The sequence below is a fragment of the Paenibacillus terrisolis genome (assembly GCF_056171975.1).
Genome location: NZ_JBKFGG010000038.1, coordinates 1 through 41,662 on the forward strand (window position 1 = coordinate 1; position 41,662 = coordinate 41,662).

Below are 41,662 nucleotides of genomic sequence, written 5' to 3' on the forward strand. Positions count from 1 at the left end.
CCCCCCCCCCCCCCCCCCCGCGACCGCGCGGCGCGGCGCTGCCGCCGCGCTTGTTGGCGCCTCGCCCGTGGCGGGGGCGCCCGCCAGAACCGCCGCCCGTGTCCACACGGGCGGCTTCGGCCGCTCGCCGGCCAGCCGTTCCACGGCCCGGCGGCGAATGCCGTTCAGCTCTCGCATCGGCAGGATCACGTCGCCATGCAGCTCCGTGTCCAGCTTCTCGAGCTGGAATACCGTGCCGCCGAGACGGCCGAACTGCTCTTCGAGCAGCGCGTCGTCCATCGGCCGCTTTTGCGCGACCTCCAGCTCAAGCTCGGAGTCTACGCGCACGGTCGTCCCCTTCTGCACATCCGTCCAGAAGGTAGTCAAAAGCCCGCCGGCCTGTCCAACCGCCCGGACATGCACCGGGAACACACGGTACGGCTTTTCGGTCTCGAACGTTTGGCGCAAGCGTTTATCCAGCGCGGGATCGCTTGTCTTCCAAATCCGGTCGCCGACATGCACCTTCCGCAGATCCACGTCATTGCGTCCCGGAACGATGTCCACGATCCAGCTCTCGCCGGCCTCGCCTTCCAACTTGACGCCTTTGCGCCGCAGGTCGTAAACGCGACCGCCCTCTTCTTTTTTCGTCGGATCCCCGGCGTCAAACACAATACCATCGCCACGTTTCAGGGGAGCTTCCAGCTTGCAGACGACGCCGTCCCGCAAAATTTGCTCCACTCTGCCGAGATAAACCCCACGGCTTTTGGGGAAGGTGCCCTCTACCAGCTTTTTATTGTTGGTTCCTTCCAGGAAGCCATGCGTGAAGCCGCGCGAAAAACTCTGCTGCAGCTCGCGGATTTCTTCTTTGGTCGCACGGGTATCGTCGCCGTCAAAATACCGGTCGATGGCGCTTCGGTATTTGCCTACGACATTGGCCACATACTCCGGGCTTTTCATCCGTCCCTCGATCTTGAACGAAGTGACCCCCGCCTCGATCAGCTCCGGCATGATATCGATCGCCGCCAAATCCTTGGGCGACAGCAAATAAGCAACATCGCCCATCGGCTGCTGCACCCCATCGACCATCAGGTCGTAGGGCAGGCGGCAGGCTTGAGCGCATTCCCCGCGGTTGGCGGAACGCCCGCCCCACATTTCCGAGGTCAAGCATTGACCCGAATACGAAACGCAAAGCGCGCCATGCACGAACACTTCCATCGGAAGCTTCGCCTGATCGCCGATTATTTTGATTTGCTTCAGGTTATTTTCGCGACCCAATACAACCCGCTCCATCGCCCAAGGCTTAGTGAATTCCACCGCTTCTGGAGAGGTCATTGTCATTTGCGTAGATCCGTGAATCGGAAAATCCGGCGAGAGCTCCCGAATCAGCTTCACCAGCCCCAGATCCTGGACGATGACCGCGTCGACGCCGGCCTCGATACAAACCTCGACCAATTCCCGAGCATCCTTCAGTTCATCCTCGAAAACGAGAATGTTAAAGGTCAGAAAGCCTTTGACTCCATAGCTGTGCAGAAAAGCCATAATTTCCGGCAGTTCTTCCATCCGGAAATTATTGGCGCGAGCCCGGGCGTTGAACTTCTCTACGCCGAAATAGACCGCGTCCGCCCCGTTCGCTACGGCGGCTCTCATGCAGTCCCAGTCCCCCGCAGGGGCCAGCAGCTCCACATCCTGTCTGGTGATATTCGTCTTGCTCATGTATATCCTCCCCATGCGCTTCTTTTGGCCCATGCTATAATTTAAATTTAAGATTTCTACAACTCATCTATTTTACCAGACATCGTTCTAAGTCTCTAGTACATATCCATTCCAGCGGGACAATGCAAAAAAGACGCTTGGTTCCGGAGCGGAACGAACCGTCTTGAAAGCTTGCGTACATACGGAGTTAAGGTTTAGTTTTCCGTCTAATTTACGGGACCGTGTCAAGTATCTTTATTAAACGTCATTATTCATGCTTAACTGAACCATGCTTTGATCATGATCGCGTCCGAAGCCAAAAATACAAGCAAGCTAAACAACCCGAAAGCGATTGCAAACAGATTTTTCTTTGGCCGCTGAAGCACCAGACGGACGACACCGATAAAAATGAGCACGGTAAATAAAATCATGAAAATATCAAATCCGTTGTAGGTCGTGGTGGTTTCTCCCGCAGCAGCAGCGAGCAACATCGCGAGCCCTCCTCTTCATCGTTCCACGAATTTACACATTCTGTTTCTATGTTATCGTTCCGCCCGCCCGTACGCAAGTAAAATGACAAAATATCGTCAAATTTTCATGCAGATATTCTTTCTTTTTTGTTCATTAATATGATTTTATGCCTTGCCGCATGAATTATCATTAGTTCTTTAGGTTCTTATAAGGAAGTGTTATGATGCATCTCACGTTTATCGGTTTACGGTACCTCTGTTCTGTGTTACGATTAACCATTATATCTAAGTTGATTAGTCGGAATTACGTTATTTTATTCCTTTATCATTAGGAGGATCAAATATGGCTTATGAACCGATTTGGGCCGCTGAGCCGGAAAAGCTGAGCAAGTTCGAATTCGTCAAGCTGGAAAAAGACGGGCTGGACGTTATTCGCACGATTATCGAAAAATACGCCGTGGAAGGTTATGATTCAATCACCCCCGACGACATGGACCGTTTCAAATGGGCAGGCGTGTATCAGCAAAAACCCCGTGACGGCCATTTCATGATGCGCGTACGGATCACCACGGGGATTATGACCAGCAAGCAAGCCCGGGCTCTTGCGGAAATTTCCAATCTATACGGACGGGGACTAGTGGACGTGACCACCCGTCAAGCGATCCAATTTCATTGGCTGCGCGTAGAGAACTTGCCGGATATTTTCAAGCGGCTGGATGAGGTGGGGCTGTACTCTTTCGAGGCTTGCGGCGACTGCCCGCGGACCATCGTCGGGAATCCGTTAGCCGGGATCGATAAAGACGAACTGCTCGACACAACTGACATCGTGGAAGAAGTAAACCGCTTTTTCGTGTTGAACCGGGATTTCTCCAATCTGCCCCGCAAATACAAAATGTCGATCTCTTCCAACGTGTATAATAACGCGCAGGCGGAAATCAACGATCTGTCTCTAACTCCGGCCATAAAAGTGATCAATGGCGAGGATGTTATCGGCTTTCATGCCATGGTTGGCGGAGGGCTGTCCGCCAAACCCCATTTGGCGCAGCCGCTGGATATTTTCGTACGGCCTGAAGAGGTTCTGAAGGTTGCTATTGGCGTGACCACCATTTTTCGGGATCACGGTTACCGTGAAAAACGCCATCATGCCCGCCTGAAATTTCTTGTCGCCGACTGGGGACCGGACAAATTCAAAGAAAAGCTGGTGGAGCTCGTTGGCGAGCTTCCTTCACGCGGGGAAGACAAGACTGCGGGCTGGCAAGCCGCATATTTCGATGGAGTTCATCCTCAGAAGCAGGCCGGACTTCATTATATCGGACTAAACGTCCCCGTCGGCCGTCTTAACTCGGATGAGCTGGTGCAGCTTGCCGATGTGGCCGACCAATACGGCGACGGTAAAATTCGCACCACCATGTCCCAAAATATTTTGCTTAGCGGAATTCCAGACGATAAATTGGAAGAAGCGCTCAAAGCGCCGATCCTGGAACGTTTGACGCCGAATCCAAAACATTTCTTGAGCCGCACCGTTTCCTGCACAGGCAACGAGTTTTGCAACTTGGCCATTGTCGAAACGAAACGCCGGGCCGTGGAAGTCGCCGAATATCTTGACCGCCATCTGGAACTGGACGAGAAGATTCGGATTCATTTTATCGGCTGCCCAAATGCCTGCGGACAAAAGCAAGTGGCCGACATCGGCCTGCAGGGTTCGCTCGTAAAAACGCCGGAAGGCATGGTCGATGCCTTTGATATCGCGGTGGGCGGAACGTTGGGTGGAGGTGAGAACGGTCCAAAAGCGCAATTTACGCAAAACTTGAAGGGCCGCGTAAAAGGCGATCAGGTGGGTAAGGTGCTGGAACAACTGCTGCTATTCTATAAAGAGAACCGGAACGCGGCGGAATCGTTCCACAGCTTTTACCTTCGTGTGGGCTTAACCGCCTTCCAGGATAAGTTGAATATTATCTTGGCTAGCGAACTCGCTTCTTAACCTATTTCAAATTTACTAATTTATGTGATATTGTGGGACCAGAAGGATACATTAAAAAAGTGAAGATGCGCGAACATCTTCACTTGGCAACAGCCGCTTTTAAGGGCGATAGGCTTTCAAAGGCTTATGTCGTATGAAATAGACCGGTCACCTTCCAAGGGCGGTCTATTTCTTTTTGTCTTGGTTCAACGCCATGACGATCCATACGACAAATCCTATGAGCGCAATAATAACGCACCAAAACTAATCATCAATGTCAAAGCATCTTTAACCTTCACGGGCTTCACCTCCTTTGCAGGAGACTAGCCGACCGCCCATCCAAGCGATTCTGTTGTCAAGGTTAATCATAAAAGAGACGATAAATTAAAAGGCCGCTTTCCACCTTATATAATGGTGAAAAGCGGCCTTATTGGATTAACCCACTTCCCTATCTCTTATATCGCCTTCCAGTTCCAACGTTCGTCTCGTATCACGCTCGAGGATCGGCGCCAAATAGCGGCCAGTGTAGGAGTTCTCCACCTTCACGAGTTCCTCCGGAGTGCCGGTCGCGATGATGGTGCCTCCCCCGTTTCCGCCTTCCGGACCCAAATCGATCAAGTAGTCGGCGGTTTTGATCACGTCGAGGTTATGCTCGATCACGAGCACCGTTTCGCCGGAGTCGACGAGGCGATGCAATACCTTGAGCAGACGGTCGATGTCGTCGACATGAAGCCCGGTCGTCGGCTCGTCCAAAATATAAATTGTTTTGCCCGTACTGCGGCGATACAGCTCGGATGCCAATTTCACGCGCTGTGCTTCGCCGCCGGACAGCGTTGTCGCCGGTTGCCCCAAGTTGACGTATCCCAGACCTACATCCAGCAGCGTTTGAAGCTTGCGGTGGATCTTGGGAATGTTTTGGAAAAATTCCGTCGCATCCTCGACAGTCATTTCAAGCACGTCCGCGATACTCTTGTTCTTATATTTAACTTCCAGCGTTTCGCGGTTGTAACGTTTCCCTTTGCATATTTCGCAAGGTACGTACACATCCGGCAGGAAGTGCATTTCAATTTTGATGATGCCATCGCCGCGGCAGGCTTCACAGCGTCCACCCTTGATGTTGAAGCTGAAACGGCCCTTCTTATAGCCGCGCACTTTAGCTTCGTTCGTCTGCGAGAACAAGTCGCGAATATCGTCGAACACGCCCGTATAGGTGGCCGGGTTGGAGCGCGGCGTACGGCCGATCGGCGACTGATCGATATCCACGACCTTTTCCACATGCTCCAGGCCCTTGATTTCGCGGTATTGCCCCGGACGGACTTTGGCTTTGTTTAAGTCGCGTGCCAGCGTTTTATACAAAATCTCGTTGACCAGCGTCGATTTCCCCGAACCCGAAACACCGGTTACGGCTGAAAACACACCAACCGGAAACTTGACGTTGATGTTCTTCAAGTTATTTTCCTTGGCGCCTTTGACTTCCAGCCAGCGGCCATCCGGCTTCCGACGCTCAGAGGTCACCGGAATGAACTTCTTGCCGCTCAGATACTGCCCCGTGAGCGACTTCGGATCATTCATGATCTCCTGCGGCGTTCCTTGCGAAACAACCTCGCCGCCATGAATACCCGCTCCCGGACCGATATCGACGATGTAGTCGGCGGCAAGCATCGTGTCTTCGTCATGCTCGACGACAATCAACGTATTGCCGAGGTCGCGCATTTGCGCCAACGTCGAGATCAACCGGTCGTTATCCCGCTGATGCAGGCCGATACTTGGCTCGTCAAGAATGTACAGCACACCCATCAAGCTGGAGCCGATTTGGGTGGCCAGCCGGATACGCTGTGCTTCCCCGCCGGATAATGTGCCGGCTGCGCGGCTGAGCGTCAGGTAATCAAGACCGACGTTCACCAGGAAGCCGAGACGGCTGTTGATCTCTTTCAAGATCATATGGGCAATCGTCGTTTCTTTTTCGCTCAGCGTCAAACCGTCAAAGAAGCGCATCGCTTCCCCTATGGAGAGCGCCGTGACATAAGCCATGTTCTCTCCATTGACGGTAACGGCCAGGCTCTCTTTCTTCAAGCGATGGCCTTTGCAAGTTGCGCAGGGCTTGGAGCCCATGAATTCCTCGATAAACTCGCGGATTCCCTCCGAGCTTGTCTCGCGGTACCTCCGTTCCAGATTATGAACGATCCCTTCGAACGTAACATAAGCGTCTTTGCTCATGCCGAAATCATTTTGATAACGGAACCGGATCCGGGTCGTCCCCGTACCGTAAAGCAGCTTATCCATCTGATCCTTGGTGAGCTCGGAGACCGGCACATTTTGCGCAATATTGTAATGCTCGCACACCGATTTCAGAAATTGAGGATAATAGTTGGACGTACTGCCCGCCCAAGCTTCGAATGCTCCCTGCTCGATGCTCTTGGACATATCCGGCACCAGCAAATCCGGGTCAACGATCATCTTGGCGCCGAGGCCGTCGCAATCCGGGCAAGCGCCGAACGGGCTGTTGAACGAAAACATCCGCGGCGACAGTTCCTCAATGCTGAATCCGCAAATCGGGCAGGCAAAGTTCGAGCTGAAACGCAGCTCCTCCTGGCCGATGATGTCGACCAGAATCTGGCCTCCTGACATCTTCAGCGCTGTCTCGATGGAATCGGCGAGACGGCTGCGCGCGTCTTCCTTCACCACGATCCGGTCGACGATAACCTCGATCGAATGCTTTTTATTTTTCTCAAGTTCGATATTCTCCGACAAGTCGCGCTGCTCGCCATTGACCCGAACCCGAACGAAGCCCTGCTTGGCAATTTCGCTGAAGAGACTCTTATGCTCTCCCTTCTTCCCGGATACGACCGGCGCCAAAATCTGCAGACGCGTCCGTTCGGGATACTGCATAATGCGGTCAACCATTTGCTCAACGGTCTGGGACGTAATTTCAATGCCGTGATCAGGACAATGAGGATGTCCCACTCGGGCGAACAGCAAACGCAAATAATCGTAGATCTCCGTTACGGTTCCCACTGTGGAACGAGGGTTGCGGCTTGTCGTTTTTTGGTCGATGGAAATGGCCGGCGACAGCCCTTCGATCGAATCCACGTCCGGTTTCTCCATCTGACCCAAAAACTGCCGGGCATACGCGGATAACGACTCCACATAACGGCGTTGTCCTTCGGCATAAATCGTGTCAAAGGCAAGCGACGATTTACCGGAACCGCTGAGCCCCGTCAACACCACAAACCGGTCGCGCGGAATGGTGATGTTGATATTTTTCAAATTGTGCGCCCTGGCGCCTTTAATCACAATATTATCACTAGCCAATCCCTTTCACTCCTTTAGCGACGGCACGCCGCTTTATTTCTATTGCAAAAATATCGATATATCTATTCCGCCCGTAGCTCCAGAATGGCGTCGCGCAGTTCGGCGGCACGCTCAAATTGCAGGTTCTTGGCGGCTTCTTTCATCTCGACTTCCAGTCTTCCGATCATTGCCTCGCGATCGCGTTTGGACATCTTGCCCTTGGCGTCCGCCAGATAATCGTTTTTGCTCTCTGCGACTTTGGTCGCTTCAATGACGTCGCGAATTTTCTTGCGGATCGTCTGCGGCGTAATCCCATGCTTCTCATTATACGCGATCTGAATCGAACGGCGGCGTTCGGTTTCCTTAATGGCCTTATCCATCGACTCCGTAATGCCATCGCCGTACATCAATACGCGGCCGTCCGAGTTCCGCGCGGCACGGCCGATCGTCTGGATCAGTGATCGCTCCGAGCGGAGGAATCCTTCCTTGTCGGCGTCCAGTATCGCAACCAGGGAAACTTCCGGCAGATCAAGTCCTTCTCGCAGCAGGTTGATCCCGATCAGAACATGGAAGGTTCCCAGCCGCAAGTCGCGGAGTATGCTCATCCGCTCCAGCGTTTTAATATCCGAATGCAGGTATCTTACCTTGATGCCAACCTCTTTCAGGTAGTCGGTCAAGTCCTCGGACATTTTTTTGGTCAAGGTCGTAACCAGGACGCGTTCATCCTTGGCGATCCGTTCGCGGATTTCGCCGATCAGATCGTCGATTTGGCCTTTGGTCGGACGAACTTCGATGACCGGATCAAGCAGGCCGGTCGGACGAATAATCTGCTGCACCATCGTGTTGCAGTGTTCTAGTTCATAAGGTCCCGGCGTCGCGGAAACGTATATGAGCTGGTTCGCTTTATCCTCAAACTCTTCAAACCGAAGCGGGCGGTTATCGAGCGCCGAAGGCAAGCGGAACCCATGGTCCACGAGCACGTTTTTACGCGCCTGGTCACCGTTGTACATGGCTCTAATTTGAGGCAGCGTGACATGGGATTCATCGATCACGATTAACATGTCGTCCGGAAAATAATCCATCAGCGTATATGGAGTCGCCCCTCGTTCCCGGAAGGTCAACGGCCCGGAATAGTTCTCGATCCCGGAGCAGAAACCGACTTCCTTCATCATTTCGATATCATACCGCGTGCGCTGTTCCAAACGCTGGGCTTCCAGCAGCTTGCCTTGAGCGCGGAATAATTCAAGCCGCTCCTCCAGCTCTCTTTCGATATTCTGGATGGCGATTTTCATCGTCTCCTCCTGGGTCACGAAGTGAGAGGCCGGAAAGATCGCGACATGATCCCGTTCTCCGACCAATTCGCCGGTCAGAACGTCGATTTCGGTAATCCGCTCGATTTCGTCGCCGAAAAACTCCACTCTTATCGCGCGCTCCCCATGGGAAGCCGGAAAAACCTCCAAAACATCGCCGCGTACGCGAAACGTGCCGCGTACGAAATTGATGTCGTTCCGCTGATATTGGATGTCTACCAGCCGGCTCAAAATCTGGTTCCGCGGCTTCTCCATGCCTACACGAAGAGACAAAACGAGATTACGGTACTCCATAGGAGAACCGAGACCGTAGATGCACGACACGCTCGCCACAATAATGACGTCCCGCCGTTCAAACAGGGAACTCGTCGCGGAGTGCCGCAATTTATCGATTTCTTCATTAATGCTGGAGTCTTTCTCAATGTAGGTATCCGACGACGGAATGTAGGCTTCCGGCTGATAGTAATCGTAGTAACTGACGAAGTAGTCTACCGAGTTGTTGGGGAAAAATTCTTTGAATTCGCTGGCGAGCTGCGCGGCCAGTGTTTTGTTATGGGCGATGACCAAAGTTGGCCGGCCCAACTGCGCAATCGTATGGGCGATCGTGAACGTCTTCCCCGTACCGGTGGCGCCCAGCAGGGTTTGGTGCTTCTTTCCAGTGCGTACGCCCGCAATAAGCTCCTTCACCGCTTCGGGTTGATCGCCCTGCGGCGTAAACTCGGAGATGAGCTCAAATTTATTATCGCTGAATACAATTTCACTCATTGTCCAATATCACCCTTATCGTCTAAAATGAAGTTCTAGAGGGTTAAAAATTTGTCGAATTATATAAAAACAGAGATTTCTCCCTCGTTATGGTTAACCCAGGCTTATACCGTATTTTGTAAAATAGGAATGGGTGTTCCCATGTATTATACCTTTTTCGTGCTGCAGATGCAAACGATAAGTCGAGAACAGGAGCTGTGGACATTATTATGGATATCGCAACCATACTAGGCATCATTGTAGGACTCGCGGCTATGATCGGCGGATTTTTGTGGGAGGGTGGAGAACTGGCAGGCCTGATGCAAATCACGGCGGCATTGATCGTTTTTGGCGGAACCGTTGCCGCCGTAATGATCAGCTTCCCGATCGCAAAGTTAAAAAACGTGCCCCGCGCCCTGGCGCTGGCGTTTACCTCGAGGGTACGCGAGCCGAAGAATTTAATCGAAGATATCGTCGGCATGTCTTCAATTGCCCGGCGCGAAGGCGTGCTGGCGCTGGAGAAAAAAGCGTCCGAGCATGAGGAACCTTTTCTCCGCGAGGGCATTCAGCTGGTCGTTGACGGAACGGACCGAGGCATGGTCGAACAGATCATGGGGCTGGAAATCGACGCCGTGGAGAAAAAATATGACGACTATGCCAAAATATTCGAATCCGCCGGTGGATACGCTCCAACCATGGGGATCATCGGCACTGTCATGGGATTGATCCATGTTTTGAGCAGCCTTACCGAACCGACGGCGCTGGGTCCTTCCATCGCGCTTGCTTTTACCGCGACCTTGTACGGCGTCGCCAGCGCGAATTTGATCTTCCTGCCGATCGCCTCCAAAATCAAATCCCGGGGTGAAGACGCGGTCGACCGGTTGGAATTACTGCTCCAGGGAATTCTGTCGATCCAGAACGGGGATCACCCGCTGCTCATTCGCCGCAAGCTGGAATCGTTCCAGGAGGCGGATCATTCGAAGCTGCTTCCGCCCGCTTCAAACCGTCCGGCGCCGGGGACCGCGATTGACGCCGATTCCAGGGAGAGTCAGGCATGAGAACCCATAGACGTTCGCACAAAACGGAACGCCGCGACACCAAAGACCGCTGGATGATTACCTACGCCGACTTGATCACGCTTCTGCTCATTTTTTTCGTCGTCATGTATGCCATGAGCCGCCTGGATGTTGAAAAATATCAAGTCGTCACCCAGTCTCTGCAGTCGACATTCAGAACCGGTGATTCCCTGCTGGAAAAAGGCACCGGAATCGACGGCACGGAGGATAAGTACGAGTTCAAGAACCCGCCTGACACGGACAACAAAGGGAACAGCCAGGGCAGCGGAGGCAAAGACCAGGCTAACGGCAAAACCGATCAGACCCCGATGACGGAGCGGGAGCTTGCTTTTCGCAAGCAGGAAGAGCAGCTAAGCAACCTGATGAAAATGATTCAGTCCTACATCAAGGCCAACCATTTGGAGGATCAAATCCGGGTTGCCGATCTGCCCAAAGGCATATCGATTACATTAAGCGACCGCTTCCTGTTCGATACCGGCAAAGCCGATCTGAAAAGCGGTTCGGCCAAAACCTTGTCCCAATTGGCCAGTTTGTTCCGCCAGCTCGACACGGCCATCAGTATCGAGGGCCATACCGACAATCTGCCAATCGTATATTCCTCCGAGTATAAAGACAACTGGGAACTGTCCGGCGCCCGGGCGCTGTCGGTGCTCCGCTTCTTTATCGACAAAGAGAAGCTCGACCAGAAAAACTTCCAATATGCCGGATACGCCGATACTCGCCCGGCTGCTGACAACAGCACCGCCGCGGGCCGGCAAAAGAACCGCCGCGTGGAAATCACCGTTTTGCGCCAGCTTCAGCAGTAATGAAAAACACGGCCTTAACCAGTGAAAGTTCTCATTGGTCCAGCCGTGTTTTTGATTGGCGCAGGAAACGTGAATAATTTTAAAGCCAAAGTGTTGTATTCTATGCAGCATTTGAGGCGTAGAACAAACGATGCTGCTCAAATTGTTGTATTTCCTACAACAATTTGAGACTTAGCAGCCGCTTTTGGGTCCGTATGCATCCGATATGTTGCACTTTTTGCAGCAATTGGCCGCCAGTCGCACGGTATGATCAAAAATCTTGCATGTTATGCAAGATTTTAAAATTGATGCGGTTCAAAATGCGGAGGCCATCCGAATCCGAATGGAATGCGACCGGATTGCGAACTGCCCGCACTTGATGCGCCAGGGCAGAACCGTCAGAGCGCGCCCCCTGCGCGTCACGCGCCCGTGTCGCTTTCGCGGCGCGCTCTCGCTTCGGCCCCGCCGCGGGCGGGCGACTTGGCGCCGCTGCGCGGCCGAAGCAGCTGCAGCAGCGACAGCGGCTGCAGCCTTACCGCCACCGGCGCCTTCTCGTCCGGCGCCAGAATGGCGCCGAGCTGATGGTGATCGCCGGCGTAAATGGCCCGCTGGAGGAACTTGCTCTCGCCCGCGAGATTCAGCACCTCCAGCTTGCAAAATGCCGGATTGATCCGCAGCGCGGCATGCAGATCCTCCTTCGTCGGCACGGCCACGCTGTTCACCTTAGCGATCGTCTCGCCCGCCCGGATACCCAGTTCCTCGGCCGGACTTCCCGGCAGCACGGCGAGCACCTTCAGTCCGCCTTGCGGGTTGACGAACAGCGGACTGCGGTGCTGCTCCTCAAAGCGGCTGAGCCAAACGAGCCCTTCGTGCAGCAAGAACGAGGCCAGTGCCGCGAGCAGAACCAACGGGCTCCAAAAGGCCGACAGCAGCGCTAACACAAGCACCACAAAGCCGTATCCCAGCAGGCGTCCGGAAGAGATCCGGACCTTTTCTCCCGGCAGCATTCCAATCGTCATCTCCGAGAAGCCAATGATCATCGGCAGCGCCACAATGCCAAAGCCCCCCTGCCAGGCGTCGCCGCCGAAGAAAGGCGTCCACGGCAGCACGCCCCCGGAGGTTTGGGCCGGGATCAGCAAAAGCAAAGGAACCGGCCATAGGCTCTGCATTTGGTAGCCGCCGACCAGCTTTCCGCGTTTGCCTTCATAGAACAGCGGCCCCGCAAAATCGGCCCCCTGCCACCGTACAAGCAGTCCTTCCGCCAAATGCAGCAGCCCGACCAGACATAAGAGAGCCGGAATATTCAGCTCGCGAATGACCCGAACGCCATCTCCAATCCAGCCTGAACCCTGGAAATCCGGAAACAAATTCAGCGTAAACTGAATAACGCCAAGCAGACCCACCGAATAAGCCATGCACAAATAACGGACGCGAAACAGCAGCAGCACAATGGTAACCACCCATATGCAAACGATGCCCTCCACCGTCAGCGTCATCCCGAGAAACGCGGACACCAAAGATACCGCAATCCCTGCCAGCAGGCCGCCAAGCACCGTCCTCCAGGTTTGCGCTCCCCAGCCGTGCAGCCGGACATGAAACAATTTCCGCTCAAGCAGTACTTGTCTTCGGTACAGCAGCATAATCAAAATAATCGAAATATAGTAAAAGGGCTGCAGAAACAATTGGGCTCCCGCTAACGCCAAACTCCATAATCCTTCAAGCACCAGATCCAAGGGGTCTTCACGCTCCTTAATTCGTTACATTGTTGTCCAACTGAATAAACGTCCTGGACAAGAAAAAAAGAAGGCCGGAAAATCAGCCTTCTTACTTTATTCGACGCCTAGGGCGCGATTTCCTTCCGGACCTCGGTGATGGCTTGGTTCATCTGCGCATCGTTCTTCGGATCGCGGATTTTATCGATCAGGCTGCTTTCCAGCGACTTCGCCGTGTTGGTGTCCAGAACGCCGTTTGCGGAAAGTTTATGGCTGCTTTGGAACTCTTTCAGGGCGTTTTCCGTATTTTTATCGAAATAGCCGTCCTTGCGTCCCGGGTTTATTCCCAAACCACTAAGCATGATCTGCGCGCTTTTGATATCCTCGCCAAGCATATCAAATTTGAACGTCTTTTCCTTGTTGATCGGCGCTACCGAAAAATAATCCGGCTGAGCTACCGCAATATCCGGTTTGATGCCTTTCTTATGAATCCATTCACCGTTAGGCGTCAGCCACTTGGCGATCGTAATCTTCAACAAACTGCCGTCGCCCATTTCCTGGCTAAAGCTTGACTGTACCGTCCCTTTGCCGTAAGTCGTTTCACCGACCAGTTTGGCGCCCGCCGATTCCTGCAGGGCTCCCGCCAAAATTTCCGACGCGCTTGCGCTGCCTTTATTCGTCAATACGGCAACCGGATACGATTTGCCGCTGCCGTTCGACACGGTTTTCTCGCGTCGCCCAGCCCTATCCTCGACCTGGACGATGGTCTTTCCCTTCGGAACGAACTGCTCCGCCATCTCGGTTACAATCTGAAGCACGCCGCCCGGATTGTTACGAACATCGATAATCAACCCGTTCAGGCCCTTTTTCTCCAAAGAAGCTATTTCCTGCTTAAAACGATCAGCTGTATTCATCGAAAACTCAGTGATCTCAATAACGCCGATTCCTCCGTCCTCCATATGCGAATACACGGTTTCCAGGGGGATATCGTCGCGAACGATCGTAAACTCCAACGTTTCGGTGTTACCCGTCCGCTTGACTTTCATTTTGGCCTCCGAACCTTTGGGACCGCGGATTTTAGCCACCGCTTCATTTAAGCTAAGTCCTTCAAACGTCTCCCCGTTGACCGAAATCAAAATATCTTTAGGTCTAATCCCGGCTTTTTCCGCAGGCGAGCCTTTGATGGGGGATACCACCACCACGTTGCCGTCCTCCAGCGAAACCTCGGCGCCGATTCCCGAAAAAGAACCTTCGATCTCCTCCGAGAATTGCTGGGCAGTATCCGGGGCCATATAAGTGGAGAACGGATCGCCAAGCGCATTCATCATACCGTCAATCGCTCCGTCGATCAATTTGGTTTGGTCAACTTTCTCGACATAATTGCTCTCCACGAGATCAAGCGCCTTCTCGATCTTTTTGACGCCCGCCTTAGAGCTTTGGCTCGTGCTATTATCCGCAAATACGCCGCTTCGCAAGGGACCGGAATCGGCAAAGCTCCATTCGCCCGTAAGCGTTAAGGTAAGCAAGCTGCTGACCAGCATCGCAGCCAGGACGAGAAAAGCCACCGTACGTCCTTTAAACATGAATGAAATTCACCGCCTCAAGTCCAAGTTGGAATGTTTCATAGTATATGTCCAGCTTGTACGAAATATTTGTATTTCAAGCCGAATGAAGGAAAAAACGGATACACATCCCTTACGGGCGGTATCCGTTAATCTCGAACACAAAATTATTTTATTACAAATAAGGCATCGGGTCTACCGCCTTGCCGTCAATACGGACTTCAAAGTGGCAGTGAGGTCCGGTCGAATCCCCGGTACTTCCCACTTCGGCGATTTTTTCGCCTTTTTTCACCTGCTGCCCTTTTTCCACCTTGATTCCGCCGTTGCGGATATGGCCGTACAATGTCCAGACATTATCGCCGTGATCGATGATAACCGTATTGCCGTAGCCGCTCCACCATTCAGCTACGATTACCACGCCGCCCTCGGCCGCATGAATGTCCGTACCCTGCGGAGCTGCGAAGTCCACCCCGGCATGGAGTTTTCTTACCCCGGTAATCGGATGGATCCGGTAACCGTATCCAGAGGAAATGCGGGCTCCGTCGACGGGCAGTCCCATTGAGCCGCCGTTTCCTTTAAAGCCGCCAGAGCCTGAAGAACTTCTCTTGTAGGTATAAACCTGAGCGGCTTTCAGTTTGTTTTTCTCTTGCTCGAGCGCAGCGCGTTTAGTGGCCAGTTCAACGAGCAGGGCCTCCTGATCAGCGCTAATATCGTCGGATTCTTCGATTTGATCGTTGTATTTAGCGATCAGCTGCTGCTTTTCATCTTCCTTTTGCTCCAGATCGCTTTTGCGGGATTCCGCGTCCGCGTAAAGCGTTTTGACTTTGGCGTAATCGTCGTTCAGCTGCTTTTGCTGTGTCAGAATGAGCTCTTTGTCCTTTTTATGCTCGTCCAGCAGGACATGATCCTGGTTGGCGATGGCTTGCAGAGAATCGGCGCGCTCCAGGAAATCCGTAAAGCTGGTGGAGGACAGAAGTACATCCAAGTATGAAACGGCCCCGTCCGTATACATCAACCGGATTCGGGAGTCCAGCAATTTCGAACGTTCCTGGATCCGAGCTTGCGTCTCATCCAGCTTCGTTGCGGTATTGCGCAGGTCAGTTTCCGTTTTGTCGATCTGGACCGATATTTTAGTCAGCTCGTTGCTGACAGTGTTAATCTGCCCTATCAGCTGCTGCAGATAGTTGGTGTTCTTGTTGACGTAGTGCTGAGCCGACTGCTTGTTCGCTGCGGCTTGATCTTGCTGTTTCTTGGCCGCCTTGGCCTGCTCCTGCAGCTGCTTGAGTTCTTTATCGATCTGGCTGATCGTTTTCGTTTTGGCATAGCCCTCGGTAGGATGAAAGATCATAGCGGATAAGGCGACAACGGCAACAATGGATATCCATTTCTTCAATTTGGCTTCCCCGTCCTTCTTAATCAACTTCTGAAAGCTTGGCGGGAAATAACGAACTGCAAGAAAATGTGAGCCATCGATCGCTGTTGCAATTGAATGGTCTTGGTCGAGTAAAGTTCGACAAGGTGACAATTCAATTGCAAAGGCGAACGCTAAGCAAATGCTTCCGAAGCAGCTTTCTTGCAGAAAGCTTTAACTTCTCCTGCTCCAAATTTCCTCTCCGTCCGAAATTCCCGCCGTGCTTTCCCCCACTACCATTAACCTGATTAACCAATAACGCTCTACACTTTCAAAAACTTGCGTATCGACATGGTGCTGCCCCAAATTCCGATCAGGAGTCCGAGCCCAACCAGCAGCACTGCAAATTGAACGCCGATTTCGCTAATCGGGACAAGCCGGAAAGCGAGGGTAACGTCCGCTTTGACGGAACCGACCAGTTCACTGTAGCCGAAAAACAGAACACCTACGGTAATCAGCGATCCGACTAGCCCAATCAGCGCGCCCTCGACAAAAAACGGCCCCCTGATAAAAGCGTTCGTCGCGCCAACCAGTTTCATGATGCCGATTTCCCGGCGGCGGGCCAAAATCGTAACCCGAATCGTGTTGGAGATCAGGAACATCGCCATGAGTCCGAGCCCCGCGACAAACGCAAAGCCGATATTGCGTACGGCCCGGGTTATTTTGAACAGTTTTTCGGTCGTTCCTTGACCGTAATTCACTTTATAGATCGGCTTGTCCTTGTAATTGTCGTTCAAGGCCTTGATTTTCGTGGCCACAAAAGGCACTGTGGTGGGCTCGACCACCTGGACCTTGAAGGTATCGGGAATCGGATTGGTTTTCTCGTCGTATCCTTCGAGGAGCTCTTTGCCCTCATCGCCGAGTTTTTCTTTAAAATCCTCCAAACCTTCCGCCTTCGGGATCAGCGTAACCCGGCTGACCTCTTCCATCGAGCCGATGTCGGTGTTCAGCTTGTCGATTTCCGCCTGAGTCACGTCGGAGTTGAGGTAAACCTTGATTTCCACCTGGCTGTCCGCTTCATCCGCAAAGGAATTGACATTCAAAACCAGCAGGATAAACACGCCCAGGATAAATAGAGAAACCACGATGGACGTAATCGAAGCGACCGACATCCAGCCGTTTCGAAATACATTCTTGGAGCCTTCGCGCAGATGCCTGAAGAGGGTGCTAAAAATCATAGCCGTATTCCCCTCTCAGCTGATCTCGCACGATGTTGCCGTGCTCGATGGCGATAACGCGTTTGCGCATCGTATTTACGATTTCTTTGTTGTGCGTAGCCATGACAATCGTCGTGCCCCGGAAATTGATTTCGTCGAGGAGCTGCATAATGCCCCAGGACGTTTCCGGGTCCAAATTCCCGGTAGGCTCGTCCGCAATGATGACGGACGGGTTGTTGACGATCGCCCTGGCGATCGCCACGCGCTGCTGCTCTCCTCCCGACAACTGGGAAGGGTCGCGGCTCGCTTTATTTTTCAGCCCGACGAGATCGAGCACTTCAGTCACGCGTTTTTTGATGACTTTCTTGGGAGCTTCGATAACCTCAAGGGCAAAAGCCACGTTTTCATAAGCCGTCAGCTTCGGAAGCAGGCGGAAATCCTGAAAAATAACGCCGATGTTCCGGCGGACATAAGGGATTTTGCGGGGCTTGAGCTTGCCGATATTAAAACCGTTCACGGAAATTTGCCCTTTCGTAGGCACTTCCTCCCGGTAAATTAGCTTCATGAACGTCGATTTCCCCGCTCCGGAGGGCCCGACCAGATATACGAATTCATTGCGATCGATCTTGACCGATATTCCCTTCAGGGCATGAGTTCCATTCGGATACGTCTTCCATACATCCTGCATTTCAATCACTTAATCACGTCCTAAGTCTTGATTCCTGATCCTTTGAATCGCCATACTTTACTTTCGACATGTTCCCGCCAAATCCTTTAAAAGTTGAGGAATTTCCTTTTCGTCCGCTATTTATTGTAACAAAGATGTTACCTCTTGAGTACCCGAAAGTTTCCTGAATTCCATCATATATATGGTTGTACAAGGATTTTTCCAATCGATACCGTTCATTCGAACAAAGGAGCAGACGATGAAAAAAATACGTTGGATTGGAACCGCTGTCGGCGCCCTGATTCTGCTTGGTTTGGTGCTGTTTGGCTCGCTGTGGCTGTATGCCCGGCAGGATACCATTCCTCCCGGGACCACGGTAGCAGGTATGAAGCTGGGGGGAATGAAAATCGATCAGGCCATGCACGAGCTCGAGCGGGAACTGTTAGTGCTGCGGAAAGAACAAGCGATTTTCGTCATTCAGGACTCGGAAATGAAGTTAACCTGGCAGCAAGCGGGTGTGGTTTGGTCTGCGGGGGCCTTCCGTGCTGAGGTAAATCGCATTACGGAAGGGAGCTTGTGGGAACGGGCACGAGCCCGCAAACAATTTCCCCGCGAATGGAACCTTAAGACGTCGGTGGACCGGAAGCAGCTCGGAAAAATTTTTTCTCCCAAGTGGGAAAAAGCGGAGTTCGGCGATCCCGTGAATGCCGTTCGGACGATCATGCCGGACGACAGCATCCGCTATTTGCCGGGCCAGCCCGCCAAGCGAATCGACTGGGAGCTATTTCTGGTCCGGGTGTCAGAAGCTGCTCCGCGGCAGTTGCCGAGGTCTGGCGCCGGCCGCGGCGAAAGCGGCGGGAGCGGGAACGGCGCAGCTTCTTTGAACCAGGTACGAATTATCGTACCGCTGCGACTAGCTCAGCCCAAGGTGACGATTGAAAGCTTGAAGCAAGAGGGCATTAAGCGGAAAATCATGCAATTTTCCAGCAGTCTTGCGACAAGCGGGAGCGGGCGCGTGCATAATGTCGATGCGGCAGCTCGCAGCGTGGATGGCATCGTACTGCCGCCGGGAGGAATCTTCGATTACGACAAAGCGATCGAATACGCCGAGAAAACCTACGGCTTCCGAAATGCTCCGGTCATCTTCGGCGGCAAGCTGGTGCCCGGAATCGGCGGCGGAATCTGCCAGGTTTCAAGCACCTTGTATAACGCGGCCATCCGCGCCGGGCTCACCATCGTCGAACGGCGCAATCATTCGCTTCCGGTCAGCTATGTTCCCAAAGGACAGGATGCGACGTTTGCTAAAGGTTACATTAATTTCCGTTTCAAAAACACTACCGGCCACCATCTTCTCATCCGCGCCGAGGTCGAAAATCGCCAGCTCACGATTAAGTTTTTTGGAGACATACCTCAAAACGTGAGCTACAGCATTGAATCGCGCACAACAAAGGTGCTGCCTGCGCCGAACAAATATGTAGTCAACAGCTCGCTGCCCCGAGGCAGCCAGCAGGTCCTCCTCCAGGGAAAGCCGGGATACAAGGTGGACACTTACCGAATCAAGAAAGTGAACGGCAAAGCGACGGAAACGACATTGCTCTCCAGCGACACATACCCGGCGCAGCCTACCGTAATTGCCGTCCGCCAAAAAGAAACGCCGCCGCGTTCCGTACGGCCTGAAGAAGACCGAGTAAAGACACCGAAAATCATCCTGGAAGACGGGGTTGAGGGACCCGATTTCTAGAATGAGCCGGTGGGAAGGTTACTGCAGGGGACGGGCATTTTAACTGACCTTTGGAAGACGTTTCGACGGACGTTTGGCAGACGTTTTGGAGAGAAACTGAGCGTCTGCTTTTGTCGTCAAGCCTCAACTCCCCAATAGAGGTAATTTGTGGCGCTATTTCAGCATTTTCGCCACATTCAAGGAAAATAAGGGCACTATATGGCGCTATTGTGGAATTATCGCTATAAATTCGCTATTTTTACGCCAATGATGCAAAAGTAAGGCCATTTTATGCCTTTATTTCCCCGGAAATTGTCTATCGGGGTCAAATAGCGGTAAATAAGGGCGTTATAAGCTAAAACAGGTATTGGTGTGGTGCTGTTGGTGGTGCTGTTGGTGGTGCTGTAATGTTTCGGTGTTTCGGTTGTTGGTGGTGTTCGACAAGTATGGTTTTATGCCCCGTTTTCTTGCGTGCTCCGATAAAGTTCCAGCAAGTGCAGACGTATGTATATGAATTGTTACCGTCGTATACTATAAACCGTTTCATTGTCTCGCTCCAAGCCAATTCGTTCTTTCACAGCAAAAGCCGCTCCCCCGCCGGGCTTAAGCGATAAGCACGTATGCGTTCATTTCCGCTGGCCGGCTCCACCCACTGCTTCCTCGTCAATAATTGAAGCCACTTTCTTGCCGTTTTGCTCCCCACTTTCATATGAAGGCAAATTTCTTTCGGTGTAAGCGGATGGGATGCACGCAGAAACAGCCTGATGATTTCTTTTTCAAACCAGCTTGCCTCCTCCATACCCCGATCCTCCTCGCCAAGCCATCTGCCCATGAACTGCTGGAGTGTTTGCTGACAGTACCTCGGGCTTTCCTGCACGTCATCGTACGAAAATCGGAGTATCTTCCACCCGTCCAAAATCAGATCGTTCTGCCGCCTGCACTGGTCGGAAAATTGAAAACGACTGATATTTCGAAGATGCGGTCCGTACCCGTCAATCTCAATAGCCAGTTTCATCCCCTGCCGGAGATAAGCGAAGTCGAGGAACCGACTGCCGTCTTTGAAATCGTTAACTTCATATTCGGGGTGCAGAAAGTGAAAATGTGCAAAGGCCGGCCACCAAACCTTTTTCAAAAACTGCTCCTCCGCATGCCCGATTCCATCCTCCAGCCTCCTCGCCCGTTCACCTTGCCGTTTCGCCAAATGTACCGCCACAAAATTCCTATAAGCATCATCAAGTACCATTTTCAGCCCTCGTTTCCCGGAAGATTCAAATACCTCTTTACTCGCAGAACAGAAAGACAAAGTGCGTCAATCGTCCCCAGAGAAGTAAAAACGCCCTTTGTCCACGGGGTTACCGCAAACAAAAGGCGTGTACTTCACGACATTAATGATACATCAGTCAGTTTTTAATAGAATATCACGTTTCCAAAAATTGGCGCAAGTGTTATTAATGATTACCAGGTGATCGAACTAGAAATAACGCGGCTGGTGGTACCTCCATGACCAGTTGTGCTCCATGGCTAAGGGTACCGAATAAAAATAGCGGCATGTTAGGGTCTTATTTTCGGGTTTCCTGCGTGTTGAGCAACAATAGAGGAATAAATGGACCTTAATTTCCGACAAACGGGGCACAAAGCGGCCATTCCCCGGCGATTCGAGATAATAGCGCCCTTTCAGTCCTCTATTTCACGCAAAACGAGAGATATCAGCCCATTAGAACCCTTTTGTTCCCTTATAGATACCTCTGAGATGCTTCTGAGATACCCCTGAGATGCTTCTGAGTGCTTCTGAGATGCTTCTGGGTTTTTCAACAGTGGTGATGGGAGCATTGGCTGTTTTCCCATCCAAGGCTGTGATTGGTTTCATTTAATTTTCATTCTTTCACATAAAACAGGCAAAGAATTTCCCAAGCTATTGATTATAAAAGAATGGCGTGTTATGGTGATTCAGTTCTGCTTATTTTAAATTCTTACTAACGATTACAGCAGTCATTGCTGTCATTTTTTCATCAGGAGGAAACAAGAAATCAAATGAACAAAATCGATGCTTTCTCCACGGCCAAATCTAATCGGACAGCCGCTTGGCTGCTGGTCACCGCCGTGCTGCTCACCGCCGCCACTTTGCGTTCCCCGATCACTGGCGTCGGTTCCCTGATCGGGGAGATTGAGGCCGCAACAGGCTTGTCCCATACGATGTCGGGCATGCTGACCACGCTGCCACTGATCGCTTTTGCCGTCTTTGCGCTGGCGGCGCCGGCCCTCTCCGCCCGTTTCGGGATGGAGCGCACGCTGCTGTACAGCATGGTGCTGATGACGGCGGGAATTATCGTGCGTTCCTTGCCTTCCGTGCCGGCGCTTTTTGCCGGAACGGCGCTGATCGGCATCGCGATCGCCGTATGCAACGTGCTGGTTCCCGGACTGATCAAGCGGGATTTCGCGCATAACATCGGACTCATGACGAGTCTCTATACGTCATTTCTGAATCTCTGGGCCGCAATCGCTTCCGGGATCAGCGTGCCGATCGCCCGCAGCGCCTTCGGCTGGCGCGGCGCTTTAGGGTGCTGGGCAATTCTGACGCTCATCACCGCAATTACGTGGCTTCCGCTGCTGCGGCATTCATCCGCAGCCGCAAACCGGAAATCGCAAGAACCTGCAGCAAAGCGCCGTAAAACAGGCAGTATCTGGCGCTCTTCTGTGGCTTGGCAGGTCACCTTATTTATGGGCTTTCAGTCCATCATGTTTTATGTCGGCGTTTCCTGGCTTCCGGAGATTCTGCATGACCGGGGCATGAGCCCGGAAAATGCCGGCTGGATGCTGTCCCTCATGCAGATCGTCAGCATGGCCGGTTCATTCCTCATGCCGCTGATCGCCGCAAAAACCCAGCACCAGAAATTGCTGGCTGCGGCTTCCTCCGCCCTGTTTTTACTCGGCTTCGGCGGAATCTGGCTGGGCTCCGATGCCTTGGCCGCGCTTTTCATCATTTTGATCGGCTTTGGCTGCGGTACTACCTTTGGCCTTGCCGTGGTATTCTTCGCTCTGCGTACGCGGACAGCCGGTCAGGCTGCCGAGCTGTCGGGCATGGCGCAGGCGGTCGGATACTTACTGGCCGCCGTTGGCCCAACGCTGTTCGGGTTTATCCATGACCAAAGCGGAAGCTGGAATACGCCGCTGGCTCTGATGGTCGGCCTGTCGGTGTTTACCGTCGTGTTCGGCTATACTGCCGGGCGGAAAGGCTACGTCAGTTCCGAGTAACGCAAGTGATCGATGCCATGCCAAAAAGCTCCGTTCCCTGAACCTAAGGAAGCGGAGCTTTTATCATTTTGAGTCCTCCGTCTATATCAAGAAACCTCGGCCGCTTGCACTAAAGCTTCGGGCTTATGCTTGAAGATCGGAATAAGGATCGTCGCGCCAAGCAGCATCACAATTCCCGAAACCGCGTAGATTCCGACCAACGGGAACGCGTTTTTAAGCACGCCGGACAATGACATCATAATAACCATCATGCCCATGAACATGGGATTGAGCACACCGTTAACGCGCCCTACGTAAGACTGCTCCGTCCATTGCAGGATCATCGTGTTGATGCCGATTTGAATGCAAGGCATCGTCAGCCCGTTCAGAAATTGCAAAGCCAATGTCAGCGGAACGCTGGTGGAAAAGCCTATTCCGGCAATGCAAACGGCGCTGATCGCCATGCCGAGGGCAAGCAGCATCTGCGGAGACATTTTTTTGGCCAAAATCATTACCGCGACTCCGCCGATCAGCATGGCGCCCCCGTTGACCATTGATAAAAATTGCAGGAACTCCTTGGGCTCTCCGAGCCGTTCCGTTACAACGAACAACCCCAGCGTCTGGATGATCCCTACGGAAAAACCGGCGATCGCAAATCCGGCTCCCAGTACCTTGAGCACCGGGCTGCGCCAGACGTAACGGAAACCGTCCGTCATCTCCCGGCGGAAATCCGTTTTCGATTTCTCCGCCTCCGGCTGCTCCTCATCAGCAGGAATCCGGAACAGCGTGAGCGCGGATAACAGAAAGGCCACGCCCATAACGCCGATCGAGACGTAAATTCCGAATTGATGGTAAGCGTAAATACCAAGCGACGGTCCGAGGATCATAAAGATGGCCATAAGCGTTTGAAACAGCGCCATGCCCTGCTGGACTTGATCGGGATGAACATGCTGCTTGAACAGCTTCATGACCGACGGCTGCGAAAACTGCGACAAAATAGCGGAAATAAAAGTGGCGAAATAGACCGTCTCCCAGGATCCGTAAAGCAGCGTCAGCAATACGGCAAACACCGAAACGGAGGACAGGAAGTCGCACCAGATCATCGTTTTTTTCGGTTTCCAGCGATCGGCAAAAGCGCCGCCGATAAACGAAAAGACGAAGATCGGGGCAAATTCGACGACCGAGATCAGCGAAACCGCCAAAGGATCGTTATTGGTTTTATCCGTAACAAACATCAAAATGGCGAAATTGCGCACCCATATCCCAATTTGCAAAAATAGATTGGACAGCAGGACCGTTTGATAAAACCGGTTCCGAAGCAAGCTGCCGAAAGCGGGAGAGACCTGTGCATCAGTAGTCATATCTTCCAGCACTCCTTTTCACTTAACTTTCGGCTTTGTTTTGCGCCACCAACGTGGAGCTTTGATTTTGGTCCAGGTTGAAATCGTCTGTTCCCAGCATTTTGGCTCTGCCCATCAAAGAAACCGTAATCAGCGCCAGCGCCGCCGGCACCAAAGTCCATAAAAACATATTCGTGATCGATGCCGACAAATCGCCCACAATCCGGTCCAGCACCGGAGCGGGAATGGCTTTGCGCGCGTCCGAGGTCAACAGAGCCCGCGGGTCCTTGACCGACGGCATTCCTTGCGCCCCCGCTCCCTGCATCCCCGCCATAGACTCGGTCATCCGGCTGGTGAATTCGTTTCTCTGAATAATCCCGAAAATCGTAATCCCGACCGTCATGCCCAGTGAACGGACAAAAGCCATGGTAGCGCTGGCCGCCCCCCGCTGCTGCGGACCAAACTCCTGAATCGACGACATCCCAAGCACGGAAAAGGAGAAGCCAACTCCAAAACCGGCGATGCCCATATACAGCGAGAGCACGGTCTTGCTCGTTTCAGGCGTAATCGTAGACAGCAGGAAAATCCCCACAATAAAAATCAGTGCAGACATAATCATCACATTGCGGAAACTCGTACGCTGAACAAGGAATCCGCCGATCTGGGCCGCAACCACTGAGCTCAGCGTCATCGGCAGCAAAATCAGGCCGGAGTTCGTCGCCGTTCCGCCGGTCACGCCTTGCACAAACAGCGGAATGTATATGGAAGCGGCGATAAACGCGGCCCCGTAGAACATTCCGGCGGCATTGCTGCTGGCAAACAGCCGTTTTCGGAACATGGCGAAAGAAATAATCGGTTCCTGCGCGGTCCGTTCCACCAACAGGAAAACCGTAAACAGCACGGCAAACGCGATGAACAATCCGATGATTTCGGCCGAATCCCAAGCGTAGATCTGACCCCCAAACTCCAGAGCGAACATCAGCGCTACGATCGAACCAACCAGCGTGATCGCACCCCACCAGTCGATCTTCTGTTTCGCATGCACCGCGGATTCGTGGTAAAACACGATAATCAGCAGCAGCGCAATGACGCCAAGCGGCAGATTGATATAGAAATTCCATCTCCAATTCAAATGGTCGGTAATAAACGCGCCAAGCAGCGGCCCCACCAAGCTGGACACGCCAAACACGGCTCCGAACAAACCGCCCATAGCGCCGCGTTTCTCGATAGGGAATACATCAAACACGATAGCAAAAGCGATCGGCATCAAAGCGCCGCCGCCGATCCCTTGAATCGCGCGGTAAATACTGAGCTGCACGATGTTGTCGGCCGTCCCGCACAAGACCGAGCCAAGCAAAAACATGGCGATTCCAAATACGAAGAACCGTTTTCGTCCGTACATGTCGGACAGCTTGCCGAAAATCGGCATGGCCGCCATCTCCGCCACCATATAAGCCGAGGTGACCCATACATATTTGTCGAGTCCGCCCAATTCGGAGACGATGGTCGCCATCGCGGTGGCCACGATCGTGTTATCCATGGCAGCCATCAAAATGCCCAGCAACAACCCCGCCACTACCAATCCAAGCCGGTTTCTATTCTCTCTCATGCTTTACCTCCACTCGTTAATGCTTTCGGTAACTTCGGATTGTCTATCCTGATGAAAAGCGTTTCGATATTCTACCCGCCCGATCCGGCAGCCCGGGCCGATCGTGACATCCCCGCCGCGTACCACGTCCGCGGTCGTATTTTCGAGGCGGACGACGTCGCCTTCGATCACTTTCGCCTCCAAATCCGGGGTTCCCCAGGATTTGAACCAGGAAGCCCATTTCCACGAGGCATGCGGCCCAACCGTGATTTGCCCGCCGACGATTTCGGCGATTCGGCTTCTCCCGAACATTCGGAGTTCCACCCGCTCGGCGTTGATCATCCCTTCGGTCTGGAGAGCGCCCTTCATCAAGAACTGCTCGGCCTGACATCCGTTTTTGATCGTACAGTTCCCATATATATTGATTTCTTCTCCGGAAATGCCGTCTCCGATCGAAACCTCGCCGCTAACTTTGGTTTTTCTGGCTTTGAACCCCCCTGTGACTTCAACGCCTCCGGTAACGCTCAACTCGCCGCCGCTAAAGCCGCCGAGCACCTTCACGTTTCCCGTTACCTTCAAAACATCGGCGTTTAGCCCCCCTTCAACGCTGAGGTTCCCCGTGCATTTCAGGAAGACGCAATCCATGTCGCCGTTGATTTCTGCGTCCCCAACAATGTTTACTTTGTTAAACGCTCCGCCGTTGGATCTGCCGTTGCCGACGATCTTCAAATCGGAGACGCGCTCTCTCATATCCTCCGTAGCCATATGTTTGTTTCCCTCCTATATTTGTTCGGCTGAAGCAACCGACGCCTTCGGAGCCTTCTCGTACCGGTCCCTGTATTCTACGCGCCCGATGTCGCACCCCGGGCCGATAACAACCGAATTTCCCCGGACCACCGAAGCCCTGGTCTCCTCCAGTACGACGTCGTCACCCTCAATGACTTCCGCGGTCAGACCCGTGGCAAGAGCTGGAGAGAGGAAGGAGAGAAGATTGCGGGAGCCCGTTTTCTTCCGCACATGAATGCGCTCTCCGCCGATCTCCTTGGCGCGGCAGGGCCCGGCCATATAAATGTCAATGACTCCGGCATTCAGCAGCCCGCCGACCTGAATTTGACCGTGAACCTTCAATTCTTCATATTCGGCGTTGCCGTCCAGCTTAAAGGATCCATCGACGGTCGCCTTCTCGCCCGACGCCCCGAAGCCGCCCGTCAGCATTCCGTTCACCTTCACTTCCGCGAATTTCACATCGCCCTTTACCTTGAGCATTCCGTCCAAGACGATTTGTCTTCCGCTAATCGTCCCCGCCGCCGAGCCGGTTCCCTTAAGCCGGAATTCTTCCGCTTCGACGGTGTCCTTCATTTTCAGCGTACCGTTCGCCGTCAGAACGGAGCAGACAACGCTTCCGTTCAAAGTCGCAATCCCTTCCGTGTCTATCTTTCTGTAGGTTCCCCCGGCAGCCTGCCCGATCCCGTTGATGGTCAAATCCTTCGCATTATTTTCCATCCCTCAAAACTCACTCCCGCCTACGAGTAATTTCAAACCTTCCGTGCACTGGGCCAAAGACAAACGCGCTACCGTTCTTACGCTGTGATCGGCATAAATGTCAATATCGCCCGGCACGAGCAGAAAAGCGGCCACCCCCATCTTCCGAATCAAAAGAATACCGCAATCCTTTCCCGCGAGCTCAGGCAAATAGTCTTCCAGTGTACGAACCAGCAAACGTCCTTCATCCAGCGAAATGTCTCCGCTTTGCAAAAGCTTATCCAGAATATAAACGATAAGAATTTTATCGAAACCGAACGTTGGGTTTTGGGCAGATGGATCAACGGTTTCGACGTATAAATTCAGCGCTGTTGATGTAACAATGTTCCGTTCTAATATTTCTCCCGCACTTAGCCTCATTTCTCCCAAGCTTGGGGAAAAGACGTCCGCCAGAGCATCCAATGACAAATCGTCCTTCATATTCAGGATGCGGTCGATCCTCAGCAGTATTTTTTCCCGGGGAAAAAACGTCTCCTGCCCCGTAAACGAGGACTTACGGATGAACCATTGCTCCGGGATCAGATTTTTGCGTTTCCAGCGGTATAACTGGCCATAGGAGATGCCCGTCAAATCAAGCAGCTCTTTCTTGGAGATCAGTTCCTCATTCATGGCAATGCTCCTTTCTTGCAAGAATAACGTAACATAACATTGTTACGTTGTAAACTATAAAAAAAAACCACCCGTACATATCCGGGCGGTTTTTAAGGTTCTCAACTTCACTTCTGATGCTCAATCGCTACTTCAAAGTTTGAAACGGTCGATTTTATGATGCAAATCCGTAGCCATCCGGGCGAGTCCTTCCGAAGCGGAGGAGATTTCCTCCATCGTAGCGAGCTGCTGCTCCGTCGCGGAAGTTACGCTTTGGAAAGCATCGAGGCTCTTCGACGAAGTCGCGGCGATATGTTCCACCGAATTCACGATCTCATCCGCACTGGCCGACATTTCCTGCGTAATGGCCGAAACCTCGTGAATTTGCTCCGATATTTGTTTTGTCGACAGCTCGATTTGCTTGAAGGCGCTTTGGGCTTCGGTCGTCACGGAAATGCCCCGTTCAACGTTTGCCGTGACCTCTTTGTTCATAACATCGTAGACTTTTCCCGTCAGTTCGGTCATCTCTCCGATACGGCCCTGAATCATTTCGGCCGTTTGCTTCGACTGCTCGGCAAGCTTCCGCACCTGCGCGGCGACAACCGCGAAGCCGCGGCCCTCGTCGCCGGCTCTGGCCGCTTCGATCGCCGCATTCAGGGCGAGCAAATTGGTTTGTACGGCAATATCGGTAATCGCGCTGCTCATCTCCGCAACCTGGGCACTAAGCTCGTTCATTTGCTGCATGAGGTCGGCCGATTCCTGGGTAGTGCGGCGAATTTCTTCCATTTGCTCGCCGACTTGCAGCACTTTCTCGCTGCCGGTGCGCACATCGGCCTCCGTCCGGAAAGAGGATTCGACAATCGTGCCGGAGGATTCGGCGATTTTGCGGATGCCCATCGACATTTCTTCCATCGTCTTGGTGCTGTCTGCAGAAACGGCGGCTTGTTTCTCCGCGTCGTTGGACGCCTCCTGGACCTGTTCCACGATATATTCGATTGCTTTGGAGCTTTGCTCGGTACCGGCAGTCAGTTCTTCGCTGGAGGCGGACAACTGGCTTGAGGTTTCCGCCATATCCTGAACCATATTCCGCAAGGAATCCAGCATCAGGTTGTAATTGCCCGCAAGCTGCCCGATTTCATCTTTGCGTTTGGTCTTCACATCGCCGCTTAAATAACCTTCGCTAACCCGCTTGGCCGAATCATTAAGCTGTTCGATCGGACGCGTAATTTGTCGAATTACGAAGAATAGCAATACTCCCGCAATCACCAGCGTTGCGCCGAGCACAATGAGGGCGGTACGCAAAATAGGCGCCGAAGCTTCGCTGAATTCCGTCATGTCCAGTACGCCCACCACTTTGAAGCCGGTCAGTTTATTGGTGTTGTAATAGGCGCTTTCCGGCTTTCCGTTGGCCGGATTATCATAAGTCAGGAAACCCGAATCGGCATCCTTCAGCTTGGCCAAATATTCTCCCTTCGCCTCTTCACCGATCGCAATCGTCGGATGCGAAGTATACTTATTGGTCCGGTCGAGGATATAAATGTATCCTTTGTCGCCCAGCTTCACCTTTTTAACCATTTCATTAATTTTGCTTAAGTCGAGGGAGACGGTAATCGCCCCTTTATGATCCGGAAGTGATTGGCTGACGAACAAGTTGTAATTGCCGGTGGTTGCCGATTTGAAAGGATCGATGATCACTGTTTCGTCCGGGGTTTTCATCGACGCTTTATACCAATCTCTGTCCCGAGGGTCGTAATCCTGCTGCCCGGGATCCGGGGCTTTCATCCAAGCGCCGTTTTCGTTCCCGACCGTCATATTTTCAAGCTCCGGATGCTTCTCGACAAATAAATCTATGAGCTTTCTCAGCTCCGGCGATTTCGTATCGATCTGCTCCGAAGTTATTTCGTTCACCAGCTGCTGAACATTAAACATCTCGGCTTCCACGATTTTATTCAAGTTGTCGTTCAGCAGATCGACGCTGGATTTCGTGCTTTGGTTCATCTTGTTATGTAATTGTTCCTTAGCGCTGGTGTAACTGGTATAAGTAATCAACAGGTTAGGAATGATCAGCATGATTGCGAAAAGAATCAGCATCCGGTTGCGCAGCTTCTGTGTTCCCAGATTACGTTTCATGCGGGTGAATACGTTGTTCATAAAATCTCCCCCTCGAATGGATAACGGCATATTTCTTTTGTGGCGATCTGGTTGAATGCTGAATAAACGGATGTCGAATGCGGCATGGAAACGGGCTCCGCGGGTTCAGCCTGTTGAATACGAAAAGGGCCGTACTGTCTCCGGCAAAAAGCCGTTTTATTGCGATATGTAAATCCACTGACGCCCCCTTTCCGCAAACTTGCTGATTTTCCCTGTTCAGTAATTCAAAATTTGAAAGCGATAAAATTAAGTCAGGCTAAATACTTAACTTATCTTATATTTCGACAAAATCCGATTAATATTTTATAAGCTTTCAGAAAATTCCGAAAAAGAAAAATAACCTTTCTTTCGTCCTTGAGCTTCTCTCCGTCTAATCGGAAAACAAGTACTCAAGTTTGAAAAGAAAGGCTATTCGTGAAAATTTCAATTATTTTACGGGGTTAATAATCACTTGCTTCTCTCGGCAAAATCCTTTACCCATTCGCGGGTAGACTCCAGCTTCCGCTCCGCCCGGCCAATCGCCGCGGACACCTGAGCTGTCGCCGTCCCTCCATATACGTTCCTTGCATTGACAACCGACTCCGGCTGAAGCACCCGATAAATGCTGTCGTCAAAAAGCGGAGAAAACTGCTTGAACTCTTCCAGCGTCAGATCCAGCAAAAATTTACCGTTCTGGATGCAGTACAGCACCGTCTTGCCGATCACCTCATGCGCCTGGCGGAACGGCAGCCCTTTGCCCGCCAGGAAGTCGGCAATGTCGGTCGCGTTGGAAAAGTCCCGATTGACCGCCTCGCGCATCCGATCCTTGTTGATCTTCATGGTCGATACCATCGGGGCGAACAATTGCAGAGCGCCCTGCAGCGTAGCTACCGTATCAAACATGCCTTCCTTGTCTTCCTGCATGTCTTTGTTGTAAGCAAGCGGCAGTGACTTCAGTACGGTAAGAAGGCCCATCAAATTGCCGTAGACCCGCCCCGTTTTGCCGCGAACCAGTTCCGGAACGTCGGGGTTTTTCTTCTGCGGCATAATGCTGCTGCCCGTACAGAAGGCGTCGTCCAGTTCGATGAAGCGGAACTCCGTGCTGCTCCACAGGACGAGCTCCTCGCTAAGACGGGAGAGATGCATCATCAGCATGGACGCGTCAGCCAGGAATTCAATGATGAAATCGCGGTCGCTTACCGCATCCAGACTGTTCTCGTACACGCCGTCAAAATTCAGCTGAGCAGCCACGAAGTGCCGGTCGATCTGAAACGTCGTTCCCGCCAACGCTCCGGCTCCGAGCGGGAGCACATTGATCCGTTTGTAGCTGTCCTGAAGGCGTTCGATGTCCCGCTGGAACATGGAGACATAAGCCAGCAGATGGTGCGCGAACAAAATCGGCTGCGCCCGCTGCAGATGCGTATAGCCCGGAACAATCGTATCCAGATTCGCTTTGGCTTGTCCGAGCAGCGCATCCTGCAGCTCTCCGAGCAATCCGGCGAACTCGACGACCCGTTTGCGCAAATAAAGATGCATATCCGTCGCCACCTGATCGTTGCGGCTGCGCCCGGTGTGAAGTTTACCTCCGACGGAGCCTACCTCGTCAATCAACTGCTTTTCGATATTCATATGAATGTCTTCGTCCGAAACGGAGTATTCCAGTTCGCCGCGGCGAATCTTATTCAAAATACGATGCAGGCCCTCCCGGATGGTCTCCGCGTCTTCCTCCGGGAGAATCCCGCATTTGCCCAGCATCGTTACATGCGCCAGGCTTCCCTGGACATCTTCCTCCGCCAGCGCTTTATCAAAACCGATGGATGCCGTATACTCTTCCACCAACCGGTTGGTCTGCTTCGTAAAACGGCCGCCCCACAGCTTGCTCACCCGAACCCACTCCTTATTTTTTCCCTACAAGTTGAACTGACGATTGCGCGTAAAGGCAGTCGCGCGAATGGCTCTTTCGATGCTCAACTTATACGGCTGTTTACTTTGTCTTGTTCTGTGCCACACCGGCACCGACTTTCAAACGCAGCGCGTTCAGATGAATGAAGCCCGTCGCATCGCCCTGGTCGTATGCCTGTGTCGGATCGGCCTCCATCGTGGCGATATCCGGATTGTACAGGCTGACCGGGCTTTTTACGCCGGCCGCGATAATATTGCCTTTGTACAGCTTAACGCGAACCGTTCCGGCCACATTCTTCTGGCTTTCGGTTACGAGCGACTGGAGCGCTAGACGCTCCGGCGCGAACCAGAAGCCGTTGTACACAAGCGTGCTGTAACGGGTAATCAGGCTGTCGCGCAAATTCATCACTTCGCGGTCAAGCGTCAGCGACTCCATTTTGCGGTGGGCCGTGAACAGGATCGTGCCGCCCGGCGTCTCGTATACACCGCGGCTCTTCATTCCGACAAAACGGTTCTCAACCATATCGACACGGCCGATACCGTGCTTGCCGCCAATTTCGTTGAGCTTCTCCATTACGCCGAGCGGATTCAGGCGTTCTCCGTTCAGCGCCACGCAGTTGCCTTGTTCAAATTCCAACTCCAAATATTCCGGCTCATTCGGCGCATCCTCGGGGGACACGCTGAGCAAATACATATCCTTGTTCTCCGGAGCGGCGGCGTCGAACCAAGGGTCTTCCAGAACGCCGCTTTCGTAGCTGATATGCAGCAAATTGCGGTCCGTCGAATACGGCTTTGCCGCCGAAGCCGTTACCGGAATGCCGTTCGCTTCCGCGTAGGCAATCATTTCCGCGCGGCCCGGGAACCGCTCGCGGAATTCGCTTGACCGCCAAGGGGCGATCACGGCGATTTCCGGCGCCAGCGCCGCCGCTGCCAGCTCAAAACGCACCTGGTCGTTGCCTTTGCCGGTAGCGCCGTGCGCAATCGCGATCGCGCCTTCGGCGCGGGCGATTTCCACCATGCGCTTCGCGATCAGCGGGCGGGCAATGCTGGTGCCGAGCAGGTATTGACCTTCGTAAAGCGCCCCCGACTGGAACATCGGAAAGATGAAGTCCTTGGCGAACTCTTCGCGAAGGTCGTCGATATAGACTTTCGATGCGCCGGTCGCGAGCGCCTTCTCTTCAAGGCCGTCGAGTTCTTCCTTCTGCCCGATGTCCGCCGTAAACGTAATGATCTCCGCGTCGTAGGTCTCTTTAAGCCATTTCAGAATGACCGACGTATCCAGTCCGCCCGAATACGCCAGCACGATTTTATCTTTTGCCATGTTGAACAGCCTCCCGTAAATTTATCCGATCAGAGCGGCCATCAGCGCCTTTTGGGCGTGCAGCCGGTTTTCCGCTTGGTCAAAAATAATCGAATGCTCGCCGTCGATCACGCCTTCGCTTACTTCCTCGCCGCGATGAGCCGGTAGGCAGTGCATAAAGACATAATCCGGTTTGGCGAATTTCGCCAGCGCTTCGTCCACCTGATAGTCCTTGAACGCGATCTCCCGCGCTTTTTGCTCCTCTTCGAAGCCCATGCTCGCCCAAACGTCCGAGTAAATGACATCGGCGTCCGCCACCGCTTCCTTTGGATCGCGAACCACCTGAATGACGGCCCCCGTCGCTTTGGCGATTTCCTGCGCTTCCGCCGTAATTTGCGGATCCGGTTCATAGCCCTCCGGACTCGCTATCGTGACATGAACCCCCAGCTTCGCTCCACCGATCATCAGCGAGTGAGCCATATTGTTGCCGTCGCCCACGTACGCCAGTTTCAACCCCTGCAGCTTGCCCTTATACTCGTAAATCGTCTGGTAATCGGCCAGCACCTGGCAGGGATGCGCCGCATCGCTCAGCCCGTTGATGACCGGAATCGAGGCGTAACGAGCCAAATCGGTGACCTTGTCATGCCCGAACGTACGAATCATGATGCCGTCGAGATAGCGGGACATCACCCCGGCCGTATCGGCGATCGTCTCGCCGCGGCCGAGCTGGATATCGTTTTTGCTCAGGAACAACGCATGGCCGCCTAGCTGATAGGTTCCGACTTCAAAAGACACCCGCGTCCGCGTAGACGATTTTTCGAAAATGAGTCCCACCGTTTTTCCCTTTAGCGGCTGATACTCTTCCCCGTTCTTCTGCTTCAGTTTAAGCTCAATCGCCAAATCGATTAAATAATGAATCTCTTCGGTCGTATAATCGGTCAGCTCTATAAAATCCCTGCCGCGCAGGTTGATGCTGCTCTGTTGGGCCTTCTCCAGTAAGCTCATAGTTTCTACTCCTCCTTCGATGTATGCGCCTGAATGATGGCTGTGAGGGTATTCACCGCCAGATCGATTTCCTCGCGGCTGACTTTGAGGTTCGGCAGCAGCCGGATGACGTTGGGGCCTGCCGTCACGAACAGCAGTCCTTGCTTCTGGCCCGACTTGACCAGTTCAGCCACCGGCTCCGCGCATTCGATTCCGATCAGCAGTCCGGAGCCGCGAAGGGCCTTCACGAACGGCTCGCCCCGGAGCGCCTCCTGCAGGCGGCTCATTAAATAACGGCCCATCTCCTCCGCGTGCTCCGGAACATGCTCTTCGAGCATCGTTTCCAGCGTGGCCACGATGGCCGCCGCGGCAACCGGATTGCCGCCGAAGGTCGAGGCGTGGGTACCCGGCGTAAACGTCTCGCGGAGATACTCCTTCGCGAGCATCGCGGCAGCCGGCAAGCCGCTGGCAATGCCTTTGGCCGCCGTAAAAATATCCGGCTCAATGCCGTAATGCTGATGAGCGAACCATTTGCCGGTCCGGCCCATTCCGGTCTGCACTTCATCGACGATCAGCAGCAGCTCCTGCTCTTTGCAGAGTGCGGCAAGCTCTTGCACGAAACCTCGTTCCACCGGATATACGCCGCCCTCCGCTTGCACCATCTCCAGCATGATCGCAGCCGTCTGCGGACCGATCGCCGCTTTCAAGGCCCCCATGTCGTACAGGGGAACGGTTGTAAATCCGGCAGGCAGCGGCAGATAACCATCGTGGAACTTCTCCTGCCCGGTAGCCGTCAGCGTCGCCAGCGTCCGGCCATGGAAGGACTGCGTGAACGTGATCACCTCGTAGCGCCCGGTTCCTTTCACTTTCTGATGATAACGCCGCGCCAGCTTGATCGCAGCTTCATTCGCTTCAGCCCCGCTGTTGCAAAAGAACACCACGTCGGCGCAGCTGACCTTAGTCAGCAGCCGCGCCGCCTCCTCCTGCTGAGGAATCCGGAACAGGTTGGACACATGCCACAGCTCATCCAGTTGAGCCTTGACCTTGGCCTTCACTTTCTCCGGCGCATGCCCCAGGTTGGTCACGGCGAGTCCACTCATAAAATCCAGGTAGCGGTTGCCCTGATCGTCCCAGAGCCAGCTTCCGCTCCCCTTCACCAGACTTAGCGGATAACGCGCGTAACTGGGAAAAAGCGGGTCGACCGCTTTGGACGCCTGAGCATCCGCCAAATCCGTTTTTGCTATATTGAGGTCAAGGTCGCTATGGGCCATTGCTTTTCACTCCTATCGATTTATTATCGTTACATCCGTACGATTCTGGTGCCGATCGGCTCCCCGGAGAGCACTTTGCCAAGCACGCCCGGCTCGCTCCCGTCCACGATCACGACTTCCTTTACATTTCCGCTGATGCAGGCTACCGCCGCGCGAACCTTCGGAATCATGCCCCCGTAAATTTCACCGGTCTGGATCATATCCTCGATTTGCTGCACCGTTGCCGAGGCGAGCACGCGTTTTTCGCCGCCTGTCACCTTCAAAATCCCGGGGACATCCGTAACCACGATCATATGCGCTACGCCAAGCTTCGAGGCGACCGCTCCCGCGGCCGTATCTGCGTTAATATTGTAGCGCTGGCCGTCAGCGCCGATCCCTACCGGAGCAATAACCGGCATGTATCCGAGTGTCAAAATGCCGGCGATCAGCTCAGCGTTAACATCCGTTACGTCTCCGACGAGGCCCACCTCGCCGCTGTTCGCAACCGGTTTGGCCGTCAGCAGTCCGCCGTCCGCGCCGGATAATCCGATCGCATTCCCTCCGGCCTGACTGATGCGGCCGACGATTTTCTTGTTGATGCTGCCCGCAAGCACCATTTCCACCACATCCAACACCTCTTCCGAGGTGTAGCGCAATCCGCCCACAAATTTGCTCTCAATCCCCAGCTTGCCCAGCGTTTCCGAAATCGCCGGTCCGCCGCCGTGGACGATGACAGGTCCGATTCCTTCCCGCTGCAGCTTCACCAGATCGCCGAAAAAAGAATCCGGCAGTTCCGCAAGCGTGCTTCCGCCGCATTTCATCACGAAGGTCCGGCTCCCGGAAAGCTCCTCGGCGGATTTGCCCAAGCCGTTATGCTCCGATGCCGTTGCTGATACCGTTGCCGCTGTCGTCATTGACGAGGTCGTAGTCACTTTTGTTCAGCTCCTCTCTCTCCCCAAAAAAAGATTTATTTTATTTAGAAGCGGATTTCTCCGCAATATCGAATATTAAGTGCGGTATGCCGCATTAATTCGTACATAATCATAGGTCAAGTCGCAGCCCCAGGCCGTCGCTTCTCCCCTGCCGTTGTGCAGATCGACCTGAATGGCGACCTCGTCGCCTTTCAGGTAGGCCAGGGCGGCATCTTCGTCGAAAGGAATCGGGCGGGAGCCCGTCAATACCGGAATCTCGCCAAGCGAGATATCCACCGTCTCCGGATTGACGGGCTCTCCGGCGCGGCCGACCGCGGCGATGATGCGGCCCCAGTTGGCGTCGGCCCCGAATACGGCCGACTTCACGAGGCTAGAGCCGACGATCGTCTTGGCGATCCCACGGGCCGATTGCTCGGTGACGGCCCCGGTGACCGTCACCTCCACGAGGCGCGTGGCGCCTTCGCCGTCGCGCGCAATCGCCATCGCCAGCGTCTGGCACACGTGCCGGAACGCGGCGGCGAAGGCGTCCCAATCGGGATGCCGGGGCGACAGCTCGCGGTTGCCGGCCAGGCCGCTGGCCATCGCCAGCAGCATGTCGTTGGTACTCGTATCGCCGTCCACGGTAATCATGTTGAACGTGACCTCTGTCGTTTCCCCGAGCAGCCCCTGCAGCGCCTGCGGCTCAATCGCGGCATCGGTCGTGACGAACGCGAGCATCGTGGCCATGTTCGGATGGATCATGCCCGATCCCTTGGCCACTCCGGCAATGGTCACCTCGCGCCCGTCAACGGCCAGCGTCACGCACACCTCTTTCTTGACGAGGTCGGTGGTCAGTATCGCTTGGCAGAAGCCCTCGGCGCCTGCGCCGCCGGCCGACAGCACGCCGGGCAGCCCGGCGATGCCGCCGCGCACGCGGTCCATCGGCAGCATCTCGCCGATGACCCCGGTCGACGCGACGGCGACCTCGGCTTCGCCGAGCCCGAGCGCGGCTGCGGCGGACGCGCGCATAGCGTAGGCGTCGGCCTCGCCCTGCACGCCGGTGCAGGCGTTGGCGTTGCCGCTGTTAACGACGACGGCCCTCAGCCGCCGCCCCCCTGACGCGATGCTGTCTCGCGTCACTTTCAGCGGTGCGGCCTGGAACACGTTCGTCGTATACACGGCCGCCGCCACCGCCGGCACCTCGCACACAATCGCGCCGAGATCATTGCGCGAGGTTTTCTTCAGGCCGCAGTGGAGGCCGCCGGCCTGAAAGCCCTTGGGCGAAGTAATCGAGCCCTCCGGCGCTGCACGAAATAAACTAACCACTCCCATGACGTTCTCCTTTCAACTCTTGTAGTCGGATGCAATGTATTTTACTGAATAATGGTTTATTGGCTTACGGATACACGGGGAACAGCTTCAAGCCGGTCGTTTCATCCCAGCCCATCATCAGGTTCAGATTCTGGATCGCTTGCCCCGCCGCCCCTTTAACCAAATTGTCGATCACGGAAATGATCGTGACTCTCCCCGTACGCTCATCCGCCGCAAAGCCGATATCGCAAAAATTGGAGCCAAATACCTCTTTGGTCGCCGGCCAGGTTCCGCTTTTCCGCACGCGCACAAAAGGTCTGCTTTCATAATACTGCCGGTAAAGATTGGCAAATTCCTCGTCTTGATGCGCTCCGTTAAGCTTGGCGTAAATCGTGCTCATGATTCCCCGTGTCATTGGAACGAGATGAGTCGTAAACGTTACCGTTACCGGGTTTCCCGCAACGGACGACAAGGTCTGCTCGATTTCAGGAATGTGCTGATGTTTATTCACCTTGTAGGCCTTGAAGTTTTCGTTGATTTCGGCATAATGCGTCGTGAGGCTTGCGCCCCTTCCGGAACCCGATACCCCCGATTTGGCATCGACTATGATGCTCTCCGGATCGATCCACCCGGCTTCTACCGCCGGAATCAGTCCGAGCAGTGTAGCGGTCGGATAACAGCCCGGATTGGAAATCAGCTCCGCTCCCTTTATTTGCTCCCCGTTCCACTCGCACAAGCCGTATACCGCCTGATCCAGAAGCTTGCTCTCCGGCGCTTCGCGATCATACCAGGTTTGATAAACATCCCCGTCTTTCAGGCGAAAATCGCCCGACAGGTCTATCACCTTAAGGCCAGCCTGCATCAGCTCGGGCACCAGCCTGCCGCTGACCCCCGAAGGCGTTGCCGTAAATACGACATCCGCTTTCGCGGCGATTTCCTCCGGGTTAATGCCATCGAGCGGCTGTACGATAATACCGGTAAGATGCGGGTATCCGGCCTCGAGCAGTTCCCCCGCGCTGGAGGCTGAAATGACCGAAGTGATCTCCACTCCCGGATGCCCCAATAAAAAACGAATCAGCTCCACCCCTCCATATCCGGTGGAACCGACGATCGCGACTTTTACTTTTTCCCCGCCCACGAACCTGACCTCGCTTTCTCTCATATCTATTTCAATCAACCGAATGTATAAATCCGTATTAAATATGTATTATTATACGATTGCGCTTATATAAATACAACCACTTCGTAAGAAAAAATTAACGCGCCATGTCAATCAGAGGAGGATTTCTTCTAGAACATCTCACACTTTTGCTTCAATCCTCCCGTCTCACGTTCAACTTATTTAGGAGAATTAATCTTTTCAATGAACTGCCCTAACATTCATCGATTTAATCTATAAATAGAGACTTCGAAAGTCATTCGAATCAAAGGGGACATTTGCCGCATGATGAACTTGAACCTGCTGAAGCTGAGAATCGTGGAACTGCTCGAAAAACACCATAAAATCACCACGGTGGCGGAGTTGCTGGATCTGAAGCAGCCGACGGTCACCTTTCATATGAAAAATCTGGAGCGCGATTTCGGCGTTAAGCTGTTTGAATCCCGGATGGGCAAAATCATTTTGACCGACGCCGGTTACGCCCTGTATCATTATGCAGGCAAAATCAATGCGCTTGCCGCGGAAGCGCAGCGTGTCGTTGCGGAGTTCGATTCGCTGCGACAGGGAAGCCTCCTTATCGGCGCGAGCTACGTGCCGGCAACGTATGTGCTTCCGGAAGTGCTTCACCGTTTTGCCGAAGCGTTTCCGGGCATACAAGTATCGATGTCCGTCAAAACCGCGCCGGTTATTTTGGGCATGCTGGAACGCCACGAAATCGATATGGGCATCATCTCCACCGAGCCTTTTGCCAAAACGGGCTTTACCGCCGAAACGATCTGCGAAGACGATCTGGTGCTCATTTTTGCGCCAAATCATCCATTGTCTTCCGTAACTCACCCGACTCCCGGACAAATCGCTTCCTCTTCCTTTGTCCTTCACGGCCACGAATCGAGCACTCGGCGTCTCACGGAAAAATGGCTGGACTCCAACCGGCCGAACCTGCCCTCCCGTCTTGAATTCGATTCGCTGGAAGCGATCAAGCAGACGGTTATGCTGGGCGAGCATGTGTCCTTCGTATCCCGCATGGCCGTTCAGGCTGAGGTGGAGCGAGGGCTGCTGCAAATGCGCTCGATCCCGGATCAACTCGAGAAGCGCTATGTTTACGCCGTTACGAACCGGGATAGGCACCGGTCCGCCTTAATCGGCAGATTCGCCGAGTTTTTGGCAACTGACTCCATCACCGGCGTAGAGAAAATCTTAACCTCCCCATAGAAATTGTTGGGATTTTTTACCTGTCCATTCAGCCCGATTGACATTCGACTCACACTCCTCCTTTAAAGTAAATCCTGTACAACATTCCAATATTTAGAGGAGCTGAGTTCGTGAAAATCCATGTTCGTCTCGCAAAATCCTGTACCACTGCCGTATTAAGCGCTGCTTTGCTGGTTACCGGCTTCAGCGCGATTCCGTCGGCCCAAGCTGCCGGCAACGCCGTCCCTTCGTATGAAGTAAAATTTCTGCTCGATGCCGGCAAGGTGCTGAAAACCGACGGCTCGCTGCAGGGTTCGGTGGAAGACGCCTTCGACGTGGACGACCCCGCCGAAAAACAGCTGGTGGAATTTTTTGATACCGATGCCCTGGATTTGAACGAAGCGGGCTGGAATGTCCGGTTCCGCAAAAAAGAGGACAAGAAAAAATACGAACTGACCTACAAAAGACGTTTTGAAGTGGTGAACGGCGATCTGAACGCAGCTTTAACCGAAGCAAATCATGCCGGTTTTGACGCAAACGAGGATGATTATGAGGCGGAAGTGGATTGGGGTTACGGCAAGCAAACGCTGAGCTTCTCCAATGACAAAGAGGAATCCGCCTCCAAAGGCCTCTCTCTCCCATCCGAAAAAGATACGTTAAAACTGCTGGTGAAAAATATTCCCGGCAAACTGGAAGACGCAAATTCGAGCAACTGGGGAAAAGACACGCTGGAAGATTCACGTGCCCACGGTCCGGTATCGGTAAGCAAATATGCCGGTTCCTTTAACGGACTCGACACCGATATCGAAGTATGGCCGATCCGAAGCGCAAGCGGTTCCGGCATGGAAATGCTGGTGGAAATTTCGTTTAAAACCGATGACACGAATGTAGCGGCGGATAACAGATCCGATTTAATGGAGCTGCTTGACGCCAAAGGCTGGCTCGTACATGCCGATTCGTTGAAGACAACCCAAGTGCTGGAGCGTTATTAATCCCTGTCCGGGCAAAGTTAAAGCCGTCATGCTGTGGGTTTACACGCACAGCATGACGGCTTTTCGTTATTTCATGGGATGAATTGTAAGGTGGCAGCTCTTTTCCGAGTTACTTTTCGGCGGTTCCGGCTTTGGATTGCAGGAGTTCAACCAACTGATCGCCGATATTCGCGAATCCGCCCGGGCCGCCGCGTCTCTCTCCACTGGCCCCGGTAGAATTCCCGCCAGCCTGACCGCCATCGGCTGAACCTCTCGTCCATCCTTGTCTGCCTGCACCGCTGCGGGAGCCGGGACCGTCGGTTCCCGCATTGCCGCCACTGTTATTTGGCTGTCCCGCGTTGCCCGGCGTGACCGTTCCTTTCGCGCCGGACTCGGTTGACCCGGAAGCTGATCCCGTAGCTGATCCGCCTATACCCGTCTGGTCTCCGCCGGAGCTTGCGCCGCCGGTCCCTGAGCCACCGTCCTGCGTATTCGCACCATTCCCCGAGCGGCCTCCGAACCGGCCCGATCTTTGGCTCGCGGCTTCGGTCATATAGGCCTTTTGCTTGTCTGTGAGCAGCGCGGTCAAGCTTGCCGATTGAACATCCGTAAGCTCGTTTCCTTTTACCGCATCCTGCACAATCGGCAGCATCGATTCGGCTTCAGCCTTGGTTATCTCCAAGCCGTCTTGTTGATCCATCATCATCAAGGTACGGAAGGTGGTCATC

The 41,662-nt window shown here is 53.6% G+C and carries 31 protein-coding genes; 7 read left to right on the forward strand and 24 right to left on the reverse strand.

What is annotated here, in order from left to right:
• Both ACI48K_RS22155 and ACI48K_RS22160 read right to left on the reverse strand, forming a co-directional pair.
• The coding region (locus ACI48K_RS22155; protein ID WP_475029819.1) for a peptidase U32 family protein at positions 1–1,692 on the reverse strand (1,692 nt) is incomplete at its 3' end.
• A gap of 257 nt (positions 1,693–1,949) precedes the next feature.
• Positions 1,950–2,162 (reverse strand): hypothetical protein, encoded by a 213-nt coding sequence (locus tag ACI48K_RS22160; protein ID WP_475029820.1) that lies wholly within the window; start codon positions 2,160–2,162, stop codon positions 1,950–1,952.
• A 322-nt stretch (positions 2,163–2,484) separates the two neighbouring features.
• On the opposite strand from ACI48K_RS22160, the gene ACI48K_RS22165 reads away from it, so the two are divergent.
• Complete coding sequence (locus ACI48K_RS22165) at positions 2,485–4,122, forward strand: nitrite/sulfite reductase (RefSeq protein ID WP_475029821.1); 1,638 nt, start codon at positions 2,485–2,487, stop codon at positions 4,120–4,122.
• 414 nt (positions 4,123–4,536) lie between these two features.
• On the opposite strand, the gene uvrA is transcribed toward ACI48K_RS22165, so the two are convergent.
• Both uvrA and uvrB read right to left on the reverse strand, forming a co-directional pair.
• Positions 4,537–7,413, reverse strand: a complete 2,877-nt coding sequence (gene uvrA / locus ACI48K_RS22170; protein ID WP_475029822.1) for an excinuclease ABC subunit UvrA — start codon at positions 7,411–7,413, stop codon at positions 4,537–4,539.
• A 62-nt stretch (positions 7,414–7,475) separates the two neighbouring features.
• Positions 7,476–9,467 carry an excinuclease ABC subunit UvrB gene (gene uvrB, locus ACI48K_RS22175; RefSeq protein ID WP_475029823.1) on the reverse strand — a complete coding sequence of 664 codons (1,992 nt, stop codon included), beginning with the start codon at positions 9,465–9,467 and terminating at the stop codon, positions 7,476–7,478.
• Between the two features lie 209 nt (positions 9,468–9,676).
• On the opposite strand from uvrB, the gene ACI48K_RS22180 reads away from it, so the two are divergent.
• Together ACI48K_RS22180 and ACI48K_RS22185 are read left to right on the forward strand one after the other, a co-directional pair.
• A complete protein-coding gene (locus ACI48K_RS22180; RefSeq protein WP_475029824.1) occupies positions 9,677–10,504 on the forward strand; it encodes a flagellar motor protein in 828 nt (275 codons plus the stop codon).
• Positions 10,501–11,328, forward strand: coding sequence for a flagellar motor protein MotB (locus tag ACI48K_RS22185; protein ID WP_475029825.1), 828 nt, complete (start codon positions 10,501–10,503; stop codon positions 11,326–11,328). Before ACI48K_RS22180 ends, ACI48K_RS22185 begins: the two co-directional genes overlap by 4 nt.
• Positions 11,329–11,726: 398 nt before the next feature.
• Here the strand turns inward: ACI48K_RS22185 and ACI48K_RS22190 are convergent, their stop codons facing one another.
• The 5 genes from ACI48K_RS22190 to ftsE all read right to left on the reverse strand — a co-directional run bounded on the left by ACI48K_RS22190 (position 11,727) and on the right by ftsE (position 17,846).
• Entirely contained in the window at positions 11,727–13,040 is a 1,314-nt protein-coding gene (locus tag ACI48K_RS22190; RefSeq protein WP_475029826.1) for a PDZ domain-containing protein, read from the reverse strand.
• Between the two features lie 107 nt (positions 13,041–13,147).
• Positions 13,148–14,602 (reverse strand): S41 family peptidase, encoded by a 1,455-nt coding sequence (locus tag ACI48K_RS22195; RefSeq protein ID WP_475029827.1) that lies wholly within the window; start codon positions 14,600–14,602, stop codon positions 13,148–13,150.
• A gap of 154 nt (positions 14,603–14,756) precedes the next feature.
• On the reverse strand, positions 14,757–15,974 hold the full coding sequence (locus ACI48K_RS22200) for a murein hydrolase activator EnvC family protein (RefSeq protein WP_475029828.1): 1,218 nt from the start codon (positions 15,972–15,974) through the stop codon (positions 14,757–14,759).
• Between the two features lie 281 nt (positions 15,975–16,255).
• Positions 16,256–17,170, reverse strand: a complete 915-nt coding sequence (ftsX, locus tag ACI48K_RS22205; protein WP_475029829.1) for a permease-like cell division protein FtsX — start codon at positions 17,168–17,170, stop codon at positions 16,256–16,258.
• Entirely contained in the window at positions 17,160–17,846 is a 687-nt protein-coding gene (gene ftsE / locus ACI48K_RS22210) for a cell division ATP-binding protein FtsE (protein WP_475029830.1), read from the reverse strand. Before ftsE ends, ftsX begins: the two co-directional genes overlap by 11 nt.
• Positions 17,847–18,075: 229 nt before the next feature.
• Between ftsE and ACI48K_RS22215 the strand changes: the two genes are divergently transcribed.
• On the forward strand, positions 18,076–19,557 hold the full coding sequence (locus tag ACI48K_RS22215; RefSeq protein WP_475029831.1) for a VanW family protein: 1,482 nt from the start codon (positions 18,076–18,078) through the stop codon (positions 19,555–19,557).
• A gap of 553 nt (positions 19,558–20,110) precedes the next feature.
• On the opposite strand, the gene ACI48K_RS22220 is transcribed toward ACI48K_RS22215, so the two are convergent.
• Positions 20,111–20,779, reverse strand: a complete 669-nt coding sequence (locus ACI48K_RS22220; RefSeq protein WP_475029832.1) for a DNA-binding response regulator — start codon at positions 20,777–20,779, stop codon at positions 20,111–20,113.
• A 788-nt stretch (positions 20,780–21,567) separates the two neighbouring features.
• Between ACI48K_RS22220 and ACI48K_RS22225 the strand changes: the two genes are divergently transcribed.
• The gene (locus ACI48K_RS22225) at positions 21,568–22,788 is read left to right on the forward strand and encodes a CynX/NimT family MFS transporter (protein ID WP_475029833.1); all 1,221 of its coding nucleotides are present in this window, start codon (positions 21,568–21,570) and stop codon (positions 22,786–22,788) included.
• An 86-nt stretch (positions 22,789–22,874) separates the two neighbouring features.
• Here ACI48K_RS22225 and ACI48K_RS22230 read toward each other — a convergent pair whose 3' ends face one another.
• The 13 genes from ACI48K_RS22230 to argC form a co-directional block, all read right to left on the reverse strand.
• Positions 22,875–24,128 (reverse strand): MFS transporter, encoded by a 1,254-nt coding sequence (locus ACI48K_RS22230; RefSeq protein WP_475029834.1) that lies wholly within the window; start codon positions 24,126–24,128, stop codon positions 22,875–22,877.
• Between the two features lie 22 nt (positions 24,129–24,150).
• The gene (locus ACI48K_RS22235) at positions 24,151–25,716 is read right to left on the reverse strand and encodes an MDR family MFS transporter (RefSeq protein WP_475029835.1); all 1,566 of its coding nucleotides are present in this window, start codon (positions 25,714–25,716) and stop codon (positions 24,151–24,153) included.
• Between the two features lie 3 nt (positions 25,717–25,719).
• The gene (locus ACI48K_RS22240) at positions 25,720–26,460 is read right to left on the reverse strand and encodes a hypothetical protein (protein WP_475029836.1); all 741 of its coding nucleotides are present in this window, start codon (positions 26,458–26,460) and stop codon (positions 25,720–25,722) included.
• Between the two features lie 15 nt (positions 26,461–26,475).
• On the reverse strand, positions 26,476–27,198 hold the full coding sequence (locus ACI48K_RS22245; protein WP_475029837.1) for a polymer-forming cytoskeletal protein: 723 nt from the start codon (positions 27,196–27,198) through the stop codon (positions 26,476–26,478).
• A 3-nt stretch (positions 27,199–27,201) separates the two neighbouring features.
• Positions 27,202–27,846 carry a YhbD family protein gene (locus tag ACI48K_RS22250; protein WP_475029838.1) on the reverse strand — a complete coding sequence of 215 codons (645 nt, stop codon included), beginning with the start codon at positions 27,844–27,846 and terminating at the stop codon, positions 27,202–27,204.
• A gap of 132 nt (positions 27,847–27,978) precedes the next feature.
• A complete protein-coding gene (locus ACI48K_RS22255; RefSeq protein ID WP_475029839.1) occupies positions 27,979–29,976 on the reverse strand; it encodes a methyl-accepting chemotaxis protein in 1,998 nt (665 codons plus the stop codon).
• A 447-nt stretch (positions 29,977–30,423) separates the two neighbouring features.
• Positions 30,424–31,839, reverse strand: a complete 1,416-nt coding sequence (argH, locus tag ACI48K_RS22260) for an argininosuccinate lyase (RefSeq protein ID WP_475029840.1) — start codon at positions 31,837–31,839, stop codon at positions 30,424–30,426.
• A 100-nt stretch (positions 31,840–31,939) separates the two neighbouring features.
• Complete coding sequence (locus ACI48K_RS22265; RefSeq protein ID WP_475029841.1) at positions 31,940–33,178, reverse strand: argininosuccinate synthase; 1,239 nt, start codon at positions 33,176–33,178, stop codon at positions 31,940–31,942.
• A 21-nt stretch (positions 33,179–33,199) separates the two neighbouring features.
• Positions 33,200–34,162 (reverse strand): ornithine carbamoyltransferase, encoded by a 963-nt coding sequence (gene argF, locus ACI48K_RS22270; RefSeq protein WP_475029842.1) that lies wholly within the window; start codon positions 34,160–34,162, stop codon positions 33,200–33,202.
• Positions 34,163–34,167: 5 nt separating this feature from the next.
• Complete coding sequence (locus ACI48K_RS22275) at positions 34,168–35,412, reverse strand: aspartate aminotransferase family protein (RefSeq protein ID WP_475029843.1); 1,245 nt, start codon at positions 35,410–35,412, stop codon at positions 34,168–34,170.
• A gap of 29 nt (positions 35,413–35,441) precedes the next feature.
• On the reverse strand, positions 35,442–36,212 hold the full coding sequence (gene argB, locus ACI48K_RS22280) for an acetylglutamate kinase (RefSeq protein WP_475029848.1): 771 nt from the start codon (positions 36,210–36,212) through the stop codon (positions 35,442–35,444).
• Positions 36,213–36,398: 186 nt separating this feature from the next.
• Positions 36,399–37,634, reverse strand: a complete 1,236-nt coding sequence (gene argJ, locus ACI48K_RS22285; RefSeq protein WP_475029844.1) for a bifunctional glutamate N-acetyltransferase/amino-acid acetyltransferase ArgJ — start codon at positions 37,632–37,634, stop codon at positions 36,399–36,401.
• Positions 37,635–37,698: 64 nt separating this feature from the next.
• Positions 37,699–38,775, reverse strand: a complete 1,077-nt coding sequence (gene argC, locus ACI48K_RS22290) for an N-acetyl-gamma-glutamyl-phosphate reductase (RefSeq protein ID WP_475029845.1) — start codon at positions 38,773–38,775, stop codon at positions 37,699–37,701.
• Between the two features lie 285 nt (positions 38,776–39,060).
• Here argC and ACI48K_RS22295 point away from each other — a divergent pair, with 285 nt between their 5' ends.
• Both ACI48K_RS22295 and ACI48K_RS22300 read left to right on the forward strand, forming a co-directional pair.
• The gene (locus ACI48K_RS22295) at positions 39,061–39,984 is read left to right on the forward strand and encodes a LysR family transcriptional regulator (RefSeq protein WP_475029849.1); all 924 of its coding nucleotides are present in this window, start codon (positions 39,061–39,063) and stop codon (positions 39,982–39,984) included.
• Positions 39,985–40,094: 110 nt separating this feature from the next.
• The gene (locus tag ACI48K_RS22300) at positions 40,095–40,955 is read left to right on the forward strand and encodes a hypothetical protein (RefSeq protein WP_475029846.1); all 861 of its coding nucleotides are present in this window, start codon (positions 40,095–40,097) and stop codon (positions 40,953–40,955) included.
• Positions 40,956–41,064: 109 nt separating this feature from the next.
• Here the strand turns inward: ACI48K_RS22300 and ACI48K_RS22305 are convergent.
• On the reverse strand, positions 41,065–41,662 hold a 598-nt coding region (locus tag ACI48K_RS22305), incomplete at its 5' end, for a hypothetical protein (RefSeq protein WP_475029847.1).

Coding starts and splice junctions, on each gene's coding strand:
- uvrB (WP_475029823.1), bottom strand. CDS start 9,467: ATGAGTGAAATTGTATTCAGCGATAATAAATTTGAGCTCATCTCCGAG.
- ACI48K_RS22225 (WP_475029833.1), top strand. CDS start 21,568: ATGAACAAAATCGATGCTTTCTCCACGGCCAAATCTAATCGGACAGCC.
- ACI48K_RS22295 (WP_475029849.1), top strand. CDS start 39,061: ATGAACTTGAACCTGCTGAAGCTGAGAATCGTGGAACTGCTCGAAAAA.
- ACI48K_RS22235 (WP_475029835.1), bottom strand. CDS start 25,716: ATGAGAGAGAATAGAAACCGGCTTGGATTGGTAGTGGCGGGGTTGTTG.
- ACI48K_RS22165 (WP_475029821.1), top strand. CDS start 2,485: ATGGCTTATGAACCGATTTGGGCCGCTGAGCCGGAAAAGCTGAGCAAG.
- ACI48K_RS22180 (WP_475029824.1), top strand. CDS start 9,677: ATGGATATCGCAACCATACTAGGCATCATTGTAGGACTCGCGGCTATG.
- argF (WP_475029842.1), bottom strand. CDS start 34,162: ATGAGCTTACTGGAGAAGGCCCAACAGAGCAGCATCAACCTGCGCGGC.
- ACI48K_RS22185 (WP_475029825.1), top strand. CDS start 10,501: ATGAGAACCCATAGACGTTCGCACAAAACGGAACGCCGCGACACCAAA.
- ACI48K_RS22160 (WP_475029820.1), bottom strand. CDS start 2,162: ATGTTGCTCGCTGCTGCTGCGGGAGAAACCACCACGACCTACAACGGA.
- ACI48K_RS22215 (WP_475029831.1), top strand. CDS start 18,076: ATGAAAAAAATACGTTGGATTGGAACCGCTGTCGGCGCCCTGATTCTG.
- ACI48K_RS22255 (WP_475029839.1), bottom strand. CDS start 29,976: ATGAACAACGTATTCACCCGCATGAAACGTAATCTGGGAACACAGAAG.
- argJ (WP_475029844.1), bottom strand. CDS start 37,634: ATGGGAGTGGTTAGTTTATTTCGTGCAGCGCCGGAGGGCTCGATTACT.
- ACI48K_RS22230 (WP_475029834.1), bottom strand. CDS start 24,128: ATGACTACTGATGCACAGGTCTCTCCCGCTTTCGGCAGCTTGCTTCGG.
- ACI48K_RS22245 (WP_475029837.1), bottom strand. CDS start 27,198: ATGGAAAATAATGCGAAGGATTTGACCATCAACGGGATCGGGCAGGCT.
- ACI48K_RS22195 (WP_475029827.1), bottom strand. CDS start 14,602: ATGTTTAAAGGACGTACGGTGGCTTTTCTCGTCCTGGCTGCGATGCTG.
- argC (WP_475029845.1), bottom strand. CDS start 38,775: ATGAGAGAAAGCGAGGTCAGGTTCGTGGGCGGGGAAAAAGTAAAAGTC.
- ftsX (WP_475029829.1), bottom strand. CDS start 17,170: ATGATTTTTAGCACCCTCTTCAGGCATCTGCGCGAAGGCTCCAAGAAT.
- argB (WP_475029848.1), bottom strand. CDS start 36,212: ATGAAATGCGGCGGAAGCACGCTTGCGGAACTGCCGGATTCTTTTTTC.
- ACI48K_RS22275 (WP_475029843.1), bottom strand. CDS start 35,412: ATGGCCCATAGCGACCTTGACCTCAATATAGCAAAAACGGATTTGGCG.
- ACI48K_RS22220 (WP_475029832.1), bottom strand. CDS start 20,779: ATGGTACTTGATGATGCTTATAGGAATTTTGTGGCGGTACATTTGGCG.
- ACI48K_RS22265 (WP_475029841.1), bottom strand. CDS start 33,178: ATGGCAAAAGATAAAATCGTGCTGGCGTATTCGGGCGGACTGGATACG.
- ACI48K_RS22250 (WP_475029838.1), bottom strand. CDS start 27,846: ATGAATGAGGAACTGATCTCCAAGAAAGAGCTGCTTGATTTGACGGGC.
- ACI48K_RS22240 (WP_475029836.1), bottom strand. CDS start 26,460: ATGGCTACGGAGGATATGAGAGAGCGCGTCTCCGATTTGAAGATCGTC.